Annotated in this window: 52 protein-coding genes, 3 tRNA genes and 4 other RNA genes (2 of these 59 running past the window's edge); 19 read left to right on the forward strand and 40 right to left on the reverse strand. The window is 53.3% G+C overall.

Annotated features, from left to right (window positions below; genetic code table 11):
- From O1V65_RS13010 to O1V65_RS13030, 5 genes are all read left to right on the forward strand, one after another.
- Window positions 1–695, forward strand: the 3' portion of a protein-coding gene (locus tag O1V65_RS13010) for an ABC transporter substrate-binding protein (RefSeq protein ID WP_084911603.1). The gene continues 85 nt to the left of window position 1, outside the view; 695 of the gene's 780 nt are visible here — the last part of the coding sequence; the start codon falls outside the window, past its left edge; the stop codon is at window positions 693–695.
- Window positions 696–903: 208 nt separating this feature from the next.
- Window positions 904–1,947 (forward strand): NADP-dependent oxidoreductase, encoded by a 1,044-nt coding sequence (locus O1V65_RS13015; protein WP_084911605.1) that lies wholly within the window; start codon window positions 904–906, stop codon window positions 1,945–1,947.
- A gap of 42 nt (window positions 1,948–1,989) precedes the next feature.
- Entirely contained in the window at window positions 1,990–2,670 is a 681-nt protein-coding gene (locus O1V65_RS13020) for a type 1 glutamine amidotransferase domain-containing protein (RefSeq protein WP_017492979.1), read from the forward strand.
- A gap of 27 nt (window positions 2,671–2,697) precedes the next feature.
- Entirely contained in the window at window positions 2,698–3,180 is a 483-nt protein-coding gene (locus O1V65_RS13025) for a kinase inhibitor (RefSeq protein ID WP_084911607.1), read from the forward strand.
- Between the two features lie 200 nt (window positions 3,181–3,380).
- Window positions 3,381–4,685 carry a putative acyl-CoA thioester hydrolase gene (locus O1V65_RS13030; RefSeq protein ID WP_269129777.1) on the forward strand — a complete coding sequence of 435 codons (1,305 nt, stop codon included), beginning with the start codon at window positions 3,381–3,383 and terminating at the stop codon, window positions 4,683–4,685.
- Window positions 4,686–4,776: 91 nt separating this feature from the next.
- On the opposite strand, the gene pgl is transcribed toward O1V65_RS13030, so the two are convergent.
- Window positions 4,777–5,778: a 6-phosphogluconolactonase gene (pgl, locus tag O1V65_RS13035; RefSeq protein ID WP_017492982.1), complete on the reverse strand. Its 1,002-nt coding sequence runs from the start codon at window positions 5,776–5,778 to the stop codon at window positions 4,777–4,779.
- Window positions 5,779–5,952: 174 nt separating this feature from the next.
- On the opposite strand from pgl, the gene O1V65_RS13040 reads away from it, so the two are divergent.
- Window positions 5,953–6,771, forward strand: coding sequence for a pyridoxal phosphatase (locus O1V65_RS13040; protein ID WP_227952672.1), 819 nt, complete (start codon window positions 5,953–5,955; stop codon window positions 6,769–6,771).
- A gap of 101 nt (window positions 6,772–6,872) precedes the next feature.
- Here O1V65_RS13040 and modC read toward each other — a convergent pair whose 3' ends face one another.
- From modC to O1V65_RS13060, 4 genes are all read right to left on the reverse strand, one after another.
- Complete coding sequence (gene modC / locus O1V65_RS13045) at window positions 6,873–7,949, reverse strand: molybdenum ABC transporter ATP-binding protein ModC (protein ID WP_269129778.1); 1,077 nt, start codon at window positions 7,947–7,949, stop codon at window positions 6,873–6,875.
- On the reverse strand, window positions 7,949–8,638 hold the full coding sequence (modB, locus tag O1V65_RS13050; protein ID WP_017492985.1) for a molybdate ABC transporter permease subunit: 690 nt from the start codon (window positions 8,636–8,638) through the stop codon (window positions 7,949–7,951). The genes modC and modB overlap by 1 nt, the downstream gene beginning before the upstream one ends.
- A complete protein-coding gene (gene modA, locus O1V65_RS13055; protein WP_017492986.1) occupies window positions 8,635–9,408 on the reverse strand; it encodes a molybdate ABC transporter substrate-binding protein in 774 nt (257 codons plus the stop codon). The genes modB and modA overlap by 4 nt, the downstream gene beginning before the upstream one ends.
- Window positions 9,409–9,567: 159 nt before the next feature.
- The gene (locus O1V65_RS13060) at window positions 9,568–9,723 is read right to left on the reverse strand and encodes an AcrZ family multidrug efflux pump-associated protein (protein WP_017492987.1); all 156 of its coding nucleotides are present in this window, start codon (window positions 9,721–9,723) and stop codon (window positions 9,568–9,570) included.
- Between the two features lie 224 nt (window positions 9,724–9,947).
- Here O1V65_RS13060 and modE point away from each other — a divergent pair, with 224 nt between their 5' ends.
- The 6 genes from modE (at window position 9,948) to galM (ending at window position 16,987) form a co-directional block, all read left to right on the forward strand.
- Complete coding sequence (gene modE, locus O1V65_RS13065; protein ID WP_026110684.1) at window positions 9,948–10,730, forward strand: molybdenum-dependent transcriptional regulator; 783 nt, start codon at window positions 9,948–9,950, stop codon at window positions 10,728–10,730.
- 171 nt (window positions 10,731–10,901) lie between these two features.
- On the forward strand, window positions 10,902–12,389 hold the full coding sequence (gene modF / locus O1V65_RS13070; RefSeq protein ID WP_017492989.1) for a molybdate ABC transporter ATP-binding protein ModF: 1,488 nt from the start codon (window positions 10,902–10,904) through the stop codon (window positions 12,387–12,389).
- A 334-nt stretch (window positions 12,390–12,723) separates the two neighbouring features.
- Window positions 12,724–13,740 (forward strand): UDP-glucose 4-epimerase GalE, encoded by a 1,017-nt coding sequence (gene galE / locus O1V65_RS13075; protein ID WP_017492990.1) that lies wholly within the window; start codon window positions 12,724–12,726, stop codon window positions 13,738–13,740.
- Between the two features lie 9 nt (window positions 13,741–13,749).
- Window positions 13,750–14,799: a galactose-1-phosphate uridylyltransferase gene (gene galT, locus O1V65_RS13080; RefSeq protein ID WP_017492991.1), complete on the forward strand. Its 1,050-nt coding sequence runs from the start codon at window positions 13,750–13,752 to the stop codon at window positions 14,797–14,799.
- Entirely contained in the window at window positions 14,799–15,947 is a 1,149-nt protein-coding gene (galK, locus tag O1V65_RS13085; RefSeq protein WP_017492992.1) for a galactokinase, read from the forward strand. Before galT ends, galK begins: the two co-directional genes overlap by 1 nt.
- Window positions 15,941–16,987: a galactose-1-epimerase gene (gene galM / locus O1V65_RS13090; RefSeq protein WP_192503438.1), complete on the forward strand. Its 1,047-nt coding sequence runs from the start codon at window positions 15,941–15,943 to the stop codon at window positions 16,985–16,987. Before galK ends, galM begins: the two co-directional genes overlap by 7 nt.
- Before the next feature lie 130 nt (window positions 16,988–17,117).
- Here galM and O1V65_RS13095 read toward each other — a convergent pair whose 3' ends face one another.
- Window positions 17,118–19,487: a TonB-dependent receptor domain-containing protein gene (locus tag O1V65_RS13095; protein ID WP_269129779.1), complete on the reverse strand. Its 2,370-nt coding sequence runs from the start codon at window positions 19,485–19,487 to the stop codon at window positions 17,118–17,120.
- A gap of 369 nt (window positions 19,488–19,856) precedes the next feature.
- On the opposite strand from O1V65_RS13095, the gene O1V65_RS13100 reads away from it, so the two are divergent.
- Window positions 19,857–20,192: a PsiF family protein gene (locus O1V65_RS13100; protein ID WP_017492995.1), complete on the forward strand. Its 336-nt coding sequence runs from the start codon at window positions 19,857–19,859 to the stop codon at window positions 20,190–20,192.
- 142 nt (window positions 20,193–20,334) lie between these two features.
- A complete protein-coding gene (gene gpmA / locus O1V65_RS13105) occupies window positions 20,335–21,087 on the forward strand; it encodes a 2,3-diphosphoglycerate-dependent phosphoglycerate mutase (protein ID WP_017492996.1) in 753 nt (250 codons plus the stop codon).
- A gap of 127 nt (window positions 21,088–21,214) precedes the next feature.
- On the opposite strand, the gene aroG is transcribed toward gpmA, so the two are convergent.
- The gene (gene aroG / locus O1V65_RS13110) at window positions 21,215–22,267 is read right to left on the reverse strand and encodes a 3-deoxy-7-phosphoheptulonate synthase AroG (RefSeq protein ID WP_017492997.1); all 1,053 of its coding nucleotides are present in this window, start codon (window positions 22,265–22,267) and stop codon (window positions 21,215–21,217) included.
- Between the two features lie 212 nt (window positions 22,268–22,479).
- Between aroG and O1V65_RS13115 the strand changes: the two genes are divergently transcribed.
- Together O1V65_RS13115 and zitB are read left to right on the forward strand one after the other, a co-directional pair.
- Window positions 22,480–22,827 carry a protein YbgS gene (locus O1V65_RS13115; protein ID WP_017492998.1) on the forward strand — a complete coding sequence of 116 codons (348 nt, stop codon included), beginning with the start codon at window positions 22,480–22,482 and terminating at the stop codon, window positions 22,825–22,827.
- Between the two features lie 156 nt (window positions 22,828–22,983).
- The gene (gene zitB / locus O1V65_RS13120) at window positions 22,984–23,952 is read left to right on the forward strand and encodes a CDF family zinc transporter ZitB (RefSeq protein WP_084911620.1); all 969 of its coding nucleotides are present in this window, start codon (window positions 22,984–22,986) and stop codon (window positions 23,950–23,952) included.
- Between the two features lie 13 nt (window positions 23,953–23,965).
- Here the strand turns inward: zitB and nadA are convergent, their stop codons facing one another.
- The 26 genes from nadA to sdhC all read right to left on the reverse strand — a co-directional run bounded on the left by nadA (window position 23,966) and on the right by sdhC (window position 46,604).
- Window positions 23,966–25,027 (reverse strand): quinolinate synthase NadA, encoded by a 1,062-nt coding sequence (gene nadA, locus O1V65_RS13125; RefSeq protein ID WP_017494472.1) that lies wholly within the window; start codon window positions 25,025–25,027, stop codon window positions 23,966–23,968.
- A 647-nt stretch (window positions 25,028–25,674) separates the two neighbouring features.
- Window positions 25,675–25,800, reverse strand: a non-coding RNA gene (locus O1V65_RS13130) — RtT sRNA.
- A 77-nt stretch (window positions 25,801–25,877) separates the two neighbouring features.
- A non-coding RNA gene (locus tag O1V65_RS13135) (RtT sRNA) lies at window positions 25,878–26,003 on the reverse strand.
- Window positions 26,004–26,080: 77 nt separating this feature from the next.
- Window positions 26,081–26,156: transfer RNA gene (locus O1V65_RS13140), tRNA-Lys, on the reverse strand.
- A 39-nt stretch (window positions 26,157–26,195) separates the two neighbouring features.
- Window positions 26,196–26,323, reverse strand: a non-coding RNA gene (locus tag O1V65_RS13145) — RtT sRNA.
- A 14-nt stretch (window positions 26,324–26,337) separates the two neighbouring features.
- Window positions 26,338–26,413: transfer RNA gene (locus tag O1V65_RS13150), tRNA-Lys, on the reverse strand.
- 52 nt (window positions 26,414–26,465) lie between these two features.
- Window positions 26,466–26,593, reverse strand: a non-coding RNA gene (locus O1V65_RS13155) — RtT sRNA.
- 14 nt (window positions 26,594–26,607) lie between these two features.
- Window positions 26,608–26,683: transfer RNA gene (locus O1V65_RS13160), tRNA-Lys, on the reverse strand.
- A 186-nt stretch (window positions 26,684–26,869) separates the two neighbouring features.
- Window positions 26,870–27,655: a cell division protein CpoB gene (gene cpoB / locus O1V65_RS13165; RefSeq protein ID WP_017494048.1), complete on the reverse strand. Its 786-nt coding sequence runs from the start codon at window positions 27,653–27,655 to the stop codon at window positions 26,870–26,872.
- 9 nt (window positions 27,656–27,664) lie between these two features.
- The gene (gene pal / locus O1V65_RS13170; RefSeq protein ID WP_017494049.1) at window positions 27,665–28,177 is read right to left on the reverse strand and encodes a peptidoglycan-associated lipoprotein Pal; all 513 of its coding nucleotides are present in this window, start codon (window positions 28,175–28,177) and stop codon (window positions 27,665–27,667) included.
- Window positions 28,178–28,223: 46 nt separating this feature from the next.
- Window positions 28,224–29,516 carry a Tol-Pal system beta propeller repeat protein TolB gene (tolB, locus tag O1V65_RS13175; RefSeq protein WP_017494050.1) on the reverse strand — a complete coding sequence of 431 codons (1,293 nt, stop codon included), beginning with the start codon at window positions 29,514–29,516 and terminating at the stop codon, window positions 28,224–28,226.
- A gap of 314 nt (window positions 29,517–29,830) precedes the next feature.
- Window positions 29,831–31,189, reverse strand: a complete 1,359-nt coding sequence (gene tolA / locus O1V65_RS13180) for a cell envelope integrity protein TolA (protein ID WP_017494051.1) — start codon at window positions 31,187–31,189, stop codon at window positions 29,831–29,833.
- Window positions 31,190–31,290: 101 nt separating this feature from the next.
- Window positions 31,291–31,719, reverse strand: coding sequence for a colicin uptake protein TolR (tolR, locus tag O1V65_RS13185; protein WP_017494052.1), 429 nt, complete (start codon window positions 31,717–31,719; stop codon window positions 31,291–31,293).
- 11 nt (window positions 31,720–31,730) lie between these two features.
- Window positions 31,731–32,417: a Tol-Pal system protein TolQ gene (gene tolQ, locus O1V65_RS13190; RefSeq protein ID WP_017494053.1), complete on the reverse strand. Its 687-nt coding sequence runs from the start codon at window positions 32,415–32,417 to the stop codon at window positions 31,731–31,733.
- Window positions 32,414–32,818 (reverse strand): tol-pal system-associated acyl-CoA thioesterase, encoded by a 405-nt coding sequence (gene ybgC, locus O1V65_RS13195; protein WP_017494054.1) that lies wholly within the window; start codon window positions 32,816–32,818, stop codon window positions 32,414–32,416. The genes tolQ and ybgC overlap by 4 nt, the downstream gene beginning before the upstream one ends.
- A 234-nt stretch (window positions 32,819–33,052) precedes the next feature.
- Window positions 33,053–33,166, reverse strand: coding sequence for a cytochrome bd-I oxidase subunit CydX (gene cydX, locus O1V65_RS13200; RefSeq protein WP_017494055.1), 114 nt, complete (start codon window positions 33,164–33,166; stop codon window positions 33,053–33,055).
- Window positions 33,167–33,192: 26 nt separating this feature from the next.
- Window positions 33,193–34,332, reverse strand: a complete 1,140-nt coding sequence (gene cydB, locus O1V65_RS13205; RefSeq protein ID WP_017494056.1) for a cytochrome d ubiquinol oxidase subunit II — start codon at window positions 34,330–34,332, stop codon at window positions 33,193–33,195.
- A 14-nt stretch (window positions 34,333–34,346) separates the two neighbouring features.
- The gene (gene cydA, locus O1V65_RS13210) at window positions 34,347–35,915 is read right to left on the reverse strand and encodes a cytochrome ubiquinol oxidase subunit I (protein WP_017494057.1); all 1,569 of its coding nucleotides are present in this window, start codon (window positions 35,913–35,915) and stop codon (window positions 34,347–34,349) included.
- Between the two features lie 810 nt (window positions 35,916–36,725).
- Window positions 36,726–37,601 carry a succinate--CoA ligase subunit alpha gene (gene sucD, locus O1V65_RS13215; protein WP_017494262.1) on the reverse strand — a complete coding sequence of 292 codons (876 nt, stop codon included), beginning with the start codon at window positions 37,599–37,601 and terminating at the stop codon, window positions 36,726–36,728.
- Complete coding sequence (gene sucC / locus O1V65_RS13220; RefSeq protein WP_017494261.1) at window positions 37,601–38,767, reverse strand: ADP-forming succinate--CoA ligase subunit beta; 1,167 nt, start codon at window positions 38,765–38,767, stop codon at window positions 37,601–37,603. The genes sucD and sucC overlap by 1 nt, the downstream gene beginning before the upstream one ends.
- Window positions 38,768–38,848: 81 nt before the next feature.
- Entirely contained in the window at window positions 38,849–40,078 is a 1,230-nt protein-coding gene (gene odhB, locus O1V65_RS13225; RefSeq protein WP_017494260.1) for a 2-oxoglutarate dehydrogenase complex dihydrolipoyllysine-residue succinyltransferase, read from the reverse strand.
- Between the two features lie 84 nt (window positions 40,079–40,162).
- Window positions 40,163–42,970, reverse strand: coding sequence for a 2-oxoglutarate dehydrogenase E1 component (gene sucA, locus O1V65_RS13230; RefSeq protein WP_084911622.1), 2,808 nt, complete (start codon window positions 42,968–42,970; stop codon window positions 40,163–40,165).
- Window positions 42,971–43,357: 387 nt separating this feature from the next.
- Entirely contained in the window at window positions 43,358–44,074 is a 717-nt protein-coding gene (locus O1V65_RS13235) for a succinate dehydrogenase iron-sulfur subunit (RefSeq protein WP_017493931.1), read from the reverse strand.
- Window positions 44,075–44,096: 22 nt separating this feature from the next.
- The gene (gene sdhA, locus O1V65_RS13240) at window positions 44,097–45,863 is read right to left on the reverse strand and encodes a succinate dehydrogenase flavoprotein subunit (protein ID WP_017493930.1); all 1,767 of its coding nucleotides are present in this window, start codon (window positions 45,861–45,863) and stop codon (window positions 44,097–44,099) included.
- A gap of 3 nt (window positions 45,864–45,866) precedes the next feature.
- Window positions 45,867–46,214 carry a succinate dehydrogenase membrane anchor subunit gene (gene sdhD, locus O1V65_RS13245; RefSeq protein WP_017493929.1) on the reverse strand — a complete coding sequence of 116 codons (348 nt, stop codon included), beginning with the start codon at window positions 46,212–46,214 and terminating at the stop codon, window positions 45,867–45,869.
- A gap of 12 nt (window positions 46,215–46,226) precedes the next feature.
- A complete protein-coding gene (gene sdhC / locus O1V65_RS13250; protein WP_026110800.1) occupies window positions 46,227–46,604 on the reverse strand; it encodes a succinate dehydrogenase cytochrome b556 subunit in 378 nt (125 codons plus the stop codon).
- Between the two features lie 807 nt (window positions 46,605–47,411).
- Between sdhC and O1V65_RS13255 the strand changes: the two genes are divergently transcribed.
- Window positions 47,412–48,707, forward strand: coding sequence for a citrate synthase (locus O1V65_RS13255; RefSeq protein WP_017493927.1), 1,296 nt, complete (start codon window positions 47,412–47,414; stop codon window positions 48,705–48,707).
- Between the two features lie 184 nt (window positions 48,708–48,891).
- Window positions 48,892–50,715 (forward strand): C48 family peptidase, encoded by a 1,824-nt coding sequence (locus O1V65_RS13260; protein WP_165429710.1) that lies wholly within the window; start codon window positions 48,892–48,894, stop codon window positions 50,713–50,715.
- 130 nt (window positions 50,716–50,845) lie between these two features.
- Here the strand turns inward: O1V65_RS13260 and nei are convergent, their stop codons facing one another.
- From nei to pxpB, 5 genes are all read right to left on the reverse strand, one after another.
- Window positions 50,846–51,640, reverse strand: coding sequence for an endonuclease VIII (nei, locus tag O1V65_RS13265; protein ID WP_017493924.1), 795 nt, complete (start codon window positions 51,638–51,640; stop codon window positions 50,846–50,848).
- The gene (pcp, locus tag O1V65_RS13270) at window positions 51,640–52,290 is read right to left on the reverse strand and encodes a pyroglutamyl-peptidase I (protein WP_017493923.1); all 651 of its coding nucleotides are present in this window, start codon (window positions 52,288–52,290) and stop codon (window positions 51,640–51,642) included. The genes nei and pcp overlap by 1 nt, the downstream gene beginning before the upstream one ends.
- 65 nt (window positions 52,291–52,355) lie before the next feature.
- Window positions 52,356–53,093, reverse strand: coding sequence for a 5-oxoprolinase subunit PxpA (pxpA, locus tag O1V65_RS13275; protein ID WP_017493922.1), 738 nt, complete (start codon window positions 53,091–53,093; stop codon window positions 52,356–52,358).
- Entirely contained in the window at window positions 53,083–54,012 is a 930-nt protein-coding gene (gene pxpC / locus O1V65_RS13280; RefSeq protein WP_269129780.1) for a 5-oxoprolinase subunit PxpC, read from the reverse strand. Before pxpC ends, pxpA begins: the two co-directional genes overlap by 11 nt.
- Window positions 54,006–54,662, reverse strand: coding sequence for a 5-oxoprolinase subunit PxpB (gene pxpB, locus O1V65_RS13285; protein ID WP_026110799.1), 657 nt, complete (start codon window positions 54,660–54,662; stop codon window positions 54,006–54,008). Before pxpB ends, pxpC begins: the two co-directional genes overlap by 7 nt.
- Before the next feature lie 223 nt (window positions 54,663–54,885).
- Between pxpB and O1V65_RS13290 the strand changes: the two genes are divergently transcribed.
- Window positions 54,886–56,355, forward strand: a complete 1,470-nt coding sequence (locus O1V65_RS13290; protein WP_084911630.1) for an MFS transporter — start codon at window positions 54,886–54,888, stop codon at window positions 56,353–56,355.
- Window positions 56,356–56,358: 3 nt separating this feature from the next.
- Here O1V65_RS13290 and O1V65_RS13295 read toward each other — a convergent pair whose 3' ends face one another.
- A complete protein-coding gene (locus O1V65_RS13295; RefSeq protein ID WP_017492606.1) occupies window positions 56,359–57,102 on the reverse strand; it encodes a type 2 GTP cyclohydrolase I in 744 nt (247 codons plus the stop codon).
- A 58-nt stretch (window positions 57,103–57,160) separates the two neighbouring features.
- Window positions 57,161–57,671, reverse strand: partial view of an MBL fold metallo-hydrolase gene (locus tag O1V65_RS13300; RefSeq protein WP_227955544.1) — the 3' portion only. 500 nt of this gene lie beyond the right edge of the window; 511 of the gene's 1,011 nt are visible here — the last part of the coding sequence; its start codon lies off the right edge, out of view; the stop codon is at window positions 57,161–57,163.

Below are 57,671 nucleotides of genomic sequence, written 5' to 3' on the forward strand. Positions count from 1 at the left end.
GTCTTGAGGCGCAATATCCGCCGTTCGAGTCCAAATCCCCCAGCGGTGAACTGCAAGGCTTTGATATCGACCTGGGCAAAGCGGTCTGTGCCGCAGCCAACGCCAAGTGCGAATGGAGCGAAACCTCTTTCGACGGGCTTATCCCAGCGCTCAAAGCGCGCAAGTTCGATGCCATCAACTCTGCGATGAACGCCACCGATAAACGCCGTGAGGCGATTGATTTCTCAGACGTTATCTACCGTATTCCTACCAAGCTTATCGCTAAAACCGGTTCAGGCCTGTTGCCGGACGCTGCCTCGCTGAAAGGCAAGCACATTGGCGTGCTGCAAGGCTCGATTCAGGAAACCTACGCCCAGGCACATTGGGCGCCCAAAGGGGTAGACGTGGTGTCGTATCAGGATCAGAATCAGGTTTACCTTGATCTGACTTCCGGCCGCCTCGACGGGACATTGGTCATGGCCGCCGCGGGTCAGTCTGGCTTCCTTGACCGTCCGGACGGCAAAGGCTTTAGCTTCGTTGGCGACAGCGTAGACGACGACAAAATCCTCGGCAGCGGCATCGCTTTTGGCCTGCGCAAAGGCGACACCGCCAATAAAGAGCGTCTCGACAAGGCGATTGCCAAAATCAAACAGGACGGCACCGTTAAACAGCTCGCCAAAAAATACTTTGGCGATATCGACGTAACGCCAAAATAATTCTGCCTGCATTTTTTTCCCGCCGCCTGTTCCCCGGCGGCGGGAGATATCTCCTTGCCAACAAAGCTTTTATTATTATCTATTAACAAAACAAGTCCTCTGATTTCTGTACCTTAACGCTTCCCCCCTGTTACTGTTCCCTTACGATACCGCCTGGCGTCCTATACTTGTTCCCGGTGGAAGTCTTTTTAAATCTTAAGGAGTCAGCATGTCACAGAATTCAACCGTTAATCGCCGCTTCGTTTTAGCCTCACGTCCGAAAGGAGCGCCGGTGGCGGAAAACTTCCGTCTGGAAGAAACCGACCTGCCAAAACCTGCCGATGGCCAGCTGCTGCTGCGCACTGTTTATCTGTCGCTTGACCCGTACATGCGCGGACGCATGAGCGATGCCCCCTCTTATGCTCCGCCGGTTGCCCTCGGTGACGTGATGGTTGGAGGTGCGGTTTCACGCGTCGTCGAGTCAAAAGATGCCCATTTCAAACCGGGTGACTGGGTGGTCGCAGGGAGCGGCTGGCAGGACTACGCCGTCGTTGATGCCAAACTGGCCAGAAAGCTCGAAGGCGATGCGTTGAAACACCCTTCACTGGCGCTCGGCGTGCTCGGGATGCCGGGTTTCACGGCCTATATGGGTCTGCTGGATATCGGCGAGCCAAAGGCCGGTGAAACCGTCGTCGTGGCGGCCGCGACCGGCCCGGTAGGGTCATTGGTTGGGCAAATTGCTAAACTTAAAGGCTGTAAGGTCGTGGGCATCGCCGGCGGTGAAGAGAAATGCCGTTATGCGGTCGAGCATTTTGGTTTTGACGAATGTCTGGATCACCGTGCCGCCAACCTCGGTCAGCGCCTAAAAGAAGCCTGTCCGCGCGGCATCGACGTCTATTTTGAAAACGTGGGCGGGGCGGTGTTTGACGCGGTACTGCCGCTGCTCAACACCAAGGCGCGCGTCCCGCTGTGCGGCGTGGTGTCACAGTATAATGCTCAGGAACTGCCAAAGGGTGAGGACCGTCTGACGCTACTGACCACCGCAATCCTGAAGAAACGCCTGCGCATTCAGGGTTTCATTATTTTCGATGACTATGGCCACCGTTATCCAGAATTTGCCAAACAGATGAGTGAATGGTTCGCAGCGGACAAGATAAAGTTCCGTGAACACATCGTCCAGGGATTGGAAAATGCACCAGCCTCTTTAAACGACGTGCTGGAGGGTAAAAACTTCGGCAAGCTGGTGATACAGGTAGGTAAGGAAGCGGAATAATTTGATTGGGAATTATTCCCCGACATTATTGGAGATAAGTTTATGAAACTATTAATAGTCTTGACGTCTCACGATAAATTGGGTGATACCGGTAAGAAAACCGGATTCTGGCTTGAGGAGTTCACTTCTCCCTATTACGAGTTCCTGGACGCGGGCGCGGATATCGTGCTCGCGTCGCCGAAGGGCGGCCAGCCACCGCTTGACCCGAAAAGCGACGAGCCTGACGCCCAGACAGAAACCACCGAACGGTTCCGTCAGGATAAAGAGGCACAGAAACGGCTGGCGGAAACACGCAAGCTCAGCGAGATCAATGCCGACGATTTTGACGCCGTTTTCTATCCGGGAGGCCACGGACCGCTGTGGGATCTGGCGGAGGACGAGCATTCCATCAAGCTTATCGAGGCATTCTGGCGCGCCGACAAACCGGTCGCCGCCGTGTGCCACGCGCCGGGCGTTTTCCGACACGTTGAAATCGACGATATTCCGCTGGTCAAAGACAAGCACGTCACCGGCTTTAGCAACAGTGAAGAAGAGGCGGTGCAGTTGACCGAGGTCGTCCCCTTCCTGGTCGAAGACGATCTGAAGAAGAATGGCGGTGAATACAGCAAGGCCGCGGACTGGCGTCCTTATGTGATAGTCGACGGCAGGCTGATTACCGGACAAAATCCGGCGTCTTCCGCCGGCGTTGCTCAGGCATTGCTGAAAATGCTAGGCTCGGACTGAGAATTTATAACAACAAATGAGGGTGTTATGGCTTTTACAGTAAAAAGTACCGATCTTAAAGACGGCGACAAGATGCCGAACGGCCAGGTGTTCAACGGTATGGGCTATGAGGGCAACAACCTGTCTCCTCAGCTGAGCTGGGACAACCCTCCGGCTGGCACCAAAAGTTTCGCCATCACCTGCTATGATCCGGATGCACCAACCGGTTCCGGCTGGTGGCACTGGGGTGTGGCCAATCTGCCCGCGGATCTGCGCTCTCTGCCGACCGGTGCCGGTTCAGGCAAAGGGGGACTGCCGGCAGGTGCCGTGCAAACGCGCACCGACTTTGGCAAGGCGGGATACGGCGGCGCAGCACCGCCACAGGGCGAGCATCACCGTTACCAGTTCACCGTTTATGCGCTCGACGTTGACCAACTTGACGTCAGCGAAGAGTCCAGCGGTGCCTATCTGGGCTTTAACCTGCACTTCCATACGCTGGCAAAAGCCTCTTTAACGGTGATTTTCAGCTAATTACTGCGCTTTTTGTATACACAATAAATATTTCTTAATGATAAAATCGGCTTTGTGATAAAAAGCCGCATGTTTTTATCCGAAAGATTTGTAAGCTACGAAACCAGTACTTCAAAAAATCGGTATTTAATCCAGATTTTGAATTGATAAGTGGTCAGCCGAGCTGGCCGCTTTTTTTGTGCATCAAGGAGTCAGAGACTGTGAAAATTTCCACCCTGTCGCGTGCCAGCGCTGTTTTGTCTGCCACATTGGTTCTAGCTGCCTGTAGCCACAGCCAGGAAAACCTGTCCACACAGGCTGCACCGGGTACCGCGGCTCTGCCTGTTCTTAGCGCTGATGAAGCGGCCCACTTCACCGAGAAGTCCTACCTGGCCTTCGGTGGTCCTTCCGTTGAGGTTCAGCAGGACGGCTGGCATCCGTCTCTGGCGAAAACCGATGGCGTGAATACCCCTTACATCGTTGGCCCTAAAAAAGGCAACGATGGCGCAACTTATACCACCGTACAACAGGCGGTAGATGCCGCACTGGCGCAGCATAACCACGGCGAGCGCGTATTTATCAAGGTTCTGCCGGGCACCTACAGCGGCGCCATTTATATCCCTGCCGGTTCCCCACCTGTCAGCCTGTTTGGTGCAGGCGAGAGCGCGGATCAGGTTGTGCTGCAGCTGGGTCTGGAAGCCAGCGTTGCTCCCGCAGATTACCGCAAGACCGTTAGCCCAAACGGTGAATTCCTGCCGGGCGACCGCGCATGGTACATGTTCAACCAATGTGGCAATCCGCAGAACGCCAGCATCGGCGTGAGCTGTTCCGCGACACTGTGGTCACAGGGTAATGGCCTCCAGCTGCAAAACCTGACCATCGCCAACAGCCTGCAGGACACCACCGACGCAGGCGAACACCCTGCCGTGGCGCTGCGCGTTGACGGTGACCAGACGCTGCTCGACAACGTGCACGTACTGGGCCGTGAAAACACCCTGCTGGTCAACACCAGCGACGTGAATAATCAGACCGTGAACAACCGCTATAGCCGCGTCTACGTGCACAATAGCCTGATTGAAGGCGACGTGGACTATGTCACCGGCCAAGCTAACGCCGTGTTCGATCACGTTGAATTCCATACCCTTTCAAGCCGTGGCGTGAAGCAGGCCAGCATCTTTGCTCCGATAACCCCGGCCAACGTGCCTTACGGTTATTTGGTCATCGACAGTAACCTGACCGGCGACAAAGGCTTCAGCGGCCAGGGCGCGGCGCAGAAAGCGCTGCTCGGTCGCTCAGTTGACCTGGGCGTCGATAAAGGGGGCTACGCACCGGGCCAGACGCCAAACGGCCAGTTGGTCATCCGCGACAGCCAAATTGACGGCAGCTACAACCTGCAACAGCCTTGGGGCGATGCGGCCTACTCCGAGCGTCCGTTCAGCGGCAACGTTGCGCCTAATCGTGACCTTAACGACACCGGCTTCAACCGCCTGTGGCAGTACAATAATGTGTTCGCTGGCGCAAAATAACGCCTGACCCCGTCGATTGACGGACTGAAAATAAAAACGCCAGGCTGATTAAGCTCTGGCGTTTTTTTATGCGCTTTTCAGGCGGTAACGATTAGTGATGCAGCTCGATAATGGTGACCCACATCGCGCCTTTGCCCACCGGATAGGTGTTCAGTCGGCTCAGTTTGCCGGTAGCCTGGTCGATGCGCGCCACTTCAATCTCATCAGATTTCTGACCGGCGGTAATCACGAATTTACCGCTGTTATCGATATTGAAACCGCGTGGCTGGGTCTGGGTCGGATGATGTCCCACCAGCGAGATCTCGCTGCCGTCCTCAGAAACTTTCATGATGGCCAGTAGGCTTGAGGTGCGCTCGGAGGCGTACAGGTATTTACCGTCAGGAGTGATGTGAATGTCTGCGGTCCAGCGATCGCCCGTGAAATCGGCAGGAATAATATCCAGCGTCTGCACGGCATGGTACTCGCCGCGGGTTACGTCTTTCTGATACACGTCCACGGTGCCGTTCAGCTCATTGGCGGTGTAGGCAAAATGCTGGTTCGGGTGGAACGCCATATGACGCGGACCCGCGCCCGCTGCGGTGGTCAGTTGAACCGGGTTGTGCGGGGTCGCTTTACCGTCCAGCGCGAAATCATAGAGACGAATGTGGTCCTCTTTCAGCGCAGGGATCATCAGCAGCTGATTGGTCGGGCTAATATTGGCCGAGTGTGGAGCCTCAAGGTTTTCCAACACCTGCTGGTGGTCCAGCGCCACGCCGTCTTTACCGATCGGATGGATGCTGACGTTGTTGTAGCTGTAGGAGGCGCTAAAGACGAAACGTCCCTGCAAGTCGATGCCCAGATGGGTCGGGCTGCCAGGCAGCGGTGCCATGCCGGCCTGCTCCAGCTTGCCGTCGTGGCCGATATGATAGGTCAGAATTGCAAACTCAGGGCGAATGCCCACGTACAGATGGCGAGAATCCGGCGACGCCACCATCGGCTGCACCTGCCCTGGGACTTCAACCGTTTGCAGCAGCGACAGCTCTCCGTCGTCATGCAGGTTAAAGGCGTGGATCTGCTGGCTGTCCGGGCTGGCAACATAAACGACTTGTTTCATCATATCTCCTTATTAAAGCTGAAATAGGGTTCGTTATTGTAAGTGCGCTGTTCATCAGCATAGCCTATTACTGTGCCAAGGCATTAGCGCCGGATGCGAGGTTTTAACATTTAGATTTAAGGTGTAACATCAATAGCCTTAATTTTATCCACCGACAATCTGCTGGAACCGCTCATGACTTATCGCGTTATCGCGCTCGATCTCGACGGCACGCTGCTTGACCGTCAAAAACGTATTCTTCCTGAATCCCTCGCCGCGCTAGCCGATGCGCGGGCCGCTGGGGTTAAAGTGGTTATCGCGACCGGCCGTCATCACGTGGCTATCAAGTCGTTTCATCATGAGCTAGGACTCGATACCGCGGCCATCTGCTGTAATGGAACCTATCTGTATGATTTTCAGGATAAAAAGGTAATCAGTTCGGATCCACTGGATAAAGCTAAAGCCAAGAAAGTCGTCGACCTGCTCGAGTTTTACGGCATCCACGGCCTGCTGTATGTCGATGATGCCATGCTTTACCAGCAGCCTAACGGCCACGTCGAGCGCTCGATTGCCTGGGGCAAAACGCTGCCTGAGGGCCTCCGTCCAACCCTCATTCAGGTCAACAGCCTGCGCGACGCCGCCGACGAAGCGAACTCCCTGTGGAAATTCGCCACCTCGCACCACGACCTCGATGCGCTGCACGCCTTTGCGCAGCAGGCCGAGCAAGAGCTTGGGCTGGCCTGTGAATGGTCATGGCACGACCAGGTTGACGTCGCCAAGGGCGGCAACAGCAAAGGACGTCGTCTGCAGGAGTGGGTAGAGTCGCAGGGGATGAGCATGTCCGACGTTATCGCCTTCGGTGACAACTATAACGACCTGAGCATGTTGGAAAATGTCGGTTTAGGTGTAGCGATGGGCAATGCCGATGAGGCTATCAAAGCCCGCGCGGGCCTGGTTATTGCCGATAACGAACAACCCGGTATCGCCGAGGTGATTCGCAGCAAGGTGCTTTGAATAAACAAAGCCCGCGATATTGAGAGCGGGCTATTCACCGGTTGTCGTCCATAAAACGCTCGCATCAATCAGCGCCAAGTTTCATTTTAAAAACGGCTTGTTCACCCTCGACTCAGCGACACGCTTTTGATTTGTGCAAACACGCGTTGTCCAGGGTGGATGCCTAGTTCATCGCGCGCCCACGGGGTAATTTTAGCCCACAGTATGTGGCCGCCGACGGAAAGTTTGACGTCTATCGCCTGCGGGTTCTCCAGCAGCTCCTCGACCACGGCCGGCAATACGTTGCGAATGCTGCTGTTTCCGGGCGTGGGTTGCAGCACCAGCGAGACATCGGCGGCCTGCACTCGAATACGCATAGCCGTGCCTGACGGCACCTCAACGCGGTTGATCCACAGCTTCTCATCACCCAGCGCCAGCGCGGTCATGGCGTAATGCGGATGCGGCTCCATCACCTTCACATTCAATACGCTGCTTTGCTCTTCGCGCCGTAGCCACGGACGCATCACGCTGCTGGACCACACCTCTTCGACGTCACCAAAGGCCAGCACCTTGCCCTGCTCGAGTATCAGGACTTTCTCGGCCAGACTCAGGATCTCGTCCAGACTGTGGGTAACATAGAGAATAGGAATGTTCACCTGCTGCGCCAGCCGCTCCAGATAGGGCATCAGTTCGCGCTTGCGCGGCAGGTCCAGCGCCGCTAAAGGTTCATCCATCAACAACAGCTCAGGACCGCTCAACAATGCGCGTCCGAGAGCCACCCGCTGCTTTTCACCGCCCGAGAGCGTCAAAGGATAGCGATCGAGCAGAGATTCGACGCCGAGCAGTTGAATGATACTCTCGAACTGCTCACGCATCGCGGGCACCATGCCGTACTGCAGATTGCCGCGCACCTTGTAGTGCGGAAACAGCCGTGCGTCCTGAAACACGTAGCCGATACGCCGTTTTTCGGGCGGAAGAAAAACGGCCTTTGACGAGGCATCTCCCCCCTTAGACAGCACGCGGTTATTCAAGGTGATTACGCCGCAGTCGGGACGGGTCAACCCCGCTATGGCATTAATTAATGAGGTTTTTCCGGCGCCGGAAAGGCCAAAGATAGCGGTAATGCCGCGCTCGGGCAGGTCAACCTTTACCTCGAGCGACAAGTCACCAAGCCGTTGGGCAAAATCCAATTTGAGCATCAGCCCCCCAGACGCTTACGGCTGTGCCGCGCAAGCAGGTCCGAAATCAGCAATGCCGCCAGCGACAGCAGTATTGCCAGTACGCAGAGGCGCGCGGCCGCCCCCTCTGCACCCGGAGTTTGAATCAGGGTGTACATCGCCAACGGGATAGTGCGCGTTTCACCGGGGATATTGGACACAAAGGTGATGGTCGCGCCAAATTCACCCAGTGAACGAGCAAACGCCAGCACCACGCCGACGATAATTCCGGGCAGCGACAGCGGCAGTGTGAGGGTAAAAAACACCTTGAGCGGCGAGGCACCGAGCGTTCTTGCCGCCTGCTCGAGACGAGTATCAATCGCCTCGAGAGACTGGCGAATCGCACGCACCATCAAGGGAAAGGCCATCACCGCCGAGGCAAGCACCGCCCCTTTCCAGCTAAAACTGACGCTGAAGCCAAACCAGTCATACAGCCACGCGCCTAGCCACCCTTTACGTCCCATCACCACCAGCAGCAAATAGCCGATGACCACCGGGGGTAACACCAACGGCAGATGGATCACGCTGTCGAGCAGTGATTTACCGGGGAAACGGCAGCGGACGAGGATCCAGGCCATCAGGATCCCCAGCGGCAGGCTCAGCACCACGGCAAGGCTGGACACCTTGATGCTTAGCATCACTGCCTGCCATTCATAGTCGCTTAGTATCATCCGCGCGGCGTAAATCCATACTGTTTGAATACCGCGCTGGCGGCAGGCGTTTTCAGGTAGTCATAGAAGGCGGTGAGCGCCGCACTCTCGTGGCCTTTTACCACCGCCATCGGATATTCGACCGGCTTGTGGCTGGACTCAGGGAACACGCCGACAACTTTTACCTTGCTGCTGGCGACGGCGTCAGAGCCGTAGACAATGCCCAAAGGGGCCTCCTGACGCTCCACCAGCGCCAACGCGCCGCGTACGTCACTGGCCGGAGCGAGTGTTGGTTCGACGGCGCTCCAGGCACCCAAGTTTTGCAACGCCTCTTTAGCGTAAATTCCCGCGGGCACGTGTGCAGGGTCACCGACGGCCAAACGACCGCCGTTGAGCAATGAAAGCCACGGCGTCTGCTTGTTGATATCAATTTTTTGCTGTTTACCGTCAGCGGCGGCGACCAACACCAGGTCGTTGCCGAGCAAGGTGTAGCGGGTGTTATTTACCATCAGCTGTTTGCCGATAGCGTAATCCATCCACTGCTGGTCAGCGGAAATAAACAGGTCAGCGGGAGCGCCCTGCTCTATCTGTTTGGCTAGCGTCGACGATGAGGCAAAGGAAGAAACAATCTGCACCTCCTTGCCCTGCTGATACTGCTCGGCAATTTTTTGCAGCGCGTTCGTTAGCGAAGCGGCAGCAAACACGGTGATTTTCTCCGCCGCCTGCGCCTGAGTGAATACACCGGCAACCAGCACGGCTGCCACCCAACCTTTACCCAGAGTAATACGCATCGAGTCTTTCCTTATTGTTTTATTGGATAACCGCTGTATAGGGTTCAATATAACGTGGAAATACGCAGTAACATAAATCTTCAGACCTAAATTGATGCAAAAAAAGCCCGGCGCGAAGGCCAGGCATTTTGATCAGTGAAAGTTAAGCGAGCTAAGGGGCTACGCTTTTGGTTCGCTGCGCGACTCTTTCGGATGACCAATTTTAGAAATAAGATTGAACAGCTCACCCATGCCGTAAATCAGCCCAAGTACGATGGCGATAAAAATAGGCACCATGATCGCCGCGAAAAGCAAACTTTCAAGTAATTCCAACATGCTGGCCTCTCCCTGCTGTTTATCACGCCGTAAGGCGAATGCAAAAAACTGTTACTAATCTTAACAGTGAAATGGGGTAATTACTTTAGCTTTTCACCGCCTCCTTTTCGAATCCTGCTCTTAACACAGTTTGAGAAATCACGCCGATGGGCGACAATAGCGCCTATTGTCAGGTCATGCCTCGTACCATGACTTTTGCTCACGCCAAGGTTGGACTCCTATTTATGCAAGCTGAAATCCTGTTAACCCTGAAACTGCAACAGCGCATTTTTGCCGATCCGCGTCGTATCGAATTATTGAAGCAGGTTAAGGTGACCGGCTCGATAAGTCAGGGCGCCAAACTGGCCGGGGTCAGCTACAAAAGTGCCTGGGATGCGATTAATGAGATGAATCAGCTGGCGGATGAGACGCTGGTTGAACGCAATACTGGCGGCAAAGGCGGCGGCGGCGCGCAGTTGACCCGCTACGGCGAGAGGTTGATTCAGCTCTATGACCTGCTGGCACAAATCCAGCAAAAGGCTTTTGACGTGCTTAAAGATGATGGCCTGCCGCTCGACAGTTTGCTGGCGGCCATCTCGCGTTTCTCACTGCAAACCAGCGCACGCAACCAACTTTTTGGCACCGTTATCGAACGCGATAACGAAGAGGTTCAGCAGCATATCAACGTATTGCTTGCCGATGGAAAGACGCGGATTCGTGCCGCCCTCACCCAGCAAAGCGCCGATCGCCTGAGCCTGGTGCCGGGCAAAGAGATCCTCGCGTTAATCAAGGCACCCTGGATAACGCTGAGCTATCAGTCGACGAATACCGATAACGCACTTGCCGGGAAAGTACAGAGTATTCAACAAGGTCATGACAACAGCGAGGTTTTGATTGCGTTACAGGCCGGTGAGATTTTATGCGCCACCGTAGCCAGTGCACAGATTGCCGAACTGAAGCTCAAAGAAGGTGCTGAGGTGTTTGCGCAGTTCGACGCGGACAAGGTGATCGTCGCCACACTTTGCTAATAATTTATAATATTCAGGATCTTGCATTTTCAGCGCTGACAGTTTGCAGAATTGTCAATTGACTTGGGCCGGTGATGCGCTTATCCCTGAAATTCTTAAAAGTCTCTTTAGATAAGAATTTCCGGGCAGGTCACCACGCGCCGCCCCAAGTGATAAGCAGGCAGGAGCAAGATGTCATCATTAAATATTTCACAGGCCATTTTCCGTCTTGGCGATAAGCGCACTCTGGCACTTTCCGAGTTGACGCTGCGCCAGGGGGAGTCCTGGGCGTTTGTTGGCTCCAACGGCAGCGGAAAGTCTGCGCTGGCGCGAGCAATTGCCGGTGATTTAGTGCTGCTGGAAGGCACACGCCATAGCGAGTTTTCTAACGGGGTTCGCCTGTCGTTCGAACAGCTGCAAAAACTGGTTGCCGACGAGTGGCAGCGCAACAATACGGATATGCTCAGCGCCGACGAAGACGATACCGGTCGTACCACCGCTGAAATCATTCAGGAGCAGGTGCATGATGCGGCGCGCTGCGAGGCTTTGGCTACGCAATTCGGTATCGCTCATCTGCTGACGCGACGCTTCAAATATCTCTCAACCGGCGAAACCCGCAAGACGCTGCTTTGTCAGGTGCTAATGCAACAGCCGGACCTGCTGGTGTTAGATGAACCTTTCGACGGGCTAGACGTGAAAGCGCGTGAACAACTGGCGGACACCTTGGCCGAGTTGGCGGGCAAGGGTCAGACGATGGTGCTGGTATTAAACCGTTTCGACGATATTCCTGCCTTTGTTCAGCACGTTGGCGTACTGGCTGACTGCACACTGGCCTCGGTTGGCCCCCGCGAGCAGGTGCTTTCTGACGCCCTGGTCGCACAGCTGGCACACAGCGAAACGCTGAGCGGCCTTCAGCTTCCCGAAAGTGAAGATCCGACGCAAAACGTCTCGCCTCCACGCGACCAGCCGCTGATTGTGCTGCGCAACGGCGTGGTGCAATACAATGATAAGCCTATTTTGCACGGTCTGACGTGGCAGGTTGACCCCGGCCAGCACTGGCAGATTGTCGGGCAAAACGGCGCAGGCAAATCGACGTTGTTGAGTCTGATAACCGGCGATCACGCGCAGGGCTACAGCAACGATTTAACGCTGTTTGGCCGCCGTCGCGGCAGCGGCGAGACCATCTGGGATATCAAGCGGCACATCGGTTACGTCAGCAGCAGCCTGCATCTCGACTACCGCGTAAGCTCGAACGTGCGCAACGTTATTTTGTCGGGATTCTTTGATTCAATTGGTATTTATCAGGCGGTGTCGGACAGACAGCAGCAGTTGACGACGCAATGGCTTGAACTGCTCGGCCTCGGCGGACGCACGGCTGACACGCCGTTCCACAGCTTGTCCTGGGGCCAACAGCGTTTGGCGCTGATCGCTCGTGCGCTGGTGAAGCATCCTGCGCTGCTGATTCTCGACGAGCCTTTACAGGGTCTCGACCCCATCAACCGCCAGCTGGTGCGTCGCTTCATCGACGTCCTGATCGGTGAAGGGAAAACTCAGCTGCTGTTCGTCTCGCACCACGCCGAGGACGCCCCGCAGTGCATCACTCACCGACTGAGTTTTGTGCCTGAGGGAGAGATTTATGGCTATCAGATTGACACACTGCCGGCGGCACGCTCGGTATAACTGAAACTCTCTATTCTCGTCGATGGGCGGCCGCCCATCGACCTTGCTTTAGCAGCCCAGACGCAACCTAAAGCTTCCTTAACTCCCCTTAATCTTTTTCCTAAAATTAACCTTGCATGACAATATCCATTTAAAAAAACTTGATGTAACCGATTACACTTCAGGTATTATAAGGATTGTGTTGGCAAAAATACGCCGTTTTACCCCGTTGGTGCGAGGTTTACGGGGGTGATAAACTAAGGGGTGTAAGCGATTTCATTTTATAAGATGGATCACCTTTTTACGCGCCACAGCATGATATTGTTGTCAACATCAATACCTTCAAGGAGTCGATATGTACGTTCTAGTTACCGGTGGTAGCGGTTACATTGGTAGTCACACTTGCGTTCAATTAATCAAAGCGGGCTATGAGCCAATCATTCTGGACAATCTTTGCAACAGCAAAGCCAGCGTTTTGGAACGCATTACTACTCTGACAGGTAAAACCCCTATCCTCTATCAGGGCGACATCCGCGATCGCGCCCTGCTGGACAAAATCTTCAAAGAACACCCAATCCATTCAGTCATTCACTTCGCTGGCCTGAAGGCCGTTGGCGAGTCGGTGAACAAGCCGATGGAATACTACGATAACAACGTTTACGGCTCGCTGGTGCTGGTTGAAGCGATGCGCGCCGCTGGCGTCACCAACCTTATCTTCAGCTCCTCCGCCACCGTGTATGGCGATCAGCCTAAGACCCCTTACGTTGAAGATTTCCCAACCGGAACACCGTCGAGCCCTTACGGGCGCAGCAAACTGATGGTTGAGCAGGTTCTGCAGGACCTTCAGCGCGCGGAGCCAAACTGGAGCATCTCGTTATTGCGCTACTTCAACCCGGTCGGCGCGCACCCGTCTGGCCTAATGGGCGAAGACCCGCAGGGCATTCCAAACAACCTGATGCCGTTTATCGCGCAGGTTGCCGTAGGCCGTCGCGACTCGCTGTCAGTGTTCGGTAACGACTACGACACGCCAGACGGTACCTGTCTGCGTGACTACATTCACGTGGTTGACCTGGCCGACGGCCACCTCGCCGCGATGAAAACGCTGCATAACAAGCCAGGCGTCCATATCTATAACCTCGGCGCTGGCGTCGGCAAGAGCGTGCTGGAAGTGATCAACGCCTTCAGCGATGCCTGCGGCAAGCCGGTTAACTATCACTTTGCACCACGCCGCGCTGGCGATCTGCCTGCTTACTGGGCCGAGCCGAGCAAAGCTGCCAAAGAACTGAATTGGCGCGTCAGCCGTACTCTGGAAGATATGGCTGCTGATACCTGGCTGTGGCAATCAAACAACCCACAGGGCTATCCAGACTAAGGAAATGTAATGTCCAGTTTTGACCCAAAAGAGCATCCGCACCGCCGCTATAATCCGCTGAGCGATCAGTGGATTTTGGTGAGTCCGCATCGGGCCAAGCGCCCATGGCAAGGTCAGCAGGAGACGCCGTCGCAGGAAACGCTGCCGGCACACGATCCTGACTGCTTCCTGTGCCCGGGCAATACCCGCGTGACCGGTGACGTGAATCCTGACTACCAAGGCACGCACGTTTTTACTAACGATTTTGCGGCGCTGATGCCGGATACGCCTTTCGCACCAGAAAGTGACGATCCGCTGATGCGTTGTCAGAGCGCGCGCGGCACCAGTCGGGTTATCTGCTTCTCGCCAGACCACAGCAAAACGCTGCCTCAGCTGTCGCTCGAGGCGCTGGAGAAAGTGGTTACCACCTGGCAGGAACAGAGTGCTGATTTGGGCAAAACTTATCCCTGGGTTCAGGTATTTGAAAACAAGGGGGCGGCGATGGGATGTTCCAACCCGCACCCGCACGGTCAAATCTGGGCCAACAGCTTTTTGCCGAACGAAGCCGAGCGTGAAGACCACCTGCAGCGTCAGTATATGGCGCAGCACGGCTCTTCCATGCTGCTTGACTACGTACAGCGTGAGCTGGCCGACGGCAGCCGCACGGTAGTCGAAACCGAACACTGGCTGGCGGTTGTCCCTTATTGGGCCGCCTGGCCTTTCGAAACCCTGCTGCTGCCGAAGGCGAAAGTGCTGCGCCTTACCGAACTCGATGAGGCACAGCGTACCTGTCTGGCGCTGGCGCTCAAAAAGTTGACCAGCCGCTATGACAACCTGTTCCAGTGCTCTTTCCCGTACTCAATGGGCTGGCACGGCGCACCTTTCCGTGAAGGCAACGACGCGCACTGGCAGCTGCATGCACACTTTTATCCGCCGTTACTGCGCTCAGCGACGGTAAGAAAATTCATGGTTGGCTATGAAATGCTGGCCGAAACACAACGTGACCTGACCGCCGAGCAGGCCGCAGAGCGCCTACGGGCAGTGAGTGACGTTCATTATCGTGAGGCCGGAGTAAAATGATGGAATTGAAAAACAAGACCTTGAAGATTTTTGAAGAAACATTTGGCTATCCGGCCACTATCACCATTAAAGCTCCGGGCCGTGTGAACCTGATTGGCGAACACACCGACTATAACGACGGTTTCGTTTTACCCTGCGCTATCGATTACGAAACCGTGATCGCCTGCGGCCAACGCAATGACCGCATCATCCGCGTGATTGCCGCCGATTACGACAACCAGCAGGACGAATTCTCGCTCGACGAAGCGATTGTCAGCACCGACGCGCTGCCTTGGGCCAACTACGTTCGCGGCGTGGTGAAACACCTGCTGCTGCGCAACAGCGACTTCTCTGGCGCGGATATGGTGATTAGCGGCAATGTGCCTCAGGGTGCAGGCCTCAGCTCTTCAGCCTCGCTAGAAGTGGCCGTCGGCCAGGCGCTAAAAAGCCTGTATGACCTGCCCGTCGACGGCGTGCAGTTAGCGCTCAACGGTCAGGAAGCGGAAAACCAGTTCGTGGGCTGCAACTGCGGCATCATGGACCAGTTGATTTCCGCATTGGGCAAGGAAGATCACGCCCTGCTGATCGACTGCCGTTCGCTGGAAACCAAAGCCGTTTCGATGCCGAAAGACGCGTCCGTAGTGATTATTAACTCTAACGTTAAACGCGGTCTGGTCGACAGCGAATACAACACGCGTCGCAAACAGTGTGAGGAAGCTGCGCGCTTCTTCGGCGTGAAGGCGCTGCGTGATGTCAACCTCGCAGAGTTCGCCGAAAAGGAACAAGGTCTGGATCCGATGACCGCTCGCCGTGCGCGCCACGTCATTACTGAAAACGACCGTACCGAGGCCGCGGCTATCGCGTTGAGCCACGGCGACCTGAAAAAAATGGGCCTGCTGATGGCCGAGTCTCATGCCTCAATGCGCGACGATTTCGAAATTACCGTTCCGCCTATCGACACGCTGGTCGAGATTGTTAAATCGGTGATCGGCGATCGTGGCGGCGTGCGTATGACCGGCGGCGGTTTCGGCGGCTGCATCGTCGCCCTGATACCAAGCGAGCTGGTCGAAAAGGTGCGTAAAACCGTGGAACACGAATATCACGCCAAAACCGGGATTAAAGAGACGTTCTACGTCTGCCATGCCTCGGAAGGAGCCAGCGTATGTTAACGCCAGTCAGCACCCAGCGAGCCCCAGACGGCTCGCCTTTTCAGTTGGTTACGCTTAAAAACCCTGCGGGGACAACGGCTACCTTTATGGATTGGGGTGCGACCTGGTTGTCTTTCGTCCTGCCTTTGGCGGATGGCGAACGCCGCGAGCTGCTGCTGGGCTGCCAAAGCCCGGAAGAGTATGTCAACCAGAGCGCCTATCTGGGCGCAACGGTCGGCCGTTATGCCAACCGTATCGCGCGTTCGCAATTTCAAATTGACTGTAAACCCCATCTGCTGGTCGCCAATCAGGGCGTCCACCAGCTGCACGGTGGACCGGAAGGGTTCAACGCTCGTCGTTGGAAAATCCTTAACTACACTGAGCAGAAAGTCAGTTTCCAGCTGGTGTCGCCGGACGGCGATCAGGGGTATCCGGGGGAATTGACGGCGGAGGTCCACTACGTGCTGACCGACGATAACCGTCTTGAAATCAGCTATAAGGCACAGGTTGATAAGCTGTGTCCGGTCAATCTGACCAATCACGCCTATTTCAATCTCGACGGCGAGGGGCATGACGTCCGCAAACACAGACTTCAGCTGTTTGCCGAACGTTTCCTGCCTATCGACAGCGACGGTATTCCCTGTGCAGATCTCACCTCGGTGCAGCAGACCGGCATGGATTTCCGCACGCCGAAAACGCTCGCGCAGGACTTCCTCAAGGATCGCGACCAGCAGCGCGTTAAGGGCTATGACCACGCGTACCTACTGTATGCCACCTGTAATGCGAGCGACAATCCGGCGGCTAATCTGTGGTCTTCCGATAACAAGGTCAAGATGACGGTCTTTACTTCGGCCCCAGCCCTGCAGCTCTACACCGGTAACTTCCTCAACGGTACGCCAAACCGCACGGGTGGGCAGTACGCCAACTACAGCGGCGTGGCGCTCGAGAGCGAGTTCCTGCCGGACAGTCCCAATCACTCGACCTGGCCGCAGCCAAGTTGCTGGATAAAACCGGGTCAGACCTACCGCTCGGCCACGGTTTACCAGTTCTTTGCACTTTAACTCTAACGCTGCTGCATAAAAAAGGGCCATCGGCATAATGCGGATGGCCCTTTTACATTGCGGACTTCGAGATTAAAAATAAGCCGGGGATTATCCCGGCTTTTACTATTACCCTAACCTATTCAGACCATTAGAAGTCAACGTTGACCCCCAGTTGGAAGGTTCTGCCCGGCATCGTTGCCAGGGCGAGATCGGCCTTATCCTGAGCCGTTGAGGTCTCAGTGTCACGCGTGCTCAGGTAGTCCCAGTACTTTCTGTCGGTCACGTTATAGATACCGCCGCTGAGTTTGACGTTTTTTGCCACCTGATAGTAACCGGTCAGGTCAACGATACCGTAGCCGGGAATACGCGCGTATTCCGTGGAGGAATCGGTGATAGCGGTGCCTGCATTGGTGTAGGTTTCGCGGTTAGTTGCGGTCGCCTGCTTGCCTTTGTTGAAGGTCGCTGTCACGGCTACCCCGTAAAGCTTCGACGGATCGTCCCACGCCACACCGGTCACGAGTTTCATTGGCGCCACGCTGTCGAGGTCGACGTACTTATCGCCTTCATAGCTGGATTTGGACGCGCCCTTGGCATAGCCGAACGACAGGCGCGCACTCAGGCCATTGACCTGCTCATACCAGGTACCGAAGTTAAATCGTGCAGTCAAAGAGCTGCCGTAAATGTAAGCTTTGTCGCGGTTTTCAGCTTCATAGGCAATATAGATATTGCCTGGAATATTGGTGAAGACCGATGGGCTTCCCGAACGGGTGTAGCGCGTGTAAGCAATGAAGTTTTTGTACTGGCTGTAGAACGCATTCAGGTTAAAGGTTATCCCTGGTGTCGCTTCGCCTTTGATGCCCCATTCGTAGTTGTTGCTGGTTTCGGTCTTGAGATCCGAATTACCGATCAACGCATACTGCGAGCTACCGGCATAGCTTGAGCTCAGGTTCCATGAGCCGTAAAGCTGGCTGGCGTCCGGGAACTGCGCGCCGCGTTTGTATTGCAGATAGGTCTGCACTTTCGGCGTGATGTCATAGATAAAGGCCAGAGACGGCAGCAGTTGGGTATCGCTGGTGGTGCCGTACAGCGTCGAAAGTTCTGATTCGGACAGCGAGCCGTTGGCCAGCGTGCCCAGATCTTTCGGCTCGGTCTTCTGATACGCCAGGCGCAGGCCCGGCACCACCGAGAAGTTATGCCCGTCGAGGTCCCACGTCATGGTGTCTTGCGCAAAGGCACCGAAGACATAAGTACGGCTATTGGCCTGCGGTGGCATGGTGTAGCTGTAGGTCGACTGCACCGGTGACTGGCTAAACGGGCGATCGCTCTCGCTGATGTTGCCGTTCAGACCCCAGCTGAATTCGTGGATGCCCCACGACTTGGCCATTTTGCTATCCAGGCCGAAAGTATGGGTGTTCAGGTCAGAGAAGGTGCGCACCAGACTGGTACCGGTGGTGGTATTCGGGCCGTAGGTGTTGTCGTGCGCCTGCGTTTTCTGGAAGAACAGTTTAGTGTCGATGGTATCCACCAGCTGCGAATACGGCGTCCAGTGGTCAAGCACGCTCGCCGTGATACGCCGCGTCTGGCTAGTCTGGTAGTTGGTGCCGTTGGTTGCAGAACCTGCGCTATTCCAGGAATCGAAATGGGTGTGGTTAGTCTTGTCGTAAAGATCGACGGTGCCTGTCAGGGTATGAGTGTCGGTCACCGCCCAGGTTCCCGAGGCCATGATGGCATCGGAGTGCCAGTTCGCCGGATAAGCGTCACGAGTGCCGCTGTTGTTGCGGGTCTCTTGACCATCACGACGGCTAATCACCACTACGCCGCTTAAATCACGATCGCCACCCGCCACCGTGATGCCGTTGTGCCAGCTGTGGTTCGAGGAGTCATAGTCGCTCTGATAGCCGAAATAAGTGTGTTTGTTTTCGCTCAGATAGTCATCGGCCGTTTTCGGCTTGAATGACACCGCCCCGCCGATAGCGGTATTGGCATAGGAGACGTTGGTCGCTCCGGACTGGATATCCACTGCGCCATAGAGGTAAGGGTCGATGTAGTCACGGCCCATGCCGAAGGTTCCCTGCCCGGCACGTCCGACGTAAGGTCGGCCCGTCGCGCTTGGCTGCGAGATACCGTCAACGTCAATAGCAACGCGATTCGACTCAAGGCCACGAACGTTATATCCGGTGTAGCCGCTGCGGTCGAACCCGCTTTTGCCCACCGAAGAACCGCCTGCTGAACCGGTCGCACTGACCAGCGGCTGATAGCGCATGAGGGTTCCGAAGTCGTTGCCGCCGTCTTTCTGCATATCTTTGGCGGTGATTTTAGTTTCGTCACCGGCTTTTCTCTCAACTTTAGGAGAAATAACCGTCATAACGTCCCCGGCATCGGCCGCGTTAGCCGTTGATTTTTTTACCACTGGTGTTGTCGTCGCCGTTTCTGCTGCAACGGCGTTCATGACTGAACTGGCGACCAGGCTTAACGAAAGCAAAGTCTTAAGGTGACGCGTTCCCTTGTGTGGAGACATAAAAAGGCCTTAGAGAATTTAAGATTATTATGTTGCTCAGCAATGAATTTCCAAAAAAAATGCACGGCAAGACCCTGTTATTAATCAGGATTTAAAATAGTCATAATTGATAATAGGAATGATAATAATTATCATATCTATTTATGTCAACATTCAACTTTCGGTAGGTTCCATGATCTAAGGTAATTTTTTCGTAAGTTTTCAGAAATTAGCGGGAATTGAGGTGTTACCGATCATGGCGGCTCGATCATTTAGCTAAAAATGTGATATCTATCCTCACGGGTTGGGGATTTATTCAGCCAAAAACACTTGTTACATCTACTCTTACAGAGTGTCCTGGTGAGCAGGACGTCTTAAAAGGAATGAGTTATGCGTTTACCAATTTTGTTGTCGCTGTTAGCAACGCTTTGTATTGGGGGTAATGCACTGGCCGCCGAGGCCATGAAGGCACCTTCTGCGGCACAGGCTGCACAACGTCAGAAAATGACCGACTGCAACCAGCAGGCAACCACGCAGAGTCTTAAGGGAGACGAGCGCAAGACTTTCATGAGCCACTGTCTGAAAGCAGAGGCTAAAACCAGTGATAAAGCGATGACTCCACAGCAAAACAAGATGAAGACTTGTAATGCAGATGCTGCGAAAAAAGAGCTCAAAGGTGATGCCCGTAAGACCTTTATGAGCACATGTTTGAAAAAAGCTGCGTAATCAGAAGTAAAGCAAACTCCCGTTAACGCACAGCCTCAAACTTGGGGCTGTGCGTTTCGTTTATTGATTGCCGACGCAGGGGGTCAGGCCATATAATGATCGCAGTTGTCATTGGAATTTCAGTAAATTGAGGAGTTTAGCTATGGCTGTAACCAAGCTGGTTCTTGTAAGACACGGCGAAAGTCAATGGAACCAAGAAAACCGTTTTACCGGTTGGCATGATGTTGATCTTTCGGATAAAGGTCGTACTGAAGCAAAACAGGCAGGACAACTGCTTAAAGATGAAGGCTTCCAGTTTGATTTCGCTTACACGTCTGTACTGAAACGTGCCATCCATACTCTGTGGAGCGTTTTGGATGAACTGGACCAGCCGTGGCTGCCGGTTGAAAAATCCTGGAAACTGAACGAACGTCACTACGGTGCGTTGCAGGGTCTCGACAAAGCAGAAACCGCGGCCAAATACGGCGATGAGCAAGTCAAACAATGGCGTCGCGGCTTCCGCGTAACTCCGCCAGAGCTGGACAAAAGCGACGAGCGTTTCCCAGGCCATGATCCGCGTTATGCAAAACTGCGTCCTGAAGAGCTGCCAACCACCGAGAGCCTGGCGCTGACCATTGAGCGCGTTATCCCTTACTGGACTGACGTTATCAAACCACGCCTCGAAAGCGGCGAGCGCGTTATTATTGCAGCGCACGGTAACTCACTGCGTGCTTTGGTGAAATACCTCGACGACCTCAGCGAAGAAGAAATTCTTGAGCTGAACATCCCTACCGGTGTGCCACTGGTGTATGAGTTTGACGAAAACTTCAAACCCATCAAACACTACTACCTGGGCAACGCTGAAGAAATCGCTGCAAAAGCTGCCGCGGTTGCTAATCAGGGTAAAGCCAAGTAATTCAGTCCGGTACTGAAACGAAAAAAGAACGCCTCGGCGTTCTTTTTTTATGGGTGGCATTTTTTATTGTTGGAAAAATCCCCACGCCACGCTGAATTTGCCGACTCCAAAGGTCGGCGAAATCAACTTAACCGCGACGCTTTTGCACCGCGCCAGCCAGGCTGCGCAGCAGGGTCTCGGTGTCTTCCCAACCGATACAGGCGTCGGTCACGCTCTGGCCGTAAACCAGTGGCTCCCCGGTGTCGAGACTCTGGCTCCCTTCGACAAGGTGACTTTCCACCATGACGCCCATGATAGCGTGTTCGCCGCTGGCAATCTGACCACAGACGTCTTCGCAGACTTCCATCTGCTTCTTGAACTGTTTGCTGCTGTTGGCGTGGCTGAAGTCAATCATGATCTGAGCAGGCAAACCGCCCTTCTTCAGGCCGTCTTTGACTTCTTTCACGTCAGCGGCGCTGTAGTTAGGCTTTTTGCCCCCGCGCAGAATGATGTGGCAGTCGCTGTTACCTGCGGTGTTCACGATAGCGGAGTGGCCGTATTTAGTTACGGACAGGAAGCAGTGTGGCGCGCCAGCGGCGTTGATGGCGTCGATAGCCACTTTAATGGTGCCGTCGGTACCGTTTTTAAAGCCGACCGGGCAAGACAGGCCAGAGGCCAGCTCGCGGTGAACCTGAGACTCGGTAGTGCGAGCACCGATAGCGCCCCAGCTCATTAAGTCAGCCAGGTACTGTGGCGTGATCATGTCCAGAAACTCGCCTGCCGCAGGTAAACCGGTGTCATTAATATCCAGCAACAATTTACGTGCGATGCGGAGACCGTCGTTAATCTGGAAACTGTTGTTCATTTGCGGATCGTTAATCAGGCCTTTCCAGCCTACGGTGGTGCGCGGTTTTTCGAAGTAAACACGCATCACGATTTCGAGGGAGTCGCGCAGCTCTTCACGTAGCGTCAGAAGACGTGCTGCATACTCTTTTGCCGCTTTGGGGTCATGAATGGAACAGGGACCAATTACCACCAACAGACGATCGTCATTACCCTTCAATATCTTATGGATAGCATTGCGCGCCTGGGAAACCGTTTTAGCGGCTTTATCAGTGGCGGGAAATTTTTCCAACAATGCCACCGGCGGTAAAAGTTCCTTAATTTCTTTAATGCGTAAATCGTCGTTTTGATAATTCATAACTGTTCCATTGGGTATTTCATAAAAGGTCGAAACTAATTTCCAAACGCGACCAATCTAGCGGCATTGCGCAGCGCTGTAAATCGACTTTCGGCCATTAATGGGCATTTATCTCATTGCTATGACCTGAACCTCAACTAAGCTTTTATATTGATAACCATTTGCAAAATTTAGATGATTTCTCAATACAAACCTGAAATGGAGGCTAGGACATGAAAAAGCTCGCGATAATTCTTCTTACAGCAGGTCTGGCTCTGGGCAGCGGTGCGACATTTGCAGCGGACGGGTCTAATGCTGGTGCTGGATCCAATAATGGTAACGCTAATCAGACAGGCGGACCGGGATCGATGCAAAAACTTGCGCCAAACGGCGTTGATAACAGCAAGATCAATACTTCTGATACCAATACTGCACAAAAACCAATGACGCATCACAAGAAAACGACCAAGATGCATAAAAAAACCAGCAAAAACAAAGACCATAAAATTACCATGTGTAAAGACGGTCGTTGTCCCGACCAAACGCCGGGGACAAAACAGTCCGCCGACACGGGTAAATAGTTTTGCCGGTTTGATTCGGACGGAGGGCTTAGGCTCTCCGTTTTTATTTGTGGTAAAAGATGACTTAAAATAGGAAGTTATTCAGACTAGTTTCAGTAAATAAAGCGCTGAACCACATTCGTGGTATATCAATATTAAAAACAGATAGGGAAAATTATGTCAGTACGGTCTCTTTTACCCGAGGACAGAAACAGCCGTCGTTTGCTGTTGGCATTTTTAGTTACCGTGGTCTTTATGGTGGCCGAAGTTATTGGCGGTATGATTTCCGGCTCGCTTGCTCTGCTGGCCGATGCCGGCCACATGCTGACCGACGCAGCCGCCCTGCTCATGGCGCTAACGGCGGTTCGCTTTGCCCGCCGCAAAGCCAATGCTCGTCACACCTTCGGTTATCTTCGCTTGACCACTATGGCAGCGTTCGTTAACGCCTCTGCGTTGCTGCTTATTGTCGTGCTCATCCTCTGGGAGGCCATCCGTCGTTTTATGACGCCGGAGCCGGTACTGGGCGGAACCATGCTGGCAATCGCCATTGCCGGGCTGTTTGCTAACCTGCTGGCCTTCTGGCTGCTGCATCAGGGTGAGGAAAAGGGGAATATCAACGTGCGTGCCGCGGCACTTCACGTAATGGGGGACTTGCTGGGATCTGTCGGTGCGGTAGGGGCAGCCCTGATTATCATGTACACCGGCTGGACGCCTATCGACCCAATCCTGTCGGTACTGGTGTCCTGTCTGGTGCTGCGCAATGCCTGGGGGCTGCTGCGTGAGAGCTTTCACGAGCTGCTGGAAGGCACGCCGCAGGAGATTGATATCGATAAACTGCGTAAGGACCTTTCGCTAACTATTCCCGAGGTGCGCAACGTTCATCACGTCCACGTATGGCAGATTGGCGAACAGCGTCTGATGACTCTGCATACGCAGGTGATTCCACCGCATGACCACGATGCGCTGCTGGGCAGGATCCAGCACTACCTGTCAGAGAAATACAAAATTGGTCATGCGACGATTCAGATAGAGTATGGCGTCTGCGAAATGTATGACTGCACCTTAAACGATGCAGCGGCGATTTCAGCCGCGTCAGGACAGGGTCATCACCATCATCACGGTCATGACCACGGGCATCATCACTAAAGGGTTAGCGCGTTCAGGCGTTGCCCTGAACGCGCAGCTTGAGCTGGGCCGCAAAGTCCAGCATGCGGTTTAGCGGAATTAACGATTTAACTCGCAGCGCTTCCTCAACCTGTATCTCGTGCTGACTTCCCCCCTGCTCCAACCCTTCTGCAATCGCCTTCAGGCCGTTCATCGCCATCCACGGACAATGTGCACAGGTACGACAGCTTGCCCCTTCACCGGCAGTCGGTGCGGCAAACAGCTCTTTGTCTGGACACGCCTGCTGCATCTTGTAGAAGATACCGCGATCGGTGGCGACGATAAGCTTACTGTTAGGCAGCGATTTGGCCGCCTGAATCAGCTGGCTGGTTGATCCGACGGCATCGGCCATGTCTACGATCGCCTGAGGGGACTCTGGATGCACCAGCACGGCCGCTTCAGGGTATAAAGCTTTCATACGGGTCAGGGCTTGGGTTTTAAACTCGTCATGGACGATACAGGCCCCTTGCCAGCACAGGATATCTGCCCCGGTCTGTTTGCGAACGTAATTTCCGAGATGACGATCGGGAGCCCAGATGATTTTTTCGCCAAGACTATCAAGGTGTTCAATAAGTTCGACGGCAATACTGGAGGTGACCACCCAGTCGGCGCGTGCTTTCACTGCGGCAGAGGTGTTGGCATAAACGACGACCGTTCTGTCGGGATGGTTGTCGCAAAAGTCGGAGAACTCTTTTTCGGGGCAGCCGAGATCCAGTGAGCATTCGGCATGCAGTGTCGGCATCAGCACGGTTTTCTCGGGACTGAGGATTTTTGCCGTTTCGCCCATGAAACGCACGCCAGCGACCAGCAGCGTTGAGGCACTGTGTTGACTGCCGAAACGCGCCATCTCGAGCGAGTCGGCCACGCAGCCACCGGTCTCTTCTGCCAGCGCCTGAATCTCGGGGTCAGTATAGTAATGAGCGACCATCACCGCATCACGCTGTTTAAGGAGCCTTTTAATCTTTTCTTTATAAAAGGTTTTCTCGTCGTCGCTCAAAGAGGCGGGTTTAGGAGGGAAAGGATAAACCGCCGCGTTCAGGTCCAGTGTCTCACTCATTACTCATCATCTCAGTCAGCCGTCAATATGCCGGCAAATCATCGGATCGAGCCTTCAAGAAGCCCGTTTGTTTTATATGCTAAACAAAATACTCCGATGACAGATAAATGTCGCTGTAATTTTATGCTAATTCGTGATTTTGTTTAAGCGGCTTAAAATTTAACAAATGAAGTGACGATTTATTATCGTGATTCGCATATTCGGGTTGTGAAGTTTGAAGGATCGTGGACTTGAGCTCAAGGTTGCCGCTTTTGGTTTGATACTCATATTGACGGTATCAGGGCGGCGCAGAACGAAGTGATGAGGAACGATGTTATTCCGAATCCGCAGTGAAGGGACAGCGAAGCGGCGCGACCTGCGCCAGGCGAAGTCGTAACTGAAACGTACTCATCCTTCTGCCTCGGTCATCTCAAGATAACAAGGAGGAGGATTCACAAAGGGAATGGTCTTGAATTCCTCTTGTGTCGGTCTGGGCCAATGCCCAGTAGGCGCAACGCGTTCGCGTTGTCGTCTCGCTTCGCTCGGCTCGAACCAGAACGCAGCTTCTCACCCACACGACGCGCGGGATCTGCTGCTTTAGAGCTAGGGAATAATTTCGCAGACCCTGAAACGCAAAAAACGCCCGTTAGGCGCTTTTTTCTTAGAAGTGGTGGGTCGTGCGGGATTGATTCGGCCTTTGGCCTCACCCTGCGGGCAACGCGTTCGCGTTGTCGTCTCGCTTCGCTCGGCTCGAACCTGAACGCAGCTTCTCATCCACACGACGCGAGGGATCTGCTGCTTTAGAGCTATGGAACAATTTCGCAGACCCTGAAACGCAAAAAACGCCCGTTAGGCGCTTTTTTCTTAGAAGTGGTGGGTCGTGCGGGATTGATTCGGCCTTTGGCCTCACCCTGCGGGCAACGCGTTCGCGTTGTCGTCTCGCTTCGCTCGGCTCGAACCTGAACGCAACTTCTCACCCACACGACGCGCGGGATCTGCTGCTTTAGAGCTATGGAACAATTTCGCAGACCCTGAAACGCAAAAAACGCCCGTTAGGCGCTTTTTTCTTAGAAGTGGTGGGTCGTGCGGGATTCGAACCTGCGACCAATTGATTAAAAGTCAACTGCTCTACCAACTGAGCTAACGACCCTCTTCTAACTGACTGACTTCTTACTACAACATTAAACAGTGGTGGGTCGTGCGGGATTGATTCGGCCTCTGGCCTCACCCTTCGGGCAACGCGTTCGCGTTGTCGTCTCGCTCCGCTCGGCTCAAACCTGCTACAGGTTCTCTTACCTACGACTTAACACATTTACTACAACATTAAACAGTGGTGGGTCGTGCGGGATTCGAACCTGCGACCAATTGATTAAAAGTCAACTGCTCTACCAACTGAGCTAACGACCCTCTGTTTACTGCTTACAAATTTTACTGCTTAAAACCTATCGAAACCAAACAGTGGTGGGTCGTGCGGGATTGATTCGGCCTCTGGCCTCACCCTTCGGGCAACGCGTTCGCGTTGTCGTCTCGCTCCGCTCGGCTCGAACCTGCTACAGGTTCTCTTACCTACGACTTAACACATTTACTACAGCATTAAACAGTGGTGGGTCGTGCGGGATTCGAACCTGCGACCAATTGATTAAAAGTCAACTGCTCTACCAACTGAGCTAACGACCCACTAATCTGCTTAATTTGCTTGCCTGATTAACTTGTTTCAGTTTGTCTGGGCAACGGCGGCATATATTACTGATTTATCTCGGCAGCGCAACCCTAATTTCGAGATAACTTACTGACTGCTTGTTCTTCATACATTCGAGCCCGAAAAATAGTCTAAATGGTTATTTTTCGGGCCTGAATGGCTAACTATTTTGAAGACAAACGTTTTTGAGCCGCTCGCGCAGATTCGGTGTTCGGGTATTGTTTAACCACTTGCTGGAACACGGCTTTCGCTTTTTCGCTCTGGCCTTTCTCCTGCATGATGATCCCTACCTTGTACATCGCGTCTGGGCTTTTCGGCGACTTCGGATAGTTTTTGACCACTACCGCAAAATAGTACGCTGCGTCATCTTTCTTACCCTTGTTGTAATACAACTGGCCGAGCCAATAATTGGCATTAGGCTGGTAAGTCGAATCCGGGTATTGCTTGATAAAAGCCTGGAAGGCAGTAATTGCCTGATCGGGCTGTTTCTTTTCCAACGCTAATGATACAGCGTTGTTGTAGTCAGTGTCCGGATTCCCCGAGCTTGCAGGCGCGCTGCTAGCAGAAGCAGAGTCAGAACCGCTGTCAGCCGTTGCTGCACCTGCTGAAGCACCTGCAGCGGCCGCAGGGGCACTACCTGAGCTTTGCATCGAAGCTATCTGCTGGAGAATCTGGTTTTGACGATCGGTAATCTGCTTCAGCTGATATTGGCTGTCCTGGATTTGCCCACGGAGCGTCGCAATATCATTCTGGTTATCGGAGACTTGTTGCTGGAGTTGAGTTAATAGCTGGCCTTGACCGTTAGAGATACGCTCAAGGGTGGTGACTCGATCTTCTATCGAGCCGGAGCCGACATTACTGATTGGTGCCGAGGCAGTAGCGGCCCAAGGGGCCGCTACGCCAATCAGTAACGACAGACTCAACAGGTGATGTCTGAAGTTACTGCTCATGCGATTCTCTTAGTAAACCAGTACGGCACGACGGTTTTTAGCGTAAGCCGCTTCGTCATGACCCAGTACAGCTGGTTTTTCTTTACCGTAAGAAACGATAGAGATCTGGTCAGCAGAAACGCCTTTACCCTGCAGGTACATTTTAACTGCAGAAGCACGACGCTCGCCCAGTGCGATGTTGTATTCAGGTGTGCCACGTTCGTCGGCGTTACCTTCAACAGTCACTTTGTAAGACGGGTTGCTACGCAGGAATGCAGCGTGTGCATCCAGCATCTGAGCGTAGTCAGAAGAAACATCATACTTGTCCAGACCGAAGTAAACGATGTTGTTCTTCTGCAGCTCTTGCATTTGCTGGCGAGCTTGTTCTTCTGAAGACATATTGCCGTTTTCAGTGCCAGTACCAGCACCGTTAGCGCCGTATCCAGCTTGGCCATTGTCTGCGGTTTTGTGTGAACTACAAGCAGCGATTGCCATTACAGGTACTGCCAACAGCAGGCCTTTCAGCACTTTATTAAGTTGCATCTCGTTGATCCTTTTTTATAATTTGCCATACATATCTTAACATGCATCACAGGTACGGCGACCAGGCAGGAGAAGATACCTGTCCTTCGGTAGCCGGAAGACGCGCTTTGAAACGCCCATCAGTCGAGACCAAATTCAACACCTGCCCGAGTCCTTGAGAAGAACTGTAGATAACCATGGTGCCGTTCGGCGCGATACTAGGCGTTTCATCCAGGTACGTGTCCGTTAATACTTGAACGGCTCCCGTGTCCAGATCTTGTTTGGCGATGTGTTGGCTACCGTTTGCGGAACTAACCATTACAAGGAATTTTCCATCGGGGCTAACATCTGAGTTCTGGTTCTGAGAACCTTCCCACGTCAGACGCTGAGGCGCACCGCCATTAATATTTACTTTATACAACTGAGGACGACCACCCTGATCCGAGGTAAACGCCAGATTTTGACTATCTGGGAACCAGGTTGGCTCAGTGCTGTTGCTGCGTCCGTCAGTGACCTGGCTGATTTGGCCAGAAGCTAAATTCATTACATACAGGTTCAGGCTGCCTGATTTAGACAAGGCCATCGCCAGTTTGGTACCGTCTGGAGAAAACGCGGGTGCACCGTTATGACGCGGGAAGTCAGCGACTTGACGGATTGCGCCGTTAGCCAGGGTCTGAATCACCAGAGCAGACTGACCGCTTTCAAAAGTTACGTAAGCCAGTTTGCTACCGTCTGGAGACCAGGCCGGTGACATCAAAGGCTCGGTCGAACGGTGCACGACAAACTGATTGTAGCCGTCATAGTCAGAGACTTGCAGTTCAAACGGGAATTTCCCGCCGTTGGTCTGCACGACATACGCGATACGGGTGCGGAATGCGCCTTTAATTCCGGTCAGCTTCTGGAATACTTCATCACTCGCGGTATGTGCTGCATAACGCAGCCACTCTTTGGTGATTTTGTATTGGTTCTGTGCCAGAACGGTTCCGCTTGCACCCGAGGTGTCAACCAGCTGATAAGACACCAGATAGCTGCCGTCACCGCCAGGCTGAATTTGACCAACAACCACGTCATTGATGCCCAACGCGCTCCAGGCAGCAGGCGTAACTTCAGCCGCTGTGCTCGGTTGCTGTGGCATACGTGCGTTGTCGATAGGATTAAATTTGCCGCTGTTGCGCAGGTCAGCCGCAACGATGCCGCCGATATCCTGTGGAGGAGTCCCCGGACCAGCCCATTTAAAAGGTACTACTGCAATTGGGCGGGCAGAGTCTACCCCTTGGGTTATCTCGATGCGCACTTCCGCATGAGACACCGTCGCCCACATCATCAATAGGCCGAACGCTACTCGAATTGCCTGTTTCATTGTATCTCCCTTATCTGGACTCAGAGCCCGAAAGAAATCTTACGCCTCGTCAGGTGGCGTCACAAACGGCAGAAGACCGCGCATCGATTTCCCAATTTTCCATGTTGGGAATGCACGGTTTCCTGCTGCTTTACACTGCCCGACACCTGCGAGCCACGACGTCTGACCGGCTTATTCTTTCCGCGATAAACTAGCAGAATTTTAACAAACCAATGCACACAAAACTACATAAACACCAGATAAGCCATCGCAAATATCTTAAACAAGAATATTTTCAACTGCGACTTCAATAACTTTGGCCATTTTAGGCCCCATTACTGAGGCTTAAAGTCTACCGGTGCATTTTTAAACACTTCATAAACATCCTGAGACGGTGGTTTTGGGATCCTTGCCTGTCGAGCCGCTGCAATCGCTGCCTGACACAGAGCCGGATCGCCGCCCTCAGACTGAATATCTAGCAACGTACCATTCGGTGCGAGCTTGATGCGTAACGAACAGGTTTTGCCGATGTATGACTGGTAGTCATAGAAACGGCTCTTGATTGCGGCTTCAACCTGACCAGCATAGTTGGAAATGTCCGCGCCCGATGCCCCGCTCTTCTTATTTTTACCTACACCAGCGGCTCCACCGCCACCCTTAGGTGCGTTTTTGGAGGAGGCAAGGCCACCAAACAGGTCGTCGACGTCTGCAGACTGCTTCGCCGCAGCGGCAGCGGCTTTCTTCTTGGCATCTGCTGCGGCCTTGGCAGCTGCGGCCTTCTCGGCGGCGGCTTCCTTGGCTGCGGCGGCTTTAGCTTCTTTTGCGGCAGCAGCTTTCGCTTCGGCAGCCTCTTTAGCTTCAGCCGCTTTGGCCTCTGCGGCCTGTTTAGCTTCTGCGGCTTTCGCCTCGGCGGCGGCCTGCTTCGCTTCTTCAGCTGCGGCCTTCTTCTCGGCGTCAGCAGCCGCTTTCTTGGCTTCTGCCTGTGCCTGCTTCTTGGCTACGGCCGCAGCAGCGGCATCGGCCTCTGCCTGTTTCTTGGCTTCAGCTTCAGCTTTCTTCTGCGCATCAGCCTGAGCTTTTGCCACTTTGTCGGCTTCGGCCTTAGCCTTCGCAGCAGCATCTGCTGCCTGCTTCTGTTGTTCTTTCACTGCGGCGGCTTTGGCATCAGCGGCAGCCTGTTTTGCATCTTCTGCGGCCTGTTTGGCCTCTTCAGCTGCGGCTTTCTTCTGTTGCTCGGCGGCTTGTTTAGCCTGCTCAGCAGCAGCCTGTTTCTGTTCTTGCGCCGCTTGCTTGGCAGCTTCGGCAGCCTCTTTGGCTTGCTCAGCCTTCTGCTGCTGTGCAGCCTGTTTGGCTGACTCAGCGGCTTCTTTGGCCTCTTCAGCCTTTTGCTGCTTAGCCTCTTCGGCCGCTTCTTTGGCTTCTTCAGCCTGCTGTTCAGACTTTTTCTGATGCGATTGCTGGGCGCGGTTCGCGTCAGCCTGCTGCTGTTGCTCGCGATTGTATTGCTCGACCACTGCGCCAGAATCGACCATCACGGCCGAAATATCAGTACCGCCACCGCCGCCGCTCATACTGGTGTCCTCGTGAAGAGAACTCCAGACCAACAGGGCTATCAATATGATATGCAGAACGACCGAAACAATAACGGCGCGTTTGAGCTTATCGTTTTGTTCAGTTGCAGTTGCCTTTACCAAAATAGATTTCCCAACACAGGATTGCTAAAGCCCGGTGGCACACGCTTTTTATTAACGTACATCCACCAGGTTTAAAATAAATGTCACCCATTAGCCATGGATCAGATTGGCTGTGTCATCAAACCTACAGATTTCACACCAGCCTGATGCAGCAAATTCAGCGCCTTGATTATCTCATCATAAGGCACCTGTTTTGCTCCACCGATCAGGAAAACGGTTTTCGGATTAGCCTGGATGCGTTGCGACGCCTCCGCGATAACCTGCTGCTCCGGCAGCTGTTCCATTCTTTGATGGTCTATAACAATGGTGTATTGGCCAACGCCAGAAACCTCGACGATAACCGGCGGGTTATCATCGGTAGAAACTGTTTTGGAGTCAGTCGCATCAGGCAAGTCCACCTCAACGCTCTGCGTGATGATAGGCGCCGTTGCCATGAAAACGAGCAACAGCACCAGCAACACGTCGAGCAGTGGAACGATGTTGATTTCCGACTTCAGTTCGCGACGTTTACGACCTCGTACTCGAGCCATACTCCCCTCCCTTAATTACTACTCTCGCGAGAGAAAGCCTGGCGGTGCAGGATAGCCGTGAACTCTTCGATGAAGTTATCGTAATTTTGCTCGAGTTTGTTGACGCGTTGGCTAAGGCGGTTGTAGGCCATAACAGCAGGAATAGCGGCAAACAAACCGAGTGCGGTGGCGATCAGCGCTTCAGAGATACCAGGCGCAACCATCTGCAGCGTAGCCTGTTTGACCGCGCCCAAGCCGATGAAGGCGTTCATGATCCCCCACACCGTACCAAACAGGCCGATATATGGGCTGATAGAACCGACTGAGCCAAGGAATGGAATATGGTTTTCCAACGCTTCAAGCTCGCGGTTAAAGGAGATACGCATGGCGCGTGAAGAACCTTCGATAACCGATTCTGGCGCGTGACTGTTTGCGCGATGCAAACGAGCAAACTCTTTGAAACCGGAATGAAAGATCTGCTCAGCACCGCTCAGCGTGTCGCGACGGCCCTGGCTTTCCTGATAAAGACGAGAAAGCTCAATGCCAGACCAGAATTTATCTTCAAATGCTTCCGCTTCACGGGTTGCCGCATTCAGCACCTTGGTGCGCTGAATGATGATGGCCCATGAGGCAACAGAAAAACAGATCAGGATAAGCATGATCAGCTTAACCAGGATGCTGGCCTTTAAAAATAAATCAATAATGTTCATGTCAGTCACTGCTTAAACTCCGCGACAATAGACTTAGGAAGCGCTCTTGGCTTCATTTGATGTGGATCGATGCATGCAATAAGAACTTCTGCACTACTCAGAAGATTTCCATGCGAATCAAGAATTCGTTGTGCAAAGGTAAGTGAAGCTCCCCGGATTTCGGTGATTTCGCTCTGGACTTCCAGCAGGTCGTCAAGACGTGCAGGCGCCAGATATTCAACCGTCATACGGCGAACAGCAAAAGCGACATGTTCTTCCAGCAATTTATGCTGGTGAAAGTTGCGATCACGCAACATTTCTGTGCGAGCCCTTTCAAAAAAGGCGACGTAACGGGCGTGATAAACCACGCCGCCTGCATCGGTGTCTTCGTAATAAACACGGACAGGCCATCGGAACAACGAATTACTCACTCTACATCCCGTATTGCAATTTGACGGCCCTACTATACGCAACTGATTTCAGGTTTGGAATGGGTTGCAACTCTGGAATGAAAATAATTATGAGCCGTGATGGTGCATTGAAATAACTGTGTCAGCGCTTTGTAAATCATGTAAAAAAAAGCGAGTTTCAACGGTGTATAAACAAAAGGGCCCACTCGGGGCCCTTACTGTTCAAAACACTTAAATTAGACAATGCGTAACGCGTTATTCTGCGTCTTTAGCCGCTTTGCTTTCTTCACTTTGTTCGAACGCTAATGCGGTGATGATCCCCGCTGAGCAGGCCAGCAGCGTTCCGAGTATCCAGGCAAAATACCACATGGTGTTAAACTCCCCTTTGGTTGCGATTAGTACAGCGAATGCTTGTTGTTTTCGATAAAGTTTTTATCGAGGCGACCAAACATTTTGTAGTAAGCCCAACTGGTGTAGATAAGGACGATCGGCACGAAAATGCAGGCGACCACGGTCATGACTTTCAGCGTCAGCAGGCTGGAAGTGGCATCCCACATCGTGAGGCTGGCGCTCGGTTCAATGCTCGAAGGCATCACGAATGGGAACATTGTGATGCCCGTCGTCAGGATCACACAGGCGATGGTGAGCGACGATGTCAGGAACGCCCATGCCCCCTTATTCAACCTCGACAGTAGAAGGGTTAATAAAGGTAAAATGACGCCCAGTGCCGGAATGGCCCATAGTGCAGGCATGCGGTTGAAGTTAAGCAACCATGCACCGGCCTGATGCGCGACCGTTTTACGCAATGGGTTAGACTCGGCGGCGGTGTTAATTGCCGAGGTCACCACATAACCGTCAATGCCTTTCACCAACCAGACGCCGGCTATCAGGAAAGCAATCATCATCACCAGCGCCGAAATCTGCGCGGCTGTTCGGGTACGCAGATGCAGTTCACCCACGGTTCGCATCTGCAGGTAGGTTGCCCCCTGCGTCACCAGCATGGTCAGGCTGACAATACCCGCCAGCAGGCCAAACGGATTGAGCAGCTGAAGCAGGTTACCGGTGTAGAACAGACGCAGATATTCATCAATGTGGAAAGGTACGCCCTGAAGCAGGTTGCCGAAGGCTACCCCAAAGACTACGGCCGGCACGAAGCTGCCGATGAAAATGCCCCAGTCCCACAGATTGCGCCAGCGACGATCGTCAACCTTGCTACGATAGTCAAAGCCCAGCGGGCGGAAGAACAAGGCACAAAGTACCAGGATCATCGCGGCATAAAAGCCCGAGAATGCTGCGGCGTAGACCATCGGCCAAGCGGCGAACAGTGCTCCCCCGGCAGTTATCAGCCACACCTGATTGCCGTCCCAGTGGGGAGCAATCGCGTTAATCATCACGCGGCGGTCGGTGTCGGTTTTGCCGATAATGCGCACCAGAATGCCTACGCCCATATCAAAGCCATCGGTGACGGCGAAGCCAATAAACAGCACGCCTATCAGCACCCACCAGATGAACCTTAAAACTTCATAGTCGAACATACGTGGTCTCCCTCTTACTGTGCACGCTGAACGGCGGCGGCAGGCTGTTCAAAATGATAACGACCGGTCTTAAGACTGCTTGGCCCCAGACGCGCAAACTTGAACATCAGGTACATCTCGGCAATCAGGAACAGCGTGTACAGACCACAGATGAGGATCATCGAGGTGAGTACGTCAGCGGCAGTTAATGAAGAGTTGGCAACCGCAGTCGGCAGAATCTCACCGATAGCCCACGGCTGGCGGCCATACTCAGCAACAAACCACCCCGCCTCGACGGCAATCCACGGCAGCGGCAGCGCATAAAGTGCCGCGCGATGCAGCCAGCGCTTCTGCCCTATCTTGCCGCGTAGCACGGTCAGGAACGACAGACCGACCACCAGCAAAATTAGGAAGCCTGCGGCCACCATAATGCGGAAGGCAAAATACAGCGGCAGCACGCGCGGAATTGAATCTTTGGTGGCCTGCTGGATCTGCGCTTCGGTCGCGTCCGTTACCTTCGGCGTGTAGCGTTTCAACAGCATGCCGTAGCCGAGGTCAACCTTGGCTTTTTCGAAGTCGCTGCGTACCTGAGGACTGTCATTGCCCGAGCGCAACTCTTCGAGCAGCGTGTAGGCCTTGATACCGTTTCTAATACGCACTTGATGCTGTGCCATTAGCTCTTTCAGGCCGGTGACCGGGGTATCGGTTGAACGCGTAGCAATCAGACCGAGCAGATAGGGAATCTGAATGGAGTATTGGTTCTCCATTTTGTCCTGGTTAGGTAATCCGATCAGCGTAAAGTTAGCCGGTGCGGGCTGTGTCTCCCACTCGGCTTCGATGGCGGCCAGCTTGGTTTTCTGCACGTCGCCCATTTCGTAGCCTGACTCGTCACCCAGCACGATGACCGAAAGCGTAGCCGCCAGACCAAAACTCGCCGCGATGGCGAACGAGCGTTTGGCAAACGCCGTATCACGGCCTTTAAGCAGGTAGTAGGAGCTAATCGCCAGAATGAATATCGCGCCGGTCACGTAGCCCGCGGCCACGGTATGCACGAATTTAACCTGCGCAACCGGGTTGAGCACCAGTTGGGAAAAACTGACCATCTCCATACGCATGGTTTCGTAGTTGAATTCGGAGGCTACCGGGTTTTGCATCCAGCCGTTGGCAACGAGGATCCACAGCGCCGAGAGGTTTGAGCCAAGAGCCACAAACCAGGTCACCGTCATATGCTGCACTTTGGAGAGGCGGTCCCACCCGAAGAAGAAGAGCCCGACCAGCGTTGACTCAAGGAAGAATGCCATCAGCCCTTCGATGGCCAGCGGAGCACCAAAGATGTCACCGACATAGTGTGAGAAATAAGACCAGTTGGTTCCGAACTGGAACTCCATGGTCAACCCCGTGGCCACACCCAGCGCAAAGTTAATCGCAAATAACTTGCCCCAGAACTTGGTCATATCCTTATAGATTTGTTTGCCGGAAAGCACATAGACCGTTTCCATTATTGCCAGCAGAAACGCCATACCCAGCGTTAATGGAACAAAAATAAAATGGTACATGGCCGTTAAAGCAAACTGCAAACGCGACAGCTCAACGATATCAAACATTCTAACCCCTAGCTCCTCGGAGGAAGACTCCAAATAGCAACTCTCTGACGTATAAAACTGGAATACGCCTCACAACTACCAGTATTTAACTTTCCGTTATCAAAATGACTTTAATTATTTAATTAGCAGATTAATTATTTTAAAAATTAACGGATCCTTAATATGATGAATCTTTAATGTGATAGAGATTTATTAACTTTCCCTATCGGATAAAATTCATTTCATTTAACGATGCCCAGACCTACGCCCGGTGCGTGCGCAGCTGGGGCGGGACTCTAAGGAAGAGAAGTGACGGGGTCAGGGCCCCCAGCCGGTTTATTAAACCTGAGCTTTGATTGTGACAATGTTACGCCACTATTCCCACACAATAAACAGGTGTTTTGTGCGCCAGCGCCAATTTTTAGAATGTAGATCAATTACTATCATTTTTTCAAACTCAGGCCAAGATTGATCCAGAGCAATTTAATCCTTTTGAGTCGCTATTTCCAGCGTAATCAGAAAATATTTAATCTTAATTCATTCCTGTGTTAACAAGGTGATAATTTGTTTTTATTTCAAATACCGCCTGTTAAATAGATGTAATTCGGTATTTTAAAAATTAACAATAATAAATTCGGATGTTTTATCTATTTTTAAATCAAATAAAAACTTTGATCCAGATCAAGAAAGGGATTAATTATTTGTAAATATAAGATAAAAATAACAACAGGAATAAGACAGCAATAATGAATAATAAGGCAGGATATTATTCATTATCATTGGCAAAAAAAATGCCGCCCCAGGGCGGCATTGATGCTCAAAGGGATAAAATTACTGCGGAGGCAATACTGACTTCACGGCGTTGCCGATGTCTGCCAGGCTGCGAACAGTTTTAACACCGGCCGCTTCCAGCGCTGCAAATTTGTCATCCGCAGTGCCTTTACCACCGGCAATGATGGCACCCGCATGGCCCATACGCTTGCCTTTAGGCGCAGTGACGCCCGCAATGTAGCCCACAACCGGCTTGGTTACGTGCTCTTTGATGTAGGCAGCCGCTTCTTCTTCTGCGTTACCGCCTATCTCGCCGATCATAACGATCACTTCAGTCTGCTTGTCTTCCTGGAACAGTTTCAGGATATCGATGAAGCTTGAACCCGGGATCGGGTCACCGCCGATACCGACGCAGGTAGACTGACCAAAGCCATAGTCGGTAGTCTGTTTAACCGCTTCATAGGTCAGCGTACCAGAACGGGAAACGATCCCCACTTTGCCCGGCTTGTGAATGTGGCCAGGCTGGATGCCGATTTTGCACTCACCCGGGGTGATAACGCCTGGGCAGTTAGGACCTATCATGCGCACGCCAGTCTGCTCAAGCTTCACTTTCACCACCAGCATATCCAGCGTTGGGATGCCTTCAGTGATACAGATAATAAGCTGGATGCCTGCGTCGATAGCTTCTAGGATCGAGTCTTTACAGAATGGCGCTGGAACATAGATAACAGAGGCTGTTGCGCCTGTTGTTTCTACGGCTTCACGCACGGTGTTGAACACTGGCAGACCCAGATGCTCGGTGCCGCCTTTGCCTGGCGTTACGCCGCCAACCATCTGTGTTCCGTAGGCAATCGCCTGCTCGGAGTGGAAAGTACCCTGGCTACCGGTGAAACCCTGGCAGATAACTTTGGTATTCTTATTGATTAAAATCGACATTATTTACCCTCCACTGCAGCAACAACTTGCTCTGCGCCGTCAGTCAGGCTGGTCGCTGCAATGATGTTCAAACCGCTGTCTGCCAGTTTTTTGGCACCCAGTTCAGCATTGTTCCCTTCAAGACGTACCACAACCGGTACGCTGACGCCCACTTCAGCCACTGCGCCAATGATGCCGTCGGCAATCAGGTCGCAGCGTACGATACCGCCGAAGATGTTAACGAATACCGCTTTCACTTTGTCATCAGACAGAATGATTTTAAACGCTTCGGTTACACGCTCTTTGGTTGCGCCACCGCCTACGTCGAGGAAGTTGGCCGGTTCGCCGCCGTGCAGTTTAACGATATCCATGGTACCCATTGCCAGGCCCGCACCGTTAACCATGCAACCGATGTTGCCATCAAGCGCCACGTAGTTCAGTTCCCACTGAGCAGCCTGAGACTCACGAGCGTCTTCCTGGCTGTGGTCACGCATTTCGCGCAGTTCTGGTTGACGGAACAGGGCATTGCTGTCAGCGCCCAGCTTGCCGTCGAGGCAGATAAGGTCACCCTCTTTGGTCACAACCAGTGGGTTAATCTCGATCAGCGCCAGGTCGCGCTCCAGGAAGATGTTCGCCAGACCCATGAAGATCTTGGTAAATTGTGCAACCTGCTTGCCGCTCAGACCCAGTTTAAATGCCAGTTCACGGCCCTGGTAAGGCTGTGGACCTGCCAACGGGTCGAGTGCAACTTTGTGGATCAGGTGTGGGGTTTCTTCAGCAACCTTCTCGATTTCCACGCCGCCTTCGGTAGACGCCATGAACACCACGCGACGTGAGCTACGGTCAACGACGGCACCGAGATACAGTTCTTTATCAATGTCGGTCGCGGCTTCAACCAGAATCTGGTTTACCGGCTGGCCCTGCGCATCAGTCTGATAGGTCACCAGACGTTTACCCAGCCAGTGCTCGGCAAAGGCACGGATCTCTTCTTTGCTCTTCACGACTTTAACGCCGCCTGCTTTACCACGGCCGCCAGCGTGAACCTGACATTTTACTACCCACGGACCCGCACCGATTTTCGATGCAGCCTCTTCCGCTTCACGCGGGGTGGAACAAGCAAAACCTGTAGGGGCAGGAAGGCCATAGCGCAGAAACAGCTGTTTCGCTTGGTACTCGTGTAGATTCATGATGTTCTATCCATTGATTTCAGAAGATTGCAGAGCAGATACTCCTGCCCTGCACTTGTTTTCACGCGATAAAGAGAACGACTACACGTCTAACAGCAGACGTGAAGGATCTTCCAGCATTTCTTTGATGGTGACCAGGAAGCCCACTGACTCACGGCCGTCAACCAGACGGTGGTCATAGGACAGCGCCAGGTACATCATTGGCTGGATAACGACCTGACCGTTGACGGCCATTGGACGGTCTTTAATCGCGTGCATACCCAAAATCGCACTCTGCGGTGGATTGATGATAGGCGTTGACATCAGGGAGCCGAACACGCCGCCGTTGGTTACGGTGAAGTTACCGCCGGTCAGCTCTTCAACTTTAAGTTTGCCATCACGGCCCTTCACGGCCAGCTCTTTGATTTGCTTCTCAATGTCTGCCATGCCCAGAGTATCAACGTCGCGCAGAACGGGGGTCACCAGGCCACGAGGGGTTGATACAGCAATGCTGACGTCGAAGTAGTTGTGGTAAACCACATCATCGCCATCGATAGAGGCATTCACTTCAGGGAAACGCTTGAGCGCTTCAACGACGGCTTTCAGATAGAAAGACATAAAGCCCAGACGCACACCGTGGCGTTTCTCGAAGGCTTCGCCGTACTGCTTGCGCAGATCCATGATTGGCTTCATGTTGATTTCGTTAAACGTGGTCAACATGGCGGTGCTGTTTTTCGCTTCCAGCAGACGCTCGGCAACGCGTTTACGCAGACGGGTCATAGGCACGCGTTTTTCGCTGCGTGCGCCCAGAGCTGGCGCTGCTGCTGCGGGCTGTGCTGCTGCAGGCGCTGCCGCAGGTTTGTCAGCCTTGCCAGACTTGGCAATGTGCTGCTCGATATCTTCACGCGTCAGGCGACCACCCACACCGCTGCCTTTAATGGCGCTGGCATCCAGTGAGTGCTCGGCTATCAGGCGGCGAATAGCCGGGCTCAGCGCGTCGCTGCTCTCGTCATCCAGTGCGGCAGTGTGACGGTCCGCAGGCGTAGATTCTTTAGCGGTGCTTTTTTCCTGGCTTGGCTTACCAGAGCTGTTACCCGGACGCAGACGAGCAAGGATCTGTTTAGAAAGCACGGTGGCGCCTTCGTCTTCCAGAATGGAGTCCAGAATACCGGCTTCGCTTGCAGGCACTTCCAGCACCACTTTGTCGGTTTCGATTTCAACCAGGACTTCATCACGCTCAACGCTGTCTCCAGGCTTTTTGTGCCAGGTGGCAACCGTCGCATCTGCAACGGATTCAGGTAGGTCAGGGACCAGAATATCTACGCTACTCATTATCAATCCTTATTTTTCCCTTTACCTGGCGCTGCATAGGCTTGGCGCCAGGTACTGTGGGTAAATTATTACAAAATTAAACGACTATTGAACATTCAGCGCGTCGTTAACCAGATCTTGCTGCTGTTTCTGGTGAACTGACATATAGCCCACGGCAGGCGAGGCTGAAGCCGGACGTCCCGCGTAGCGTAAAGAAGCACCGAAAGGTACCACTTCACGGAAGTTATGCTGACTGCAATACCACGCGCCCTGGTTGAGCGGCTCTTCCTGGCACCAGACAAAGTCGTGCACGTGCGCATACTGCTCAATCACGCTCTGTACGGCTTTGTGAGGGAAAGGATACAGCTGTTCGATACGAATAATGGCAACGTCGGTTTGTTCGTTCTTACGACGTTGTTCCAGCAGATCATAGTAGACTTTGCCTGAACACATCACGACACGCTTGATGCCTTTCGGGTCCAGCTCGTCCACTTCGCCAATCGCTGGCTGGAAGGTGCCGTTAGCCAGTTCGTCGAGCGTAGACACTGCCAGCGGATGACGCAGCAGAGACTTAGGCGACATCACTATCAGTGGGCGACGCATCCCGCGCAGCGCCTGACGACGCAGCATGTGGTAAACCTGCGCCGGCGTAGACGGAATACATACCTGCATGTTTTGCTCGGCACAAAGCTGCAAATAACGTTCCAGACGGGCGGAGGAGTGCTCCGGACCCTGCCCTTCATAGCCGTGTGGCAGCAGCATGACCAGACCGCACATACGGCCCCATTTCTGCTCGCCGGAGCTGATGAACTGGTCGATAACGACCTGTGCACCGTTGGCGAAGTCACCGAACTGCGCTTCCCAGATGGTCAGGGTGCGAGGTTCTGCGGTGGCATAACCATATTCGAAGGCCAGCACGGCTTCTTCCGACAGCACGGAGTCCCAGACGTTGAACACGCCCTGACTGTTGTGGATGTTGGAAAGCGGCACGTAGACAGAGCCGTTTTTCTGGTTGTGGATTACCGCATGACGGTGGAAGAAGGTTCCACGGCCGGTGTCTTCACCGGAGAGACGAATAGGAATACCTTCGTCGACCAGCGTCGCGTAAGCCAGGTTTTCCGCGCCGCCCCAGTCGAACAGTTTCTTGCCTTCGGCCATGTCTTGACGATCGCTATAAATCTTGGCGACGCGAGACTGCATCTCGATGGCGTCTGGCACGTGGCTGACGCGACGCGCTAGCTCCTGCAGACGTTTTGGCTCAACGGTAGACGGATAAGGTTCGTCCCACTCGTGGTTCAGATAAGGCGACCAGGTGAAGGTGTGCATGTCGTTCGGACGCCATTCGTCCACAACGCACTCACCCGCGTCCAGCGCATCACGGTAAAGGTTAACCATTTCCGTGGCGTCTTCCTGGCTGGCTACGCCCTGCTCAGTCAGTTTGTCCGCGTAAATTTTGCGCGGCGTTGGGTGTTTCTTGATCTTCTGATACATCAGAGGCTGGGTTGCACTCGGTTCGTCGGCCTCGTTATGGCCATGACGACGGTAGCAGACCAGGTCGATCATTACGTCACGCTTGAAGGTATTACGGAAATCCAGCGCCAGGCGGGTGACGAAGGCCACCGCTTCCGGGTCATCGGCATTCACGTGGAAAATCGGTGCCTGCACCATCTTCGCGATATCGGTACAGTATTCGGTAGAACGCGCGTCTTTCGGGTTTGAGGTAGTGAAACCTACCTGATTGTTGATAACGATACGTACAGTACCGCCCACTTCATAACCACGAGCCAACGACATGTTCAGCGTTTCCTGAACGACGCCCTGACCGGTAATCGCCGCATCGCCGTGAATGGTGATTGGCAGAACCATGTTACTGCGCGCTTCGTCAAGACGATCGCGACGGGCACGAACGGAACCGATAACCACTGGGCTGACGATTTCAAGGTGCGACGGGTTAAACGCCAGCGCCAGGTGAACCATACCGCCTTCAGTTTCGACGTCGGACGAATAGCCCATGTGATATTTCACATCGCCGGTACCCAGATGCTCTTTATGCTTACCTGAGAATTCATCAAACAGGTCTTGGGGTTTTTTACCCAGCACGTTGATCAATACGTTCAGACGACCGCGGTGCGCCATGCCCAGAACGACTTCACGCGTGCCGTTTTTACCGGCGTGGCGGATCATGTCCTTAAGCATAGGTACCAGGGCATCGCCGCCTTCCAGCGAGAAGCGTTTCGCGCCCGGGAATTTAGCACCGAGGTAGCGCTCCAGCCCTTCGGCTGCGGTTAATTCTTTGAGGAAGGTCTTTTTCTCGGTTTCGTTGAACTTAGCGCGGCCGACAACGGATTCGATACGCTGTTGAATCCAGCGTTTTTCGTCCGTGTTGGTGATGTGCATGTACTCGGCACCGATCGATCCACAGTAGGTCTGCTTCAGCGCGGCGTAAAGTTCGCCCAGCTGCATAGTCTCTTTGCCGATAGCAAACGAGCCCACGTTGAAGGTTTCCTGAAAATCAGCCTCAGACAGATGATGGTAAGCAGGATCCAGGTCAGCAACGGTTTCCTGTTTCCATAAACCGAGGGGATCAAGATTAGCATTCTGATGACCACGGAAACGGAAGGCGTTGATGAGCTGCAACACCTTAACCTGTTTCGCATCGGTTTGCGGGTCGCTGATTGCTGAATTATAACGCGAAGCGTCTTTCGCCAGGCGGCGGAAGTAGTCTCGAGTCTGTGAATGGAGTTGTTCCGGTTTGACACCGACTGTCGGTAGCTGTTTGAAAATTGAACGCCAGCTATCGTCAACGGAACCAGGATCGGTTAAGTAGTCTTCATAGAGTTGCTCTATGTAAGACTGGTTCGCGCCCGCCAGATAGGAGGAATCCAGCCAGGCCTTCATTGCGCCGTTCTGCATCGTGATCCCTTAAGCTTTGAAAGCTTTAGTTTTCGCCGTGGTTAATAAAATCACCGTGGTACCTGACGTAATTTTGACTTACATCCGAGTAAGACGGTTTTCCATACAACAGTTCACTTAACCGACAGGTTTGATGCCCGTCGACCGGTCAAGGAACCTCCAAAAGCCTGCGCATTAACCGCTTACTCGAGCTTTTGGTGCTTCCCTGTGTTCCTCTTTTTACGCAGACATAAATATACTGTTAACGGGCCAAAATTATCACCCTTTACCCAGTCATTTCATCAGCTTATTCGCGCTGTGCCTGTGCATTTTGTTGCGTAATTGTTACTGCTTGTTCACTTAATATTAGCGGGAACCTGAGTTCCCGCTTTTTTCGTACTTTTCGGCTTAGGCACCGCGCTGTAGCAGCATCGACTTGATGTGCCCGATGGCCTTAGTCGGGTTCAACCCTTTAGGACACACGCTGACACAGTTCATGATGCTGTGGCAGCGGAATACGCTGAAAGCGTCGTCAAGATTATCAAGGCGTGATTGCGTTTCTGTGTCACGGCTATCAATCAGGAAGCGATACGCGGCCAGCAGACCGGCAGGTCCCACAAATTTGTCCGGATTCCACCAGAATGACGGGCAAGAGGTTGAACAGCAGGCACAAAGAATACACTCGTACAGGCCGTCCAGCTTCTCACGCTCTTCCGGCATCTGCAGGTGCTCACGCGCCGGAGGATTTTTACCGTCATTGATCAGATACGGTTTAATCTTTTCATACTGTTTGTAGAACTGACCCATATCGACAACCAGGTCACGCACCACCGGCAGACCCGGCAGAGGACGGATAACAATCTTCTTGCTGCCGTTACGCAGTGCAGATACCGGCGTGATGCAGGCCAGACCGTTTTTACCGTTCATGTTCACACCGTCAGAGCCGCAAACGCCCTCACGGCAGGAGCGACGAAACGACAGCGTCGGATCTTGCTCTTTCAGCAGAATAAGTGCGTCGAGCAACATCATGTCACGGCCTTCTTCGGCCTCCAGCACATAGTCTTTCATGTACGGAACGTCGTCTACGTCCGGGTTATAGCGATAAATCGAAAATTCGAGTTTCATTTATATGCTCCTGCTCACCGGCCTAGTAGGTACGTGCTTTCGGCGGGAATGCCGCGCGCAGCTTAGGCTGCATGTTCACCTCACGGCGAGTCATGCTTTCGGTTTCCGGTTGGTAAAGCGTATGGCATAACCAGTTCGCATCATCACGATCCGGGAAGTCGAAGCGGCTGTGTGCGCCACGGCTCTCGGTGCGATAGTTGGCCGATACCGCAGTAGACAGTGCAACTTCCATCAGGTTGTCCAGTTCCAGACATTCGATACGCTGGGTGTTGAATTCAGTCGAGGTATCGTCCAGACGGGCATTCTGCAAACGTTCACGGATGTGCTTCAGATCTTCCAGACCCTTGGCCATCGCGTCACCTTCACGGAATACGGAGAAGTTGTTCTGCATACAAGCCTGCAGATCCTTGCGGATTTGCACCGGATCTTCACCCGAACGGGTGTTGTTCCAGCGGTTCATACGCTCCAGCGCCGCATCGATATCAGACTGGCTGGCATCGCGGCTTGGGCCCTGCTCCAGCAGAGATTCCTGCAAGTGCATACCCGCCGCACGACCGAACACGACCAGGTCGAGCAGTGAGTTTCCGCCCAGACGGTTGGCTCCGTGAACAGATACACAGGCGATTTCGCCTACCGCAAACAGGCCCGGGATCACTTCGTCTTCGCCTTTGGCGTTGACGCGCAGAGCCTGACCGGTCACCTTAGTCGGAATGCCGCCCATCATATAGTGACAGGTAGGGATAACCGGAATAGGCTCTTTGACCGGGTCAACGTGAGCAAAGGTACGAGACAGCTCAAGGATACCCGGCAGGCGGGATTCCAGAACGTCTTTACCTAAGTGGTCCAGTTTCAGTTTTGCGTGAGGGCCCCAAGGACCGTCACAGCCACGGCCTTCACGGATTTCGATCATGATAGAGCGCGCTACCACGTCACGACCCGCCAGGTCTTTGGCATTCGGCGCATAACGCTCCATGAAGCGTTCGCCGTCTTTATTAAGCAGATAACCGCCTTCACCACGGCAGCCTTCTGTCACCAGAACGCCTGCACCGGCGATACCGGTTGGGTGGAACTGCCACATTTCCATGTCCTGCACCGGAACACCCGCGCGCAGCGCCATGCCAACGCCGTCACCGGTGTTGATGTGAGCATTGGTGGTTGACTGGTAAATACGACCTGCACCGCCGGTTGCCAGCACGGTGGCCTTCGCCTTGAAGTACACGACTTCACCGGTTTCGATGCAGATAGCGGTACAGCCGACGATAGCGCCGTCCTGATTTTTCACCAGATCGAGTGCATACCACTCGGAGAAAATGGTGGTGTGATTCTTCAGGTTTTGCTGATAAAGGGTGTGAAGCAGTGCGTGACCGGTACGGTCAGCCGCTGCCGCAGTACGTGCCGCCTGCTCGCCGCCGAAGTTCTTCGACTGGCCACCAAACGGACGCTGATAAATTTTGCCGTTGTCTAAACGGGAGAAAGGCAGTCCCATATGCTCGAGCTCGAGAATCGCTTCCGGCCCGGTGTTACACATATATTCAATCGCATCCTGGTCACCGATATAGTCGGAGCCTTTAACGGTGTCATACATATGCCATTCCCAGTCATCTTCATGGGTATTGCCCAAGGCAACGGTAATACCGCCCTGCGCAGACACCGTGTGGGAACGGGTTGGGAACACTTTGGAAATCAGGGCGCACGACAGGCCCATCTGTGAAATCTGTAATGCGGCACGCATACCGGCGCCACCTGCACCGATTACGACGGCATCAAACTCTCTGACTGGCAGACTCATTTACTACGCTCCCCACACAACTATTGTTCCATAAAGCAGATAAACCACTAGCGTGACAACGATCGCAAGTTGCAGCACCAGACGCACGGCCAGAGGTTTGACATAGTCAGTTAACACCTGCCACATGCCTATCCAGGCGTGAACCAGAATCGAAAGCAGCGTGAGCAAGGTGAACACTTTAGTAATGGAAGAAGCAAAAAATCCGTGCCAGACTTCAAAATCGATGTCCCGAGCCATGACGACGAAGCCAAGAATATAGAGGATATACAGGGTGATAACGATAGCTGAAGCACGAACCAACAGCCAGTCATGAACGCCATTACGTCCCAATGCAGAAACATTGTTAACCATACTTTTAATACCCTACGCTACGAAAACGGCAGCAAGAATTGACAACAGTACGGTAATGCCAATCGCAATATATGCCGACAGCTTACCGACAGCCAAACTCTCTTCGATGACGCCAAAATCCATCAGCAGGTGGCGAATGCCGCCGCAGACGTGATAGGCCAATGCGGTCAGTATTCCCCAGAATATGAACTTGACGAAGAAGCTGTTCATGATGGCGGCAGCATGCGCGAATCCTTCCGGAGAGGAAAGAGACGTACCAAGCAACCAGAGGAGGATACCGACAGCGACGAAGGTTATTACGCCGGAAACGCGGTGTAAGATGGACGCTATCGCAGTAACGGGAAACCGGATCGTTTGCAGATCCAGATTGACAGGTCTTTGTTTTTTCACGGTTTAGCCCACACAGCCCTTAGAGCCTGTTCATAAACATCCTGCGGGGTACATACAAGGCAAAAATAAGCGATAAAGCCGGTTTACACCTAACAGCAGTAAAGGGGCGTTTCGTGCTTGTTTTAACACAGCAGACCGAGCGCAGTACATCTTGAATGGCGCTTATTATTTTCCATCCTCCGGCCTGGGCGGAAATCAGACAGCGTTAGAACCCAATGGCCCTTCACGTCACGCGCTCAAACATCGACATCCACTGTGCTTAAACGGCGCGTTCTACATAACGCTGGGTGCTCCTACTTCAGGGTGTTCCGGAGACCTTGGAGGAGTATAGGATGATCACATTCCTATTACAATTCCCCTACAAAATGTTTGGTCACTTTTCTACGAAACAGTGATTCACCTCTCATTTTCCATATTATACACAAAATAAATTATCTTGTTTGACACTGTGCTAACATTTCTATTACAAATTACGACATGATTTATCCTTGAGATTTACTTCATATCAACACATCCGCTTCCCTGCGACGCCGAGTTGTGCAAAAGTGTAGCTCGTGTATGCCCTCATACTTGTCGTAGGTATTGAGCAAAGATATCGGATCAATAACAACAATGAAAGGCCGCCTGGCCGCCATAAACTGCACGCAGTGGCAGTAACACGGCTTCGCATTACGCCAACTCGACGGGCGCAGCGAGGACCTCACATTACAACGGCGGAGATAGCTCGCAGGCAGTACCGGGTTCTGCAACCAGACCAAGGACAGAGTTGTTAGAGATTATTAAAATAAGGCGCTAAGGAGACTGTAAATGGCTGATAAGAAAGCGACACTTACCCTACAGGGTCATGATCCTATTGAACTCGACGTGCTATCAGGCACGCTGGGACAGGACGAGATTGACATTCGCCCCCTCGGCTCAAAAGGTTTTTTTACCTTTGACCCTGGCTTTACCTCTACCGCATCCTGCGAATCCAAAATTACCTATATCGATGGCGATGAAGGCATTCTGCTGCATCGCGGATTCCCGATTGACCAGTTGGCAACGGAATCAAACTATCTGGAAGTGTGCTACCTGCTGCTGAACGGGGAGCCACCCACGCAGAAACAATATGAAGAATTCAAAACGACGGTGACCCGTCACAGCATGATCCATGAGCAGATTACCCGTCTGTTTCACGGCTTCCGTCGCGACTCGCATCCGATGGCCGTGCTGTGTGGCGTGACCGGCGCACTGGCGGCGTTCTACCACGACTCTATCGACGTTGAAAACGAACGCCATCGTGAGATTGCAGCGTTTCGTCTGCTGTCGAAAATGCCGACCGTTGCCGCAATGTGTTACAAATACTCCATCGGACAACCGTTTGTTTACCCTAAAAATGACCTGTCCTATGCCGGTAACTTCCTGCACATGATGTTTGCCACACCGTGCGAAGAGTACGTGGTTAACCCGGTGCTTGAAAAAGCCATGGACCGCATCCTGATTCTGCACGCTGACCACGAGCAGAACGCCTCTACCTCAACCGTGCGTACCGCAGGCTCTTCAGGCGCTAACCCGTTTGCCTGTATCGCCGCAGGTATCGCTTCGCTGTGGGGACCGGCTCACGGCGGTGCCAACGAAGCCTGCCTGAAAATGCTGGAAGAGATAAGCACCGTCGATCACATTCCAGAATTCGTTCGTCGTGCGAAGGACAAAAACGATTCCTTCCGCCTGATGGGCTTTGGTCACCGTGTTTATAAAAACTATGACCCGCGCGCTACTGTGATGCGTGAAACCTGTCATGCGGTTCTGGAAGAGCTGAACATGAAGGACGACCTGCTGGAAGTGGCGATGCAGCTTGAGCACATCGCGCTCAACGACCCGTACTTCATCGAACGTAAACTGTATCCGAACGTGGACTTCTATTCAGGTATCATCCTGAAAGCCATGGGAATTCCATCCTCGATGTTTACCGTTATCTTCGCGATGGCGCGTACCGTTGGCTGGATTGCTCACTGGAACGAAATGCACGATGACGGCATCAAAATTGCCCGTCCACGTCAGCTGTATACCGGCTACACCAAACGTGATTTCAAGTCCCAGGTCGACCATAAGTCATTAAAATAGCTGCCGTTGTCAGCAGCCATTGAAGCGCCCCTTGACCCTAGAGAAATCGACCGGTTAAGGGGCTTTTTTATTGTTTTATGAAACAGAAAAACGTTCTCCTTTCCAATAAATAAGCGATCCTTGATACCCATCTTTACTGCATAAATAGCATACTGGGCAACTTTACCAATCCAGGAGCACTGCCATGGCACTCGGCATAACATCGGCAGCACAACGCAATATACAAGTGACACAACAAACCGACATAGAGGCAAAAGAGACGCCCTTTGAAGCGCCTATTTTCGGTAAACTTGACACTAAACTTACGGCCCCGTTTATTACTCCCAAAGATGTTAAATCTTCTCCATCTTCGATGAAATCTAATTTCGTTCTTAGAAAGCCACAGCAAGGTAACTATAAAAGGCAGGCACCACCACTACTGCCACTGCAACTGGAACCACTCCCGCCCCCTCCACCATATTCTTTGGTCGACCCTTATCCAGAGCCGTTTAATCATTCATCCAGTGAAGATTTATCTTCTGCAAGCTCATACAGCACGGAAGGTTATAATGAATCTTTTCTTAACAGGCTCAATGACTGTGTTAATTCTTTCGTTAACTTGCGCGGCAAAATTAAATTATCAAATCAGGATTCCAATCAGAATCGATTGCCAAAACAATCTGGAGACCCCCTTCCGGTAACTGCTTCAGTCACTAATAGATCGAGACATGAGAGCGATGACAATACTGACTCTTCAAGCCCGACGAGCAGCACCAGTGATAGCGGCTCGCAGAATTCTATGGGCGTGTCAGAGAATGATACCGAGCTTAACCTCATAGATAATCCTCTTTATAGTCAATCCTCAACGAGAAGGGGCCCCCCACCTCGTAACTCTTATGAAAAGCATATTTACGCTCAAATTGACGAAAGGATCCTGCCAAAAACTAAAAACGATTTTAAACATGAGATTATATTTGGGAAGCCTCTTTCAAATTATGCTCTTGACCGGATGTTTTTTTCCGCCTGTGGAGGGGGTCTATCTACTCCCGCACGTGTTGGAAAAGAAAAGACGGCAGAAGATATTGCAAAGGCTTCAAAAAATGCGTCAATAGATGCGTCAGAGGCTTTAGAAGCACAGAAATTCATCTTTGATTTATATACCGGTAAGCAAAATTGCCCACAAAATCCGGAAATAAAAAAAATTATAGAGGAAAAAAGTCTAAATTTATTTATTATAGTTAAAAAACATAATGAACATATAAATACCCCCCCAGAGAATCACTGGAAAATCCCTCCAAAACTGTTGTTTATTGCTGGATTCAAGCCGCAGGAAGAAGGTGTTCTCGACCACAAACCGGAGATCGCCGAGACAATTTATCAGTCCATAGAACACTTGAAAAATATAGTAAACAATGACGAAACATCTAACGAAAACACTATTTTTGACAACAACCGATTTATTACCTCAGTCGAAATTGATGCCTTTTCAAAAAAATTAACTGACGATTTAGGAAAAACTTTCTCAAAAACCACCTTATTTCACGAAGCGAGGGAATTACCGACGGATAATGCTACCGCTTCCCAGCGTCTTATCGAATTATTTGACGTCAATAATAGAAGCACCGTAAAAACGCATTTCGTCCCACTATTATTAAATGAGCACTGGTACCTGTTTGGCACTTTTTACGACAGCACAAATACTAAGCAAGCCCTGATGTTTGACAGTATGAATGGCGCATCTGACTTAGAAAACTATGAACGGTTTAAGAAACTGGCTAAAGATTGTGGTGCAGAGGGAAACATCTTGACCATTAGCAAAGACCTTCAGACATTCTGTCCTGACGCCTGCGGGCTTTTTGTCGCCAAGGCGATGGAGGTCGTTTCCAAACAAACTAGTGAAAATTACCAGAATGCATTACTGAAAATGAGTGATGACTTCCTGCAAACTCTTGACGAGGAGCAGCATATGTTTAACCTCCGTGGAAGAGCGGAATTGTTGAGTGCCCTGAGCGAGGCCATATCGCGGTAGCGATACTGACTAATTCATAAAAGCCTGTCATATGTATCTGTCGAAACAGTAGGCAGTAATAGATGCAAGCGCACCTATTACTGATCTATTGCTCTACGACTTAACTGCTTAAAACCGTCGGCAGGTCGCTTTACATCTGACATCCCGGACAGCTAAAGAAAGGCCGAGACGAGACGCTGCTTTTCACGATAGCCGCCCCGCAGCGTTCGCAGGGCTTGCCTTCACGAGCAAACACCTTAAAGCGGAACATCGCGCCGTGGTGCACATTTTCATCCATCGTGCCGCGCATGGCGTAAGAGTGACGAGCGATAGACAAGCAGGCATCGGCGAGCAGATCCAGCCGTTGGTCGTTTAAATCTGCCGGGCGATGTGAGGGCAAAAGCTTCGCCTGCCACAGAATTTCGGCACGCAGATAGTTGCCCAGACCGGCCAGAAACGCCTGGTCCAGCAGCGTCCCGCCAAGCTGACGATGGCTAAAGCGTCGGGATAGCAGACGTGCCCTCACCTCTTCAACGGTTAACGTCACGTCAAGCACATCAGGCCCAATTCGCTGAAGGAACGGGTGCTGGTAGACTTCTTCCGTCGGCCAGATTTCGATATCCGATGCGCTGTAGAGCAGAATAGCGCTGTCCGGCGTGGCAATCTTCACCCGCAGTGAACGCTTGCCGTGGTCGATAACGTCGCCGGGTTTAAATACGCGCCAGACACCGTAGAGCTGGTTGTGGCTATACAACGTGAGGCTGTTAGTGAAGTGGGTCAGCAGCGCTTTACCGCGCGTCTCAATGCCTTTAACGCGCTGGCCTATCAATGAGGGTTGATAAGGCTGAAGCTTAGGGAAAGCAAACCAGACGTCAGTCAAGGGTTTATCGACTACCGCCGTTTCAAGCAAATCCGCTGCTCTGCGGATTTCTGGTCCTTCTGGCATTAGTGTGTGGCTCCTTCTGCGACAGATAAATCTTTTTCAGTGTGCAGCGCAATAGCGATAGTTAACTCTAACGCCTCCAGCAGCGTATGTTCCGACATGCTGGCGCTGCCGGGGTGCAGCGCGGCCTGCTCGGGCAAGTAAGGCACGTGAATAAACCCACCTTTCATCACGTTGCTATCGCCCCGCGCCATACGGTGCAACAGACCGTACATCACGTGATTACACACATAAGTCCCGGCAGTTTGTGATACCGAGGCCGGGATCCCCGCCTCACGCAGTCCGTTGACCAGCGCCTTGATGGGCAACTGAGCAAAATAGGCCGCAGGTCCCTCGGCAACAATCGGCTGGTCGACCGGCTGTTGGCCATCGTTGTCCGCAATGCGCGCATCATCGATGTTAATAGCCACGCGTTCAATGGAAAAATCGACGCGCCCACCGGCCTGCCCGACGCAGATAACCATCAAGGGATCCACCTCGTCGATGGCCAGATTCAGGGCTGAGATTGCCTTGCCGAATACGCAGGGCAATTGGCGCACGGCCAGACTGACGCCAGAAAGCTGCACGTCCTGCAATTTTTTCACCACTTCCCACGAGGGGTTCACCCGTTCACCGCCGAATGGCTCAAAACCGGTCACTAGAACTTTACGCATCACTGATCCTTATGGGCAGATGACAGCTCAAACGACTCACCGTCATCCACAATCAAAGTGCAAAACTACTCGGCGCTAACCGGAATATTTTTCTCGGCAAATGCGGCGCGTAGGCTGCGGGCAAAGGCCAGTGCATGTTCCCCATCACCGTGGAGACAGACGGTGTCGGCCTGAACCGGTACCTTCACTCCGTCACGGCTAACGACCTGCTGGTCCAAAATCATGCCCAGCGTTTGCTCCAGCGCAAGCGCATCGGTCTCGATCATCGCATCAGGCTGGCTGCGTGGCACCAGATTGCCGTCGCTCTGATATCGACGGTCGGCAAACACCTCCTGACGCGTTTTCAGGCCCAGACGTTCACCGGCGCGAATGAGCTCACTGCCCGCCAGCCCCACCAGCACTAACGATGGGTCAACGTCATGCACCGCACGGGCGATGGCGTCAGACAATACTTCGTCCGTCGCTGCCTGATTGTAGAGCATGCCATGCGGTTTAACGTGAACCATTTTCCCACCCTCGGCGCGAGCAATCGCCGCCAATGCACCGAGCTGATAGACCACCTGCGCATAAACGGTTTCGGGCGGAAGCTGCATCGCGGTACGACCAAAGTTTTCCCGGTCGGGGAAGCTGGGATGCGCCCCAATCGCAACGCCGTACTGGATGGCCCAACGCACCGACTGCAACATGGTCTGCGCATCCCCGGCGTGAAAACCACAGGCAATATTCGCCGAACTCACCAGTTGCAGCAGGGCCTCATCATTTTCACAGCCTTCGCCAAGGTCGGCATTTAAATCAACGCTCATGCAGTCCCCACTTAATTTGTTCGATAAAACGATCTTGTTCACGCTTCGCGTGCAGAGCCTCTTCAACGGTACACTTCACGAAGTGAATCGGCATCCCCAGACGAATCTGCGCAAGATGGTAAAGGTCAGCCTCGATAACGCAGGCAATGCGTGGATAACCGCCGGTAGTTTGCGCGTCGGCCATCAGCACAATCGGCTGGCCGCCGTGCGGTACCTGCACGACGCCCGGCACCAGGCCGTGCGACAGCATTTCGCGTTTGATTTCGCGAGTCAGCTCATGGCCGTGCAGGCGGTATCCCATACGGTTACTCTGCGGGCTAAGCTGCCACGCCGTGCGCCAGAACGACTCGCGTGCATCGTGGCTGAATTCCTGATATTCCGGCCCCGGCACCGCGCGGATACGGTTACCGAACAGCAGCTGCTTAACGCCGGTGGATTTTTGCGGCTCTTTTATCGCCTTGCCGACCGACAGCACGTCGCCGTCTTTCAGCGCGCGGCCTTCAAAGCCACCGAATCCGGCTTTAATGTCGGTGCTGCGAGAGTCGAGCACCTCGGGAACGTTAATGCCTCCCGCCACGGCCAGATAGCTCCGCATACCGCGCATCGGCATCTTCATGGTCAGCACTTGACCTGCCTTGACCGGATAACACCAGCCTGTCCACAACGACACGCCGTCCAGCGTAGTGTGGCTGCCTGCGCCGGTCAGCGCTATCCAGCCCTTTTTAGTAAACTGGACGCTGAATTGACCCAGCGTAATTTCCAGACCGGCGGCATTTTCATCGTTACCCACCAGCAGGTTGGCGATACGCAGCGCGGGCGCATCGAGTGCACCCGACTGGCTGACGCCCAGTTGACGATAGCCTTCACGGCCAAGGTCCTGAACGGTAGTCTGCATTCCGGCACGTAAAACTTTTAACATACGCCCTCCTTCAGCGGCAGAAAGCGAACCCGGTCACCGGGGCGCAACAGGGTCGGCAAACGGCTCTTAGGATCAAACATCGGCTGCGACGTATGGCCGATAAGCTGCCAGCCGCCGGGGGTAATAAGGGGGTAAATGCCCGTCTGGCTGCCGCCAATACCGACCGTTCCCGCCGGAACGCTGAGACGCGGCTCGGCGTGGCGAGGCGTTGTCAGCGCCTCCGGCATGCCGCCAAGATAGGGGAAACCGGGCTGGAAGCCGAGGAAATAAACGATGTACTCTGCGCCGCTGTGGCACTCCACCACCTGACGCGCGGTCATGCCATTATGGCTGGCGACGCCCTCAAGATCAGGCCCCCCCTTGCCGCCATAGACCACCGGAATTTCAACCAGCCGAGACTCCGGCTCAAACGCCTGACTCTCTTCCCACCAGGTCTGCAAACGCTCGATAGCATCAAGGGCAGAATGTTGCGGTTCGGCCAGTATCACGGTTAAATTATTCATGCCGGGAATAACCTCCTTGACGCTGGCGTCCTGCGCCAGACGTTGGGACAGTCCCCAGATCCGCTGCTGGCTCGCCAGTGAAACGGGAGGCTCCAGCTCGAGAACGACAGCGCGTTCACCTAACAAGTAACACCGTGCTCGTTGCAATTAATGACTCCTAAGCCACAGATAATATACAAATTAAGATAACGCTATTTGTGGCTCAGATATAGGCTAAAAATGGTGGCAGACGCGGTCCCGTGAAGGACGAAGCGGCGATCTGCTGCTATCCTTTAGGCAAAAGACCGCCAGTGTGTCTTATGTTTCTGCAAACCTCCGCCGGCCTGGAAGGCGTAAAAGGGAGGATTGCCTCATTTAAAAGGGAGAAACAGTGAAAAAGACCTTCGGCGTTTTTTTTCCGCTTTATACCACCACGTTGTTGATGCTACTCGGTTCCGGCCTCCTCACCACCTACGTCTCCCTGCGTCTGAGCGCGATAAACGTCAGCGGTGCCATGATTGGGGCAATCATTGCCGCTAACTATATTGGTCTGGTGATTGGCGGCAAGGTTGGCCATTACCTGATTGCCCGCGTCGGGCATATTCGGGCCTACGTATCCTGCTCAGGTATCATTACGGCAGCGGTGATAGGCCACGGACTGACCGAGATTATTCCCATCTGGGTGGTGCTACGCCTGATTATCGGGCTATGCATGATGTGTCAGTACATGGTGCTTGAGAGCTGGCTTAACGACCAGTCGGAATCGAGCCAGCGCGGCGTCGTCTTCGGTTTTTATATGGCGGCCTCTTACCTCGGCATGGCGCTGGGACAGGTGGTGCTGATGCTGCAAACCGGACTCGGCATGAGCACTCTGTTAGTTATCGCGCTGTGCTTCGCCCTGTGTCTGGTGCCCATCGCGTTGACCACCCGGACCAAGGTTGGACATATGTCGCCGGCCCCCATGGAGCTGAAATTCTTTATCGGCGCGATCCCCAAGGTGCTGGCAATTACGCTGGTAATTGGCATGATTATCGGGGCGTTTTACGGCATGGCACCGCTCTATACCAGCCAACAGTCGCTCTCGACACAGCAAACCGGTCTGTTCATGGCTTTGGCGATATTCGCCGGTCTGGTCGCGCAGTTTCCGCTAAGCTGGCTGTCTGACCGCTATAACCGCAATATGCTGATGCGTATCAATGCGTTGCTGTTGGCCATCACGGCACTGCCGCTGGCGGTTTTCAGCCATATCTCTTTCCCGCTGCTGTTGGCCTGCGGATTCATCGTCAGCCTGATGCAGTTCACGCTCTACCCGCTGGTCGTGGCGCTGGCCAATGACATGATTGAACCGGAGCGAAGGGTATCGCTTTCTGCCTGTCTGTTAATGGCCTTCGGCGTGGGTGCCTGTATCGGTCCCTTGCTCGTTGGGGCGCTGATTGAACCGCTGGGCGGCAAGATTCTTTATGCGTTCTTTGCGCTTTGCGCGGCGGGTATTGTGGCACTGAGTCGCACTTCGGCGAAAGAGCAGCAGACGCAGATGGCGGTAGATGCGCCGGTGCCACACATCGCGATGCCAGACAGCCTGAGCAGCTCACCGCTGTCACCTGCGCTGAATCCAAATCTCGATGAACAGATGATTCAGGATCAGATGCCTGCGCACGAGACAGTAGAACAGATTACGCCCGCGGAGGCGTCTGACGCAGACAAGGTGGCGGAGAGGCGTGAACAGGGGGCCGACCCCGAGGCGGATACCGGACTTCAACGTGCGTTTATTCTGCTCGAAGACAGCGACATCACGTTAAAAGAAGAAGAACAAGACGAGGAAGATGTCGCGCCACCGAGGGTCGCGCGACAAGGTCGATAAGGTTTACGCCGGGTTATCGATATCGATAAAGGTCACGTCAAGGCCGTGCTCGGCGGTAAGCCATTCGCCCAGCGCCTTCACGCCATAGCGTTCGCTGGCGTGATGGCCCGCGGCAAAGAAGTGCAGCCCCATCTCGCGAGCGATGTGAATAGTTTGCTCGGAGACTTCGCCAGAAATAAACGCATCGACGCCAAAGTCGGCGGCCTGCTGAATAAAGCCCTGACCGCCACCCGAGCACCACGCGATACGACGAATCGTCTGCGGTCCGCCCTCGGCGCTGTGCAACACCTTGCGACCCAGCTGCTGTTCAATCACCTGATGAAACTCTTCAGCCGCCAGCGGCGTTTCTAGCTCGCCGTAAGGCACCAGCGGCATGATTTCACCCAAGACCTTAATGCCAAACAGGTTAGCCAGCTGAGCATTATTGCCCAGCTCAGGATGCGCATCGAGCGGCAGATGGTAGCCGTAAAGATTGATATCATTAAGCAGTAGCGTTTTCAGACGATTACGCTTCATCCCTCGCACCGCAGCGGGTTCATTTTTCCAGAAATAGCCGTGGTGGACGATAAGAGTGTCCGCACCGTGCGCGACGGCAGCGTCGAGCAGCTTCTGGCTGGCGGTCACGCCCGTCACTACGCGTTTGACTTCGCTGCTGCCCTCAACCTGTAGGCCGTTTGGCGCGTAATCCTTGAAGGCGTTGACGTCGAGCTTACGGTCGATAATTTTTTCTAATTCTATGTTATTCATAACATTTTCCATAAATCTGGGTGTTGCGCAGAGCCGGAAAGGTGGCGAAGCAGAAGCGTTAAAACGCCTGACTGTCGCCCTGCTGCATAAAGATGAAGTGTACGCCGAGGCGATTCCCCTCTTCAAGCTGACGCATAATCTCGGCGCGCGGGTCTGCCCCAGCCATTAACGACGGCTTGATATGGCTGATGACAATCTTCAGCCCTTTAAGCGAGCCCGCGCCCCCTGCCGCCTGCTCGAGGTTTTTCAGCTCACCCAGCAGCAGCGCGGGGGTGAGGTGACCAAAGAGCTGTGCATCAGGAACACCATTCGGGAAAGAGGTCTCGATAATCATCCCCTTGAGGCGATGCTGTTTAATCTCCTCCCCCAACACGCGCCAGATAGCGCCGAGATCGCGCGACTTCTCCTGCTTATCGGCACCGGTATCGCCAAAGAAGGCAAAGGTTTCCTGCTGTTGGCTCGCCAGTTCATTACTGACCAACAGCATCGACGAACTGACGCCGCCGTGGCTGAGCGGATAAACGACGCCGCTCAGCCCACTGGTCCCCAACGACGCGCGCTGCCCCGGT

The organism is Rouxiella badensis (assembly GCF_026967515.2).
Classification (GTDB): Bacteria; Pseudomonadota; Gammaproteobacteria; order Enterobacterales; family Enterobacteriaceae; genus Rouxiella; species Rouxiella badensis.

Coding starts and splice junctions, on each gene's coding strand:
- O1V65_RS13015 (WP_084911605.1), top strand. CDS start 904: ATGTCACAGAATTCAACCGTTAATCGCCGCTTCGTTTTAGCCTCACGT.
- O1V65_RS13020 (WP_017492979.1), top strand. CDS start 1,990: ATGAAACTATTAATAGTCTTGACGTCTCACGATAAATTGGGTGATACC.
- O1V65_RS13025 (WP_084911607.1), top strand. CDS start 2,698: ATGGCTTTTACAGTAAAAAGTACCGATCTTAAAGACGGCGACAAGATG.
- pgl (WP_017492982.1), bottom strand. CDS start 5,778: ATGAAACAAGTCGTTTATGTTGCCAGCCCGGACAGCCAGCAGATCCAC.
- O1V65_RS13040 (WP_227952672.1), top strand. CDS start 5,953: ATGACTTATCGCGTTATCGCGCTCGATCTCGACGGCACGCTGCTTGAC.
- modC (WP_269129778.1), bottom strand. CDS start 7,949: ATGCTCAAATTGGATTTTGCCCAACGGCTTGGTGACTTGTCGCTCGAG.
- modB (WP_017492985.1), bottom strand. CDS start 8,638: ATGATACTAAGCGACTATGAATGGCAGGCAGTGATGCTAAGCATCAAG.
- modA (WP_017492986.1), bottom strand. CDS start 9,408: ATGCGTATTACTCTGGGTAAAGGTTGGGTGGCAGCCGTGCTGGTTGCC.
- O1V65_RS13060 (WP_017492987.1), bottom strand. CDS start 9,723: ATGTTGGAATTACTTGAAAGTTTGCTTTTCGCGGCGATCATGGTGCCT.
- modE (WP_026110684.1), top strand. CDS start 9,948: ATGCAAGCTGAAATCCTGTTAACCCTGAAACTGCAACAGCGCATTTTT.
- modF (WP_017492989.1), top strand. CDS start 10,902: ATGTCATCATTAAATATTTCACAGGCCATTTTCCGTCTTGGCGATAAG.
- galE (WP_017492990.1), top strand. CDS start 12,724: ATGTACGTTCTAGTTACCGGTGGTAGCGGTTACATTGGTAGTCACACT.
- galT (WP_017492991.1), top strand. CDS start 13,750: ATGTCCAGTTTTGACCCAAAAGAGCATCCGCACCGCCGCTATAATCCG.
- galK (WP_017492992.1), top strand. CDS start 14,799: ATGGAATTGAAAAACAAGACCTTGAAGATTTTTGAAGAAACATTTGGC.
- galM (WP_192503438.1), top strand. CDS start 15,941: ATGTTAACGCCAGTCAGCACCCAGCGAGCCCCAGACGGCTCGCCTTTT.
- O1V65_RS13095 (WP_269129779.1), bottom strand. CDS start 19,487: ATGTCTCCACACAAGGGAACGCGTCACCTTAAGACTTTGCTTTCGTTA.
- O1V65_RS13100 (WP_017492995.1), top strand. CDS start 19,857: ATGCGTTTACCAATTTTGTTGTCGCTGTTAGCAACGCTTTGTATTGGG.
- gpmA (WP_017492996.1), top strand. CDS start 20,335: ATGGCTGTAACCAAGCTGGTTCTTGTAAGACACGGCGAAAGTCAATGG.
- aroG (WP_017492997.1), bottom strand. CDS start 22,267: ATGAATTATCAAAACGACGATTTACGCATTAAAGAAATTAAGGAACTT.
- O1V65_RS13115 (WP_017492998.1), top strand. CDS start 22,480: ATGAAAAAGCTCGCGATAATTCTTCTTACAGCAGGTCTGGCTCTGGGC.
- zitB (WP_084911620.1), top strand. CDS start 22,984: ATGTCAGTACGGTCTCTTTTACCCGAGGACAGAAACAGCCGTCGTTTG.
- nadA (WP_017494472.1), bottom strand. CDS start 25,027: ATGAGTGAGACACTGGACCTGAACGCGGCGGTTTATCCTTTCCCTCCT.
- cpoB (WP_017494048.1), bottom strand. CDS start 27,655: ATGAGCAGTAACTTCAGACATCACCTGTTGAGTCTGTCGTTACTGATT.
- pal (WP_017494049.1), bottom strand. CDS start 28,177: ATGCAACTTAATAAAGTGCTGAAAGGCCTGCTGTTGGCAGTACCTGTA.
- tolB (WP_017494050.1), bottom strand. CDS start 29,516: ATGAAACAGGCAATTCGAGTAGCGTTCGGCCTATTGATGATGTGGGCG.
- tolR (WP_017494052.1), bottom strand. CDS start 31,719: ATGGCTCGAGTACGAGGTCGTAAACGTCGCGAACTGAAGTCGGAAATC.
- cydX (WP_017494055.1), bottom strand. CDS start 33,166: ATGTGGTATTTTGCCTGGATACTCGGAACGCTGCTGGCCTGCTCAGCG.
- cydB (WP_017494056.1), bottom strand. CDS start 34,332: ATGTTCGACTATGAAGTTTTAAGGTTCATCTGGTGGGTGCTGATAGGC.
- cydA (WP_017494057.1), bottom strand. CDS start 35,915: ATGTTTGATATCGTTGAGCTGTCGCGTTTGCAGTTTGCTTTAACGGCC.
- sucD (WP_017494262.1), bottom strand. CDS start 37,601: ATGTCGATTTTAATCAATAAGAATACCAAAGTTATCTGCCAGGGTTTC.
- sucC (WP_017494261.1), bottom strand. CDS start 38,767: ATGAATCTACACGAGTACCAAGCGAAACAGCTGTTTCTGCGCTATGGC.
- odhB (WP_017494260.1), bottom strand. CDS start 40,078: ATGAGTAGCGTAGATATTCTGGTCCCTGACCTACCTGAATCCGTTGCA.
- sucA (WP_084911622.1), bottom strand. CDS start 42,970: ATGCAGAACGGCGCAATGAAGGCCTGGCTGGATTCCTCCTATCTGGCG.
- O1V65_RS13235 (WP_017493931.1), bottom strand. CDS start 44,074: ATGAAACTCGAATTTTCGATTTATCGCTATAACCCGGACGTAGACGAC.
- sdhA (WP_017493930.1), bottom strand. CDS start 45,863: ATGAGTCTGCCAGTCAGAGAGTTTGATGCCGTCGTAATCGGTGCAGGT.
- sdhD (WP_017493929.1), bottom strand. CDS start 46,214: ATGGTTAACAATGTTTCTGCATTGGGACGTAATGGCGTTCATGACTGG.
- O1V65_RS13255 (WP_017493927.1), top strand. CDS start 47,412: ATGGCTGATAAGAAAGCGACACTTACCCTACAGGGTCATGATCCTATT.
- O1V65_RS13260 (WP_165429710.1), top strand. CDS start 48,892: ATGGCACTCGGCATAACATCGGCAGCACAACGCAATATACAAGTGACA.
- nei (WP_017493924.1), bottom strand. CDS start 51,640: ATGCCAGAAGGACCAGAAATCCGCAGAGCAGCGGATTTGCTTGAAACG.
- pcp (WP_017493923.1), bottom strand. CDS start 52,290: ATGCGTAAAGTTCTAGTGACCGGTTTTGAGCCATTCGGCGGTGAACGG.
- pxpA (WP_017493922.1), bottom strand. CDS start 53,093: ATGAGCGTTGATTTAAATGCCGACCTTGGCGAAGGCTGTGAAAATGAT.
- pxpC (WP_269129780.1), bottom strand. CDS start 54,012: ATGTTAAAAGTTTTACGTGCCGGAATGCAGACTACCGTTCAGGACCTT.
- O1V65_RS13295 (WP_017492606.1), bottom strand. CDS start 57,102: ATGAATAACATAGAATTAGAAAAAATTATCGACCGTAAGCTCGACGTC.